This is a genomic window from Rhodococcus sp. 5G237 (assembly GCF_053764735.1).
Genome location: NZ_JBSNCD010000006.1, coordinates 57,672 through 114,729, shown reverse-complemented (window position 1 = coordinate 114,729; position 57,058 = coordinate 57,672). Strand labels below are relative to the sequence as shown.

The following is a 57,058-nucleotide window of genomic DNA, read 5'->3' as shown; positions in this document are numbered from 1 at the left end:
CCGTCATCTCGAGAAGCTGCCGACGCTCGCCGAGGACGATCTGCAGATCCCCGAGATGGTGATGCTGCTGGCCACCGACCTCGCGGCCGTCGACCACCACGAGGGCATGATCTGGCTCATCGCCAACGCCGTGAACTGGGACGGCTCCGACGAGCGCGTCGACGAGGCCTACGACGACGCCGTCGCCCGCCTCGACCGGATGACCGCGGCGCTCGCCGCGCCCGCGCCGGCCACCGTCGCGACCTACTCGCGGCCCGAACCCGACTACCGCCGTCAGCGCACCACCGAGTCGTTCTGCACGGACGTCCGCAAACTGATCGGCGACATCGAGGCCGGTGAGGCCTTCCAGGTGGTGCTCTCTCAGCGCTTCGAGATCGACTGCGACGCAGAGCCGATCGACGTCTACCGGATGCTCCGCGCGTCCAACCCCAGCCCGTACATGTTCCTGCTCCACATCCCCGGGCCGGACGGCGAGACGGCCTTCTCGATCGTCGGATCGAGCCCGGAGGCGCTCGTGACGGTCTCGGACGGGGTGGCCACCACCCATCCCATCGCCGGGACCCGGTGGCGCGGCGCGAACGAGGAGGAGGACATCCTGCTCGAGAAGGACCTCGTCCACGACGAGAAGGAGAACGCCGAGCACCTCATGCTCGTCGATCTCGGCCGCAACGATCTCGGCCGGGTGTGCACGCCGGGCACCGTCGAGGTGCACGACTACCGCCACATCGAGCGGTACAGCCACGTGATGCACCTCGTCTCCACGGTCACCGGGAGACTCGCGGAGGGCAAGCACGCCCTCGACGCCGTCACGGCGTGTTTCCCCGCCGGGACCCTGTCGGGGGCGCCGAAGGTGCGCGCGATGGAACTGATCGAGGAACTCGAACCCACCCGCCGTGGCATCTACGGCGGCATCGTCGGCTATCTCGATTTCGCGGGCGACGCCGACACCGCCATCGCGATCCGCTCCGCGCTCGTCAAGGACGGCGTCGCCTACGTGCAGGCGGGTGCCGGCATCGTCGCCGACTCCGATCCGGAGGCCGAGGACACCGAGGCCCGCAACAAGGCCATGTCCGCCCTCGCCGCAGTGGCCGCCGCGTCCACCCTCACCACCTACGGCGGTGACGCACGGTGACCGCGGAGACGCCGGATGCCGGCCCCACCACCGGACGCCGGCGCCGGCCGACCGTCATCGCCGCCCTGCTGCTCGGGGTCGGTGCAGCCCTGTTGTGGGCATCGAGCCGGATGACGTGGGTCACCGCCGTCTCGTCCGACGGACTCGGGATCGACCGCGTCGACGACCTCGAGGGTGGCCGCTGGGCGGCGGCACTGACCCCGCTCGCTCTCGTGCTGCTCGCGGCGGTCGCCGCCGTCTTCGCGGTGCGCGGACTCGCGCTGCGTCTCGTCTCGCTCGTGGTCGCGGTCGTCGCCGTCGCGGCCGCGATCCCCGCCGTCCGGTTGCTCACCGTCGACGCAGACCCCGAGACCGCGGCCGGTGTCGCCGCGCTGCCCGACCGCGCGACCGTGACCGCCGTCCAGACCTATCCGCTGCCGGCCGTCCTCGCGATCGTCGGCGCCGTCGCGGCCCTCGCTGCGGCGGTGACGCTGTGGCGCACCCCGCGCGAGGCGGCCGGACTGTCGTCGAAGTACGACGCCCCGGCAGCACGTCGCGAGGCGGTCGCCCGGCGCGCCGAGAACGACGAACCCCTGTCCGAACGCGGTCTGTGGGACGCACTGGATGCAGGTGAGGATCCCACGGACGACGGTGGCGAGGGTGATACGGACACCCGCCGGTGACCGCTGTAAACCACTTCACTACTCTTCTAGACAGATCCGATGAGCTTGATCACATCGGGATTGAGCAGGGTGGGAAAGGACTCGAGCCACGATGACAGTTCTCGATTCGATTCTCGAAGGAGTGCGAGCAGACGTCGCCGCCCGTGAGGCGGCCCTCGATCTCGCCTCCGTCAAGGCTGCGGCCGCGGCCGCGCCCCCGCCGATCGACGCCAAGGCCGCGCTGCGCGAACCGGGCATCGCGGTCATCGCCGAGGTCAAGCGCGCCAGCCCCTCGAAGGGTGCTCTCGCCGACATCGCCGATCCCGCCGAGCTCGCTGCAGCGTACGAGTCCGGAGGCGCTCGCGCCATCAGCGTTCTCACCGAGGAACGCCGATTCCACGGCAGCCTCGCCGATCTCGACGCAGTCCGTCGCGCTGTCCGCATTCCCGTGCTGCGCAAGGACTTCGTGGTCGGTCCCTACCAGATCCACGAGGCGAGGGCACACGGAGCCGACATCGTGCTCCTCATCGTCGCGGCACTCGAGCAGACCGTGCTGACGGCGCTGATCGACCGCGTCGAGTCGCTCGGCATGACCGCGCTGGTCGAGGCGCACACCGAAGAGGAGGCCGACCGCGCCCTCGAAGCCGGTGCCACCGTCATCGGGATCAACGCCCGCAACCTCAAGACCCTCGAGGTCGACAAGACGACCTTCTCGCGCATCGCGCCGGGCCTGCCCAGCAACGTGCTCAAGATCGCCGAGTCGGGTGTTCGCGGCCCGGCCGATCTGCTCGCGTACGCGGGCGCGGGCGCCGACGCGGTGCTCGTCGGAGAGGGACTGGTGACCAGTGGGGATCCGCGCCAGGCAGTCGCCGAACTGGTGACGGTGGGCACGCATCCGTCGTGCCCCAAGCCGGCACGCTGACCGTCCCGGCCGGTCCGGACCCCCACGTGATCCGCGTCGCGTGGTGGGGCAGACTGGACGCGTGACTGCAGACGATTCCGCACTTTCCGCCAAGGGCCGAGGGCTTCCTTCGATGAGCGAAGCCCTCGCCACTCCGACCGCGCACGAACCCGACGTCCGCGGCCATTTCGGAGTCTTCGGTGGCCGCTATGTGCCCGAGGCGCTCATGGCGGTGATCGAGGAGGTCACCGCTGCCTACGAGAAGGAACGCGTCGATCCCGGCTTCCTGGCCGAACTCGACCGCCTGCAGCGCGACTACACCGGACGCCCGTCTCCGGTCTACGAGGCCACCCGTCTGAGCGAACACGCCGGCGGAGCGCGCATCTTCCTCAAGCGCGAGGATCTCAACCACACCGGCTCACACAAGATCAACAACGTGCTCGGGCAGGTACTGCTCGCCAAGCGCATGGGTAAGACCCGCGTGATCGCCGAGACCGGCGCCGGCCAGCACGGCGTCGCCACCGCCACCGCATGCGCGCTGCTCGGTCTCGAATGCCGCGTCTACATGGGCGAGGTCGATACCGAACGGCAGGCCCTCAACGTCGCGCGCATGCGTCTGCTCGGCTCCGAGGTCATCGCCGCCAAGACCGGATCGCGCACCCTCAAGGACGCGATCAACGAGGCGATGCGCGACTGGGTCACCAACGCCGACAACACCTACTACTGCTTCGGCACCGCCGCCGGCCCGCATCCCTTCCCGGCGATGGTCCGCGACTTCCAGCGCATCATCGGCCTCGAAGCGCGCGCCCAGATCCGCGAGCTCACCGGTCGTCTGCCCGATGCCGTCGTCGCCTGCGTCGGTGGCGGATCGAACGCGATCGGCATCTTCCACCCGTTCATCGACGACCCGTCCGTCAAGCTCGTCGGCTGCGAGGCCGGGGGAGACGGGGTGGAGACCGGACGGCACGCCGCCACCATCGGCGGCGGCACCCACGGTGCCCTGCACGGCGCGTTCTCGTATCTGCTGCAGAACGAGGACGGCCAGACCATCGAATCGCATTCGATCTCCGCCGGTCTCGACTATCCCGGCGTCGGCCCCGAACATGCCTGGCTCGCCGACACCGGCCGGGCCGAGTACCGCGCCGTCACCGACAGCGAGGCCATGGAGGCCTTCGCGCTGCTGTGCCGCACCGAGGGCATCATCCCCGCCATCGAGTCGGCACACGCCGTCGCCGGTGCCGTCAGGCTCGGCCCCGAGCTCGGCAAGGGCGCCATCGTCCTGGTCAACCTCTCCGGCCGCGGGGACAAGGACGTCGACACCGCCGCCAAGTGGTTCGGCTACCTGCCGACCGACGAGTCCGCCGACCGGACCGGCACCGAAGGAGCAGCCCAGTGAGCGCCCCGCACGAACGCCTGACCGAGATCTTCGCGACCTGCCGCGCGGAGAACCGCGCCGCACTGGTCGGCTACCTGCCGGTCGGCTATCCCACCGTCGAGCGTTCCGTCGAGGCGATGAAGACCCTCGTCGAGGGCGGCTGCGATCTCATCGAGGTCGGCATCCCCTACAGCGACCCGGTCATGGACGGCACCACCATCCAGAACGCGGCGTTCGAGGCGATCGCCAACGGCGTCCGGGTCCGCGACGTCTTCCCGGCCGTCGAGGCGATCACCGCCGCCGGTGGCGCCGCGGTCGTGATGACCTACTGGAACCTCGTGCTCAAGTACGGCGTCGAGAACTTCGCCCGTGACCTCGCGGCCGCGGGTGGACTCGGCATCATCACCCCCGACCTCGTCCCGGACGAAGCGGAGGAATGGATCGCCGCGGCCGACAAGTACGGACTCGGCAGGATCTTCCTGGTCGCACCGTCGTCGACCAACGAGCGCCTCGCGACCACCCTCGACAAGTGCCGCGGCTTCGTCTACGCCACCTCGACCATGGGTGTCACCGGCGCCCGCGACAGCGTCGACAACCGCGCGCCGGAGATCGTCGCCCGGGTGCGCACGCACTCCGAGATCCCGGTCGGTGTCGGTCTCGGTGTGCGCAACGGTGCCCAGGCCGCGGAGATCGCGGGCTACGCAGACGGCGTGATCGTCGGCTCCGCGCTGGTCTCCGCCGTGGCCGAGGGACACGACGCGTTGCTCGCACTGACTCGGGATCTCGCGAAGGGCGTTCGCTCCGCTAACGTGCACTCGTGACATCCACTGCCTCTGTTCTGGCCTATCTGCCGAGTCCGCCGCAGGGCGTCTGGTATCTCGGACCCTTCGCCCTCCGCGCCTACGCCCTGTGCATCATCGTCGGGATCGTCGTGGCGATCTGGTGGGGCGACCGCCGCTGGGTCGCACGCGGCGGACAGGCCGGCACCGTCCTCGACATCGCCGTGTGGGCGGTGCCCTTCGGCCTGATCGGTGGGCGGCTCTACCACGTCGCCACCGACTGGCAGAAGTACTTCGGAGACGGCAACGACCCCGTCGACGCCCTGAAGATCTGGGAGGGCGGCCTCGGCATCTGGGGTGCGGTCGCCTTCGGTGCGCTCGGTGCGTGGATCGGGTGCCGTCGGCGGGGGATCCCGCTGCCGGCCTTCGGGGACGCCCTCGCGCCGGCGATCCTGCTGGCGCAGGCCATCGGACGCCTCGGCAACTGGTTCAACCAGGAACTCTACGGTCGCGAGACCACGGTGGCGTGGGGACTCGAGATCTACGAGCGGCGCAACGACGCGGGGCAGGTCGCGCCCGGGTTGGTCGACGGCGTGTCCACCGGCGAGGTGGCCTTCGTCGTGCACCCGACCTTCCTCTACGAGCTGCTGTGGAACCTCGCCGTCGTGCTGCTGCTGGTGTTCGTCGACCGGAAGTTCACGATCGGCCACGGACGCCTGTTCGCCCTCTACGTGGCCGGGTACTGCGCGGGCCGGTTCTGGATCGAGCTCATGCGCACCGACGCGGCGACCCAGATCGCGGGTATCCGGATCAACTCGTTCACCTCGGGCATCGTGTTCGTGCTCGCGGTCGCCTACTTCGTCCTCGCCCGCAAGGGTCGCGAGGACCCCGCGTCGCTGAACCCCGCCGCCGCGGGCGCCGGGGGAGAGTCGGCCGCACAGGGCGAGGGCGGGACGGGCGTCGAGTCGGACAGCTCGTCGTCCGCCGCCGGTAGAGTCGACGAAGCGACGTCCGGAGACAGCAAAGGGGATCACTCGTGACCACACAGGACCCGGGAACTTCGGGAGCATCCGATTCGGAGCCTGCCAAGCCGGAGCCTGCCAAGCCGGAGCCCGACACGACGGAGCCTGCCAAGCCCGACCTGACGAAGCGGAGCGAGTCCGCCTCCGGCGCCGACACGCCGGAGCGGTCCTCGGAGAGCGAGCACACCCCGCCTCCCGATCTCGGACGCGCGTTCGATTACGACGCCACCGCGCAGGCCTCGTTGTCCGCTCAACCGCCCACCCTCGACTCCCTCGGTGGTTCCACCGGCACTCCGGGACCGGGATGGGACACCTACTCGGGTGTCGGCAACGGACCGGGTTGGGGGACCACGCCCAGCTACCCGCCACCGGCCGAGCACGAGTCCGACTATCCGTCCCCGGGCGACTACCCTTACGGCGAGCATCAGGGCCGGCCCGAGACCGGCACCGGACCGGTCTACGGGACACCCGATCCGCACTACCCGATCGGGTCCCCGCAGCAGGACCCGTCGCAGGGCCGGTACACCGGTCCGCAGGGATCGCAGCAGCCGGGTTACGGTCCGCCGCCGCAGGGCGGGCAGGGTTACGGCCCGCTGCCGCAGAGCGGACAGGGATACGGTCCGCCGCCGCAGAGCGGACAGGGATACGGTCCGCCGCCCGGCTACGGGGTGATGCCCGCCTACGGCTACCCCGACCCGTCGAACCCGTACGGTCGCGACGCCGCAGCGCCCTTCGGGCGCGATCCCTACACCGGCGAGCCGTACTCCGACAAGAGCAAGGTCACCGCAGGTGTGCTGGAGATCCTGCTCGGCGCCTTCGGTGCCGGACGTTTCTATCTCGACCAGCCGAGTACGGCGGTCGCGCAGATCGCCGTCACGTGGCTCACCTGCGGTATCGGGGGCATCTGGCCGCTGATCGACGGCATCCTCATGCTCACCGGCAAGGTCCGCGACAAGAACGGACGCCAGCTCCGTCCGTGACATCCCGACGTCTCCGTCCCATCGGCACCCCGGCGACACGCACCGGGGTGCTGGGATGGAGGGTCGCAGGCTCGGAGGCTAGGCTCGAAGCGTGACCCGACGCACCAAGATCGTTTGCACTATGGGGCCGGCCACCGCCGACCCCGATGTCCTGCGGAATCTCGTCGACGCCGGAATGGACGTCGCCCGCCTGAATTTCAGCCACGGTGAACACGCCGACCACGAGGGCCACTACAACCGGGTCCGCGCTGCGTCGGAGGCCTCCGGGCACGCCGTCGGCATCCTCGCCGATCTCCAGGGGCCGAAGATCCGGCTCGGACGATTCGCCGAGGACCGCACCGTGTGGGAACACGGTGAAGTGGTCCGCATCACCGTCGACGACGTGGTCGGAGACCACGACCGCGTCTCGACCACCTACAAGGAACTCGCCCAGGACGCCGTCGCCGGCGACCGGTTGCTCGTCGACGACGGCAAGGTCGGTCTCGTCGTCGAGGCGGTCGAGGGCAACGACGTCGTCTGCCGCGTCATCGAGGGCGGACCCGTCAGCAACAACAAGGGTGTCTCCCTGCCGGGGATGAACGTCTCCGTTCCGGCCATGTCGGAGAAGGACATCGAGGATCTCGAGTTCGCCCTGCGTCTCGGTGTCGACTTCATCGCCCTGTCGTTCGTGCGGTCACCGGCCGACGTCGAACTCGTTCACGAGGTCATGGACCGCGTCGGGCGGCACGTGCCGGTGATCGCCAAGCTCGAGAAGCCCGAGGCCGTCGAGAATCTCGAGGCCGTGGTCCTCGCCTTCGACGCGGTCATGGTGGCGCGCGGCGACCTCGGCGTCGAACTTCCGCTCGAGGAAGTACCACTCGTGCAGAAGCGCGCGATCCAGATCGCACGCGAGAACGCCAAGCCCGTCATCGTCGCGACGCAGATGCTCGAATCGATGATCGAGAACTCGCGTCCCACTCGCGCCGAGGCCTCCGACGTGGCCAACGCCGTGCTCGACGGCACCGACGCCGTGATGCTCTCGGGCGAGACCTCCGTCGGCAAGTTCCCCGTCGAAACGGTCCGCACGATGGCGCGCATCATCGCCGCCGTCGAGTCGGATTCGACGGAAGTACCTGCGCTGACGCACGTTCCGCGCACCAAGCGCGGTGTCATCTCGTACGCCGCCCGCGACATCGGCGAGCGTCTCGACGCCAAGGCGCTCGTCGCGTTCACCCAGTCGGGCGACACCGTGCGACGACTCGCACGGCTGCACACCCCGCTGCCGCTGCTCGCGTTCACGCCCGTCCCGCACATCCGCAACCAGCTGGCGCTGACGTGGGGCACCGAGACCTTCTCGGTCGAGCCGGTCGACACCACCGACCAGATGGTCGAACAGGTCGACGCGGCGTTGCTGTCGCTGGGCCGGTACCAGCGCGGCGACCTCGTGGTGATCGTCGCCGGAGCGCCTCCGGGACGCTCGGGTTCGACCAACCTCATCCACGTGCACCGGTTGGGTGAGAAAGACACCCGGTGACACTGTCGGACACAACGGATCTCGACGTTCTCCTCGGACTGCTCGACCTGGAGCAGGTCGAGGAGAACGTCTTCCGTGGCGGTCATCCCGCACAGGTCGGCAGCCGCACCTTCGGCGGTCAACTCGTCGCGCAGGCGCTCATCGCGGCCGGGCGCACCGTCGGTGATCGACCCGTGCACGCGATCAACGCCCATTTCATCCGGGGCGGCGACGTCAAGCGGCCCATCGACTACCACGTCGTCACCCACCGCGACGGCCGCGACTTCGCGAACAGGATGGTCACCGCGTACCAGGACGACCAGGAACTGTTCGTCATGCTCGCCGCCTTCCAGCGGTGGGGCAAGGGCCTCGAGCACTCGGTGACCGTTCCCGATGTTCCGCTGCCCGAAGCACTTCCGCCGATCGGCGAACGTCTGCGTGGCTTCGAGGAGCAGTTGCCGCATTTCGTCGGCGCACTCAAGCCGATCGACATGCGGTACGCCAACGACCCCGCCTGGGTGTTGCGGGGAACGGGGGAGAAGCTCGGCCACAACCGCGTGTGGATGCGCGCCGACGGGCAACTACCCGACGCTCCGCTGCTCCACGTCGCCACGCTGGCCTACGCGTCCGACACGACCGTCCTCGACTCGATCCTCACCACGCACGGCCTCTCGTGGGGACTCGACCGGATCGTAGCTGCGACGGTCAACCATTCGATCTGGTTCCACCGTCCGCTCCGCTTCGACGAATGGCACCTGTACGCCACGGAATCTCCGGTGGCGGCCGGTTCTCGCGGGATGGCGACGGGCCGCTACTTCACCATCGAGGGCGAACTCGTCGCCACCGTCGTGCAGGAAGGGCTCATCCGTCACTTCCCGCCGCGTCGTCCGTCGGGGAGCTGATCGGCCGATCGGTCGAGGGCGGCCGACAACGCGCGCATGCCCTCCACGATCCGCGCCAGGTTCTCGGATCCGGTCTCCTCGCACAGTGCCCGCGCGGCGTCGGTGTGGGCGGGGCCGATGGCACGGATCGCGTCGCGGCCGGCCGGTGTCATCGCGACGAGCTTGGCGCGACGGTGCGCCGGATTGGGGCGGTACTCCGCCAGGCCCTTGTCGACGAGGAGATCGGCGATGCGCTGCACGCTCTGCCGGGTGATGCCCATCTCGCGGGCGATCGCGGACACCGGCAGCGGAGCGGGGGAGACCGCGCCGAGGACCTGCCACCAGGCCGCGGTCAGGCCCACCGGACGCGCCAGGGTCTCGGCCAGCGCGAGAAACTGGCCGTTGAGCCGGAAGGCCGTCAGTGCGGCCGCGCTGAGCAGTTCGGCCTCGGCCGGGTGCTGCTCGGCCGCGTTCGGTTCTGTCACGAGCCGGATGACATGAGCTCGTAGTAGCCGCGCGGGTCGCGCTCGCCGTAGAGGGCGTACCAGGCGTCGAGCACGCGCGGTTCGTAGATGTCGAGGCGGGCGAGGATCGCGCGGGCGAAGTCGACGGGGGCGATGCCGCTCGCGGTGATGAGATCACCGTCCGTGACCGCGGGTTCGTCCCGGTACAGATCGGCGCCCCCGTAGCCGATGCCCTGCAGGAATTCGAGAGCGTTGCTCGTGTGCGGTCGCTCGTCGAGCAGGCCGGCTGCCGCGAGCGCCCCGGTCGCGCCGCAGATCGCAGCCACCGGAACGCCGGCGTCGAGGAACTGCCGGGTCTTGTCGACGAAGGGGGCGTAGGCGTCGGTCGGCCAGATGTCGTTGCCCGCGAGGATCAGCATCGCGCTGTTCTCCGGCGTCACGTCCGCGAGCACGGTGTCGGGGAGGATGCGGAGTCCGCCCTTCGTCGTGACCGGTTCCGGCGTGGCTCCGACCGTGCGGACGCGATACCGGCCGGGACTGCGCTGCCATTCCGGATCTGCGATGTGCGGCGTGACGTATCCGATCTCCCAGTCCGCCAGGGTGTCGTACACGGCGACGTGAACTGTTTCGGTCATGACAGCATACTGGCAAAGAAGCAGCATGCTGTCAATGGTGTCGAATCGTCGATCCAGGGTGATTTGCCGGGTGGTCGCGGAGGCGATTAGCCTTGATCAGGACCACGTCGTGGCACTGTCGTCGAAGGTCGCATGCGACCTCATCGGAGGAGAACATGGGCAACACCCACACGCAGACTGTGAGCACACGCGCTCGACGCGCCGTGGCTCCTGCGTGTTGTCGTTGCCGCTGATCGTCCCCTGTCCGGGGCTGCTCGCACTGCTCTCACGATTCCCCTGAGTCCGCTGTGACCGACGATCCGGCGGTGACCGGGAATTCCTCGCATCCGATGCGGTTCGAAAGGCACATCATGTCCGATTCGACGGTATTGCCCGTCATCGATCTGTCCGATCTCGACGGCGACGAAACAACGCGCAACGCCCTGCTCGATCGTCTTCGGGAGGCCACCCACGAGATCGGGTTCTTCCATCTCGCCGGTCACGGGATCGATCCCGCGCTCGCCGACGAACTCGTCGCGGCGGCCCGCGAGTTCTTCGCCCTCCCCGAGGCGGACAAGCTCGCGATCGAGAACATCCGCTCACCCCACTTCCGCGGCTATACCCGTGTCGGCGGCGAACGCACCCAGGGCTACGTCGACTGGCGCGAACAACTCGACATCGGCCCGGAACGCGACGCCGTCGCCGAGATCGACCCCGACCGCCCCTGGGAGGTGCTGCACGGCCCCAATCTGTGGCCCGAGCAGGTCCCCCGACTGCGTGAACTGGCCCTGCGCTGGATCGACGAGGCCGGCGACGTCGGGCGCCGACTGCTCGGCGCATGGGCCGAGTCCCTCGGCGCCCCCGCCGATCACTTCGAGGATGCCTTCGCCGATCCCGACCCGCTGCTGAAGATCGCACGGTATCCCGGCCACGACCGCTCGGTCACCGATCAGGGAGTCGGCAGCCACAAGGACGTCGGCGCGCTCACGTTGCTCTACCCCGAACCCGGCAGCACCGGATTCCAGGTCGAAGGCGACGGCCGGTGGGTCGACATCGACCCGCTCCCAGGGCATTTCATCGTCAACATCGGCGAACTCCTCGAGGTCGCCACCGGCGGTTACCTTCAGGCGACCGTCCACCGCGTGCTGCCGCCCCCGGCGGGCACCGACCGCGTGTCGCTGCCCTTCTTCCTCAATCCCGGTCTCGACCGCGAACTCCCACCGGTGGAGCTGCCCGCGGACCTCGCCGCGGTCGCCCGTGGCGTGGGCCCCGACGCGCACGGCGGCACGCTGCACGCCGTCTACGGCCTCAACGCACTCAAGTCCCGCCTGCGGGCACACCCGAACGTGGCGGAGCGTTTTCACGCGGATCTCCTCGCCCGCTTCGCCGCACCCCGATAATCGATCTGTCCGTCCCGCATGTCCAACGTCCCCGCATTTCCAACGGAAGGTATCCACCCGATGTCACTGCGTCGTATCGTCGTCGCGTCCGCCGCGCTCGCCCTCGCTGCGGGCCTCGCGGCCTGCTCGTCGTCCGAAGGGGACGACACCACCCTCCGGATCTCGGCGTCGTCCACCCCGCACGTCGAGATCCTCGACCAGATCGTGAGCACCGGGGCGCTGGGCGACTACGAACTCGACATCGTCGAGATCACCGGTGAGGTCGATCCCAACGAACTGCTCGAGGCCGGCGACGTCGACGCGAACTTCTTCCAGCACGAGCCCTACCTGACGGACTGGCAGAAACAGAAGGGTGTCGACGACCTCGTCGCCGTCGCCGACGTGCATCTCGAGCCCATCGGGCTCTACTCGAACAAGATCGCCTCGCTCGACGAGTTGAAGGACGGCGACACCGTCGCCGTGCCGCGCGACACCACCAACTACGCCCGCGCGCTGTACCTGCTCGAATCGGCCGGTCTGCTCGAGATGGACGTGCCGTTCGAGGAGGCCGACCTGTCGGTGGTCACCGAATCGAACATCACCGCCAACCCGAAGAACCTCAACCTGGTCGGCATCGAGCGTCCGCAGCTCGCCCGTCAGCTCGACGACGCACAGATCACCGCCGCCGTGATCAATTCCAACTACGCGCTCGAAGCCGGACTGAACCCGGCCGAGGACGCCATCGTCACCGAAGAGGTCGAGGACAACCCCTTCTCCAACCTGCTCGTCGTGCGGGCCGAGAACGAGAACGACCCGGCCGTGACCGCCCTGGCCGAGGCCCTCGAGTCGCCCGAGACGGCTGCCTGGATCGAGGAGACCTACTCCGGCGCCGTGCTGCCGGTCCACCCGACGAACTGATGATCGTCGTCGAGAACCTCGTCAAGACCTTCCCCGGAGCCGGACGCTCCGGGGAGGTCGCGGCGCTGCGAGGGGTGTCGCTCGAGATCCCGGACGGCGAGATCTACGGCATCGTGGGTCCGTCCGGATCCGGCAAGTCCACGCTGCTGCGCTGCCTGAACCTGCTCGAGCGGCCCACCTCGGGACGGATCCTGCTCGGTAAGGACGACCTGTCGACCCTGTCCGGTGCGGAACTGCGCGCGGCCCGTCGACGGATCGGGACGGTCTTCCAGCAGTTCAACCTGCTGCACTCGCGCACCGTGATCCGGAACGTCGAGTTCCCCCTCGAAGTGGCCGGGATCGGCAAGGAACAGCGCCGCACGCGGGCGCTCGAGCTGCTCGATCTCGTCGGCCTGGCCGGAAAGGGGGAGAGCTACCCCTCGCAGTTGTCCGGTGGTCAGCAGCAGCGCGTGGGCATCGCCCGCGCACTCGCCGCAGAACCCGAGGTGCTGCTGTGCGACGAGGCGACGAGCGCCCTGGACCCGGACACCACCGATCAGGTCCTCGATCTGGTCGCCGAGGTGAACAGACGACTCGGTGTCACGGTCGTGGTGATCACCCACGAACTCGGGGTGCTGCGCCGGATCTGCAGCTCGGCCGCTCGGCTCGATGCCGGACAGGTGGTCGAGACGGGCCGGATCGTCGATCTCGTCGCCGATCCCGAGTCGGCGCTCGGGCACGCGCTCGTCCCGGTCGGCACCGACCCGTCGACGGGTTCTGGTGCCGACACGGCTCTGGTCACCGCGATCGGTGATGCCGCGCACGGTCCGTGGCTCGCGGAGATGATCCGCGCGATCGACGCCGACATCGCTGTGGTCGGTGGCCGGGTCGAACAGGTCGGCAGCGTCACCGTGGGCCGGATGCGCCTGCGGTTCACGGCGGGCACCGAGCGGGCACTCATCGAGGGCTTCGTGGCCGAACGCCCGTATCTGAGCCTGGCGTGGGGGACGGAAGCCGAACTGGAGGGACTCACGGAATGACGGTGCAGGCGCGATGAACAAACTGCAGTGGTACGACGCCTTCCCGGAGGTGTGGGAAGCCACCCTCGAGACGCTCTACATGGTTGCGGTGTCCTTCGTGCTCACCGTCGTCGGTGGTGTGCTGGTCGGGATCGTGTTGCAGTTGACGTCACCGTCCGGGCTGTGGCCCCGCAGGACGCTCAACACCGTCCTCGGCGTGATCGTCAACCTGTTCCGGTCGCTTCCCTTCCTCATCCTGCTGATCGCGCTGATCGGGTTCACCCGCTTCATCGTGGGTACCGCGATCGGGCCGACCGCGGCGATCGTGCCGTTGACCATCGGTGCCATCCCGTTCTTCGGCCGGATCGTCGAATCCGCTCTGCGGGAGGTGCCGCGGGGCCGGGTCGAGGCGGCCCAGGCGATGGGAGCCACCAACGCGCAGATCGTGCGCAAGGTGCTGTTGCCCGAAGCGCTGTCCCCGCTGATCGCCGGTGCCACCCTCACCCTCGTGCTGCTGGTGGGCTATTCGGCCATGGCCGGTGTCATCGGTGGTGGCGGTCTCGGCGACTTCGCGATCGTCTACGGCTACCAGCGGTTCAACACGCCGGTGCTGTTGCTCGCGGTGGTCGTCCTCATCGTGATGGTGCAGATCATGCAGTCGATCGGTGATCTGATGGTCCGCAGGCTCGCGCACCGGCGGTGACGCCCGAGAGCCGGGCGCACCACCGGTGCGTCCGGCTCAGCGGTCGAGCTTCGCGATCGCCTCGTCGACGAGCGGGACGTAGCGGTCGATCGACCACGGCACGGTGAGCGGATTGATCATCGACGATCCCGTGACGAACGGCTGTTCCTCCGGCGCGACGAGCGACCCGCGCGCAATCGCCGGAATCTGCTGGTAGACGGGCTGCGATTCGATCTCCGCGCGGTTCGCCGGGTCGGAATAGAACGTGAAGATCAGATCCGAGTCCTTCAGCAGTCCGGCGTTCTCGAGCCCGATGACCGCCGAGTCGGTGCCCTCGGTCTCCTCGAGAGTGTTCGCGACCGGGTCGACCGTCAGCCCGAGTCCGCGAACCATCGCCACACGCTGCTCGTCGGGCATGAACACGCCCAGCGTGCCGGGGCCGGTGTTGTAGATATAGGAGAACGTCACGCCGGCGTATTCGGGGTGCGCGGCCGCGGTGCGTTCGAAGGTGTCCTCGATCCCGGTGATCAGATCCAGTGATTCGTCGTGCTTGCCGAGCGCGGTGCCGATGGTCTCGATCTGGTCCTGCCAGGTGATCGTCCACGGCAGTTCGGGATAGGCGACGGTCGGAGCGATCGCCGACAGCAGGTCGTACTGCTCCTGCGTGATCCCGGACCACGGCGCGAGGATGACATCCGGGGCGAGTCGGGCGATCGCCTCGACGTCCACCTCGGTGCCGCCGGTGAACTGCTCGGGCAGCGGCTCGCCGCGTTCGGTCAGTTCCTCGTGGATCCAGGGCAGGTATCCCGTTTCGTCGCTGCCCCAGGGATATTCCTCCATCCCCACCGGGGTGACGCCGAGGGCGATCGCCGTCTCGGCCGAGCCCATCCCGAGCGTCACGACCCTCTGGGGCTGCACGTCGATCTCGGCGGTGCCCAGTGCGTGCTCGATCGCAACGGGTTCGAAGTCGCCTGTCGGAGAGCCGTTCGAGTCGTCGCCACTGCCGGACGAGCACGCGGTGAGCGCGACGGCGGCGGCGACGAGTACGACGACCGCGCGCGGCCCGCGGCGCTGGGATCGGAATTTCATGAGTACCTCTCAGTGATGGGGGCCATGTCGAGAGGTGAGCCTAACCTTCCGGCCGGGCGGTGGGTTACCGACAGATTTCGGGGCGGTCCCCAACTTCGTGATGTCCCACAAACAGATCACGAGACGGATGTCACATTTGATAGTATTCTGTTATCGAAACCGCTCACGGCCCGAGCGGGAGAGGGGACGGCCGCACTCGGCCACCGCGGGGGTTCGCTCATCACCGACGATTCGTCGACCGGGAACGATGAGTGGATGCGGGGGTACGGGATGCGTCGTTCCGGGGAGGAACGGAGATGCTCATGGTTGCATCCACGGACAAGAGGTCCGATTCGGTGCCACGCTCGAATCGGCGGATTCTCGCGATCATCGCGCTCACGGGAATGCTCACGATCGGATTCCTGGCTGCGGTGTTCACCGGGTCGTATCTGATCGGTGCCGCATTCGCCATGCTCACCGGCGCATGCATCGTACTGGCGCACCTGATGATCGCGCCCGCCTCGATCATCCACGACGACGAGGCGGAGGCGGCCATCCGTCCCGAGATTCGGGAGCGGTGGCATCCGCTCGGTAGCGGATCCTGAGCTCGTCCCGGCCCGCCGATGTCGCGGCGCCACCGCGACACGCGGGTTCCCCGGACGGGCGGGTGTGCTCGGTTAGCATCTTGCCCGTGACCGACTCGCTGCGCATCCTCGTCTACAGCGACGATGCGACCGTGCGGCAACAGGTTCGTGATGCCCTCGGTACCCGCCTGCACCCGGATCTGCCTCCCCTCGACTACGTCGAGGTCGCGACACCGCCGGTCGTCGTCGAACGCATGCACGCCGGCGACATCGCACTCGCCGTGCTCGACGGTGAGGCCGCCCCCGCCGGCGGCATGGGTCTCGCGAAGCAACTCGAGGACGAACTCGACTCGTGCCCACCGATCATCGTGTTGATCGCCCGGGCCGACGACGAATGGCTGGCCCGCTGGTCGGGCGCCGAGGTGGCGCTGCGTCATCCCGTCGACCCGATCCGGCTCGGCCGCCAGGTCCTCGCTCTGCTCACCCCTCGCTCCCGCCCCTCCTGACCCTTCCGGCGCGCGACCGCCCGGCCGCGAACTCGTATGCGGGGCCGGAGAATCTACTCTCCTTCCGGTTGTGGAGCAGCCCGACACGCCGCCCCGAATCGAGGGCGTGAAATCGCGACAAGTCCGACGCGAACAGCACTAGTGTGTGCCGTAACTCACAACCCGGAGCCGGGGTGGAACCGCCCGGTGCACGGCGGGGGTGGGTTCGCGGGCGACGAGCAGACCCGCGGCCGGATTCGCGCGAGCAACCGGAGGTCGCATGAACGCTTACGTACCGATCCTGGTACTCGGTGGCATCGCGCTTGCCTTCGCCGTCTTCTCCGTCGCGGTGGCGAGCCTCGCGGGCCCGAGCCGGTACAACCGCGCCAAGCTCGATGCGTACGAGTGCGGTATCGACCCCACACCCCAGCCGGTGGGAGGTGGCCGCTTCCCGGTGAAGTACTACCTCACCGCGATGCTGTTCATCATCTTCGACATCGAGATCGTCTTCCTGTACCCGTGGGCGGTCCATTTCGACGCACTCGGCGTCTTCGGTCTGGCAGCGATGGCGCTGTTCATGTTCAACGTCTTCGTCGCCTACGCCTACGAGTGGAAACGAGGAGGCCTGACATGGGACTGACGACCCGCATGCACAGCGGGATGTCCTGCATACGAACGGGTTCCGCGAGCGGACGGCCGGGCATCGGGTGCCCGGTCCGATTCCGGGGGAGGTGAGGACGATGGGCATCGAGGAGAAGGTCCCCACCGGTTTCCTGCTCAGTACCGTCGAGACCCTCGCCGGTTTCGCACGGAAGGGCTCGTTGTGGCCGGCGTCCTTCGGGCTCGCGTGCTGCGCCATCGAGATGATGGCAACCGCCGGCGGCCGCTACGACATCGCTCGCTTCGGCATGGAGGCCTTCCGGGCCTCGCCGCGACAGGCCGACGTGATGATCGTCGCCGGCCGCGTAAGCCAGAAGATGGCCCCCGCACTGCGCCGCGTCTACGACCAGATGGTCGAACCGAAGTGGGTGCTGGCGATGGGCGTGTGCGCCTCGTCGGGCGGGATGTTCAACAACTACGCGATCGTCCAGGGGGTCGACCACGTCGTCCCCGTCGACATCTACCTCCCGGGCTGCCCGCCCCGGCCCGAGATGCTCCTGCACGCCATCCTCGCCCTGCACGAGAAGATCGCGCAGATGCCCCTGGGTGTGAACCGGGTCGAGGCGATCCGCGCCGCCGAGGAAGCAGCCCTGGCCCAACGCCCCCTCATCGAACTGACGGTGCCGCCGCGATGACCGATCTCGAACGGACAGGATCCGACCACGACGACCGCGCCGACGAGGTGATCGCCGTGCGGCGCGGCATGTTCGGTGTGCGCGGATCCGGCGACACAAGCGGCTACGGCCGTCTCGTGCGCCGGGTGACGCTGCCCGGCAGCACCGAACGTCCCTACGGGGGGTACCTCGACGACCTCGTCGACACGCTCGAGGACGTCCTCGACGAGCGGTCCGGCGACACCGGGACGGGCTACGCGCAGGCGGTCGAGAAGGTCGTCGTGCACCGGCACCAGCTGACCGTCTTCGTCCGCCGCGAACATCTGCCGCTCGTGGCCCGCACCCTGCGCGACCATGCGGACCTCCGATTCGAGCTGTGCCTCGGGGTCAGCGGGGTGCACTATCCGCAGGAGACGGGCCGCGAACTGCACGCGGTGTATCCGCTCGTCTCGATCACCCACAACCGCCGGATGCGGCTCGAGGTGGCGATCCCCGACAGCGACCCGCACGTCCCGTCGCTCTACCGCATCTACCCGACGAACGACTGGCACGAGCGCGAGACCTACGACTTCTTCGGGATCGTCTTCGACGGGCACCCCGCGCTCACCCGCATCGAGATGCCCGACGACTGGCGCGGACATCCCCAACGCAAGGACTACCCTCTCGGCGGAATCCCGGTGGAGTACAAGGGCGCCCGGATCCCACCACCCGACGAACGGAGGGCGTACACGTGACGAGCGAACCCGCGACCGAGACCGTCTTCGACGCCGTCGGACGCGACTGGGACGACATCACCGCTGCCGTACGCGACAGCGGTGAGGACCACATCGTCGTCAACATGGGACCCCAGCACCCGTCCACCCACGGAGTACTGCGCCTGATCCTCGAGATCGACGGCGAGACCGTCACCGAGGCCCGCTGCGGAATCGGCTATCTCCACACCGGAATCGAGAAGAACCTCGAATTCCGCAACTGGACCCAGGGCGTCACCTTCGTCACCCGCATGGACTACCTCGCCCCGTTCCACAACGAGACGGCCTACTGCCTCGGCGTCGAGAAACTGCTCGGCATCGAGGATCTCGTCCCCGACCGCGCGCAGGTCGTGCGGGTGATGCTCATGGAACTCAACCGCATCTCCTCACACCTGGTGGCGCTGGCCACCGGCGGCATGGAACTCGGTGCGACCACGCCCATGCTGTTCGGCTTCCGCGAACGCGAACTGATCCTCGACGTCTTCGAGACGATCACCGGACTGCGGATGAACCACTCCTACATCCGGCCCGGCGGACTGTCCCAGGACCTGCCCGACGAGGCGGTGCCGATGATCCGCGACCTGCTCGCCCTGCTGCCCGGCCGCCTCGCCGACCTCGAAGCCCTGTTCACCGACAACCCCATCTTCATCTCGCGTACCCGCGACATCGGTTGCCTCGATCTCACCGGTTGCATGGCCCTCGGCGTCACCGGACCGATCCTGCGATCCACCGGCCTGCCCTACGACCTGCGTCGCGCCGAACCCTACTGCGGCTACGAGACCTACGAGTTCGACGTCGTCACCGCCGAGGGATCCGACTGCTACGCCCGCTATCTCGTCCGGATCGGGGAAATGCGCGAATCGTTGAAGATCGTCGAACAGTGCCTCGACCGGCTCCGTCCCGGACCGGTGATGGTGCAGGACGGCAAGATCGCCTGGCCGTCGAAACTGCAGCTCGGACCGGACGGACTCGGCAACTCGCCCGACCACATCCGTCACATCATGGGCGAGTCGATGGAGGGCCTGATCCACCACTTCAAGCTCGTCACCGAGGGCATCCGCGTCCCGGCGGGACAGGTCTACATCGGCGTCGAATCGCCACGCGGCGAACTCGGCGTCCACATGGTCAGCGACGGCGGCACACGCCCCTACCGCGTGCACTACCGCGACCCGTCGTTCACGAATCTGCAGGCCGTCGCGGCGATGTGCGAAGGCGGCATGGTCTCCGACGTGATCGCCGCCGTCGCCAGCATCGACCCGGTGATGGGGGGAGTGGACCGATGAGCACCGAATTCGTGCGCGCCGCGGGTGCGGAGACCACCGGCACCGCGGCCACGAGCGAGACCACCGCCACCGTGCCGATGACCGAACCGGCCGGACGCGAACCCGTCCTCGTCCCGCTCGGGCCGCGACCCGACGAGGACACCTATCTCACCCCACCCGACGCACCGCGCCGCTATCCCGACGACGTGCGTGCCCGCCTCGACGCCGACGCCGACCGGATCGTCGCGCGCTACCCGCAGCCCCGATCGGCGCTGCTGCCGCTGCTGCACCTCGTGCAGGCGGAGGACGGGTACATCACGCCGGCCGGCATCGAGTTCTGCGCCCGGCGGCTCGGACTCACCGGCGCCGAGGTCGCCGCCGTCTCGACCTTCTACACCATGTACCGCCGCTCGCCGACCGGCCGCCACCATGTCGGGGTGTGCACGAACGCGCTGTGCGCGACGATGGGCGGCGACGAGATCTTCTCCGCCCTGTGCACCCGGCTCGGCATCGGACACGACGAAACCACCGCCGACGGCGCGATCACCCTCGAACACATCGAATGCAACGCGGCGTGCGACTACGCCCCGGTGATGACCGTCGACTGGGAACTGTTCGACAACCGCACCGTCGACTCCGCGATCGAACTCGTCGACGACCTGCTCGCCGGCGGCACACCCACACCGACGCGCGGCGCCCCGCTGCGTAACTTCCGCGACACCGCGCGCCTGCTCGCGGGGATCCCCGACGACCGGCCCGGTGCGCTCGAAGCCGCCGGTACCGCCGGACCGGCCTCCCTCGCCGGGCTCGAGGTCGCCCGCAAGCACGACATGCGGGCACCGGAACCACCGGAGAAGGACGAGGTCGTCGTCGCCGTCGGGAAATCACCGACGGGTCTGACCCCCGTACTCACCCGCTACTGGGACGAGGACCAGGCGTGGACCCTCGACGCCTACCGGCGGCACGGCGGATACGAAGCCCTGCCCATCGCCCTCGGGATGGACCCGGATACGGTCATCGCCGCGGTGAAGGACTCCGGGATCCGCGGTCGCGGCGGCGCCGGATTCTCCACCGGCACCAAGTGGTCGTTCATCCCCCAGGGTGACGACAAGCCGCACTATCTCGTCGTCAACGCCGACGAATCCGAACCGGGCACCTGCAAGGACATCCCGTTCATGCTGGCCACCCCGCACGCCCTCGTCGAAGGCGTGATCATCGCCGCGTACGCGATCCGCGCCCGGCACGCGTTCATCTACCTGCGGGGGGAGGCCGTCCCGGTGCTGCGGCGCCTGCACGCCGCGGTCGCGGAGGCCTACGAGGCCGGCTATCTCGGACGCGACATCCTCGGCTCCGGATACGACCTCGAACTCGTCGTCCACGCCGGTGCGGGCGCGTACATCTGCGGTGAGGAGACGGCGCTGCTCGACTCCCTCGAGGGACGCCGCGGCCAACCACGCCTGCGTCCGCCCTTTCCCGCCGTCGCCGGCCTGTACGCGTGCCCGACCGTCGTCAACAACGTCGAGTCCATCGCGAACGTCCCGCTCGTCATCCGCAACGGTGTGGACTGGTACCGCTCGATGGGCACCGAGAAATCACCGGGATTCGCGATGTTCTCGCTCTCCGGGCACGTCACCACCCCCGGCCAGTACGAGGCCCCGCTCGGCATCACGCTGCGGGAGTTGCTCGGCTACGCCGGAGGTGTGCGCGCCGGCCACCGGCTCAAGTTCTGGACACCCGGTGGCTCGTCGACCCCGATCTTCACCGACGAACACCTCGACGTCCCCCTGGACTACGAGAACGTCGCCGCCGCCGGGTCGATGCTCGGGACCCGGGCCCTGCAGATCTTCGACGAGACCACCTGCGTCGTCCGCACGGTGCTGCGCTGGACCGAGTTCTACGCCCACGAATCCTGCGGCAAGTGCACCCCGTGTCGCGAGGGCACCTGGTGGCTCGTGCAGATCCTCGAGCGGCTCGAACACGGGCGGGGCACCGAAGCCGACCTGGAGAAGCTGCTCGACATCTCCGACAACATCCTCGGCCGGGCATTCTGCGCCCTCGGGGACGGCGCCACCAGCCCGATCACCTCGTCGCTGAAGTACTTCCGCGACGAATACGTCGCCCACTTCGAGCACGGCGGCTGCCCGTTCGACCCGCACCTGTCGACGCTCGCCGCCGACACCCCCGCGGAAGGAGGCGAGCGATGACCGCCGTGTCCGGTGCCGGTGCGGAGAAATCCGAGACCACCGACCTCGTGAACGTCACCATCGACGACACCGAGATCGCCGTGCCCAAGGGCACTCTCGTGATCCGCGCCGCCGAACTGATCGGGGTCCAGATCCCGCGGTTCTGCGACCACCCGCTGCTCGAACCGGTCGGCGCGTGCCGCCAATGCCTCGTCGAGGTCGAGGGGCAGCGCAAACCGCTCGCCTCCTGCACCTCGGTGGTCACCGACGGGATGGTCGTGCGCACCCAGTTCACCTCACCCGTGGCCGACAAGGCCCAGCGCGGCGTGATGGAACTGCTGCTCATCAACCATCCGCTCGACTGCCCGGTGTGCGACAAGGGCGGCGAGTGCCCGCTGCAGAACCAGGCGATGTCCAACGGACGCGCAGAATCCCGTTTCGAGGACACCAAACGCACCTACCCGAAACCCATCGCGATCTCCTCGCAGGTGCTCCTCGACCGCGAACGCTGCGTGCTGTGCGCGCGCTGCACCCGCTTCGCCGACCAGGTCGCGGGCGACCGGTTCGTCGACATGCTCGACCGCGGGGCGCTGCAGCAGGTCGGCATCTACACCGAGGAACCGTTCGAGTCGTACTTCTCCGGCAACACCGTCCAGATCTGCCCGGTCGGTGCGCTCACCGGCGCCGCCTACCGGTTCCGCGCCCGCCCGTTCGATCTGGTCTCCACTCCGAGTGTGTGCGAACACTGCGCGAGCGGCTGCGCTCAACGCACCGACCACCGGCGCGGAGCGGTGCTGCGCCGCCTCGCGGGGGACGACCCCGAGGTCAACGAGGAATGGAACTGCGACAAGGGGCGGTGGGCGTTCACCTATGCCACCGCCGACGACCGCCTCACGACGCCGCTCGTCCGCGACGACACCGGAGCGCTCGTTCCCGCATCGTGGATCGAGGCGCTCGGCGTCGCCGCCCGCGGCTTGGCTGCGGCGCGCGGTAGGGCCGGGGTCCTCACCGGTGGCCGGCTCACCGTCGAGGACGCCTACGCGTACGCGAAGTTTGCGCGAACGGCGCTCGGCACCAACGACATCGACTTCCGCAGTCGAGCCCTGTCGGGGGAGGAGACGGACTTCCTCACCTCGCGGGTCGCCGGACGGCGCCTCGACGTCACCTACCGCGACCTCGACCGCGCGCCGGGGGTGCTCCTCGTCGGATTCGAGCCGGAGGAGGAGTCGCCGATCGTCTTCCTGCGGCTGCGCAAGGCGGTCCGGCGGAACAGGCTGCAGGTCTTCACGATCGCACCGTTCGCCTCGCGCGGTGTCCACAAGCTGTCGGGCCGGGTCGAACAGTGCGTCCCGGGCGACGAGGCACGCGCGCTCGACGCGATCCGCACCGGCGCATCCGCCGACGCCGCGGCGGCGCTCGGGACTCCCGGTGCGATCGTGCTGGTGGGGGAGCGGGCCGCAGCATCGCCCGGCACGCTGTCCGCCGCTGCGGCCCTCGCCGACGAGACCGGAGCCCGCCTCGCGTGGATCCCCCGCCGCGCCGGTGATCGCGGAGCACTCGAAGCCGGCGCCTTCCCGACCCTGCTGCCCGGTGGTCGCCCGATCGGCGATCCGCAGGCCCGGCGCGACGTCGAGTCGGCGTGGGGTCTACCGGCCGACACCCTGCCGTCGGAGTCGGGCCGCGACACCGACGCCATCCTCTCCGCGGCCGCCGAAGGTGATGTGGCTGCGCTCGTGGTCGCCGGCGTCGACCCCGCCGACCTGCCCGACCCCGATGCCGCACTCGCGGGTCTCGACGGTGCCGGCTTCGTCGTGAGTCTGGAAGTGCGACGCAGCGCGGTGACCGACCGCGCCGACGTCGTCTTCCCCGTCGCGCCGGTGGTCGAGAAGGCCGGGAGCTTCCTCGACTGGGAGGGACGCGAACGTGCCTTCCCGATCGCCCTCCGCGACACCGGAGCACTGCCCGACCACCGGGTGCTCGCGGCGATCACCGACGCGATGGACCTCGACGGAGGCCTCGACGATCCCGGCCCCCACGACGTCGAGACCCTGCGTCACGAACTCGCGGAACTCGGACGATGGACGGGCACCGTTCCCGAATCGCCGGGAGTGTCCCCGCGACCTCCACGACGTCCCGTTCTCGGGGAAGCGGTCCTCGCCACCTGGCGGATGCTCCTCGACGCGGGCCGGTTGCAGGACGACGAACCGCACCTCGCCGGAACCGCGCACGAACCCGTCGCCCGTCTGTCGGCCGCAACTGCTGCGGAGATCGGCGCCGCCGACCATCATTCGCTCACCGTCTCCACCGAGCGCGGCTCGATCACGCTGCCGCTGGTGGTCGACGACCTGCCCGACCGTGTCGTCTGGCTGCCCACCGCCTCGCCGGGATCGATGGTGCACGCCGATCTCGGTGTCACCGCCGGTGACGTGGTGCGGATCCGGGCCACCGCCACGACGGGCTCCGGATCGGACGAGGAGGATCCGCGATGAGCGTCACCGCCCAACCCGTGGACCTGTCGATGTTCGGCATCGACCCCTGGTGGCTCGTCGTCGTCAAGGCCGTGGCGATCTTCGCGTTCCTCGTCCTGACGACCCTCGTGATGATCCTCGCCGAACGCAAGATCATGGCCTGGATGCAGATGCGGGTCGGACCCGACCGGGTGGGACCGAAGGGACTGTTCCAGACCGTCGCCGACGGTCTGAAACTCGCGCTCAAGGAAGGCATCATCCCGACCGGGGTCGACAAGCCGATCTACATGCTCGCCCCGATCATCGCGACGGCCCCGGCGTTCATGGCGTTCGCGGTCATTCCCTTCGGGCCGGAGGTGTCGATCCTCGGGAACCGGACGCCGTTGCAGCTGACCGATCTTCCCGTCGCGGTGCTCTACGTCCTGGCGATCACCTCCGTCGGCGTCTACGGGATCGTGCTCGCCGGCTGGGCCTCGGGTTCGACCTATCCGCTGCTCGGTGGTCTCCGCTCGACCGCGCAGGTCATCTCCTACGAGATCGCGATGGGACTCGCGTTCGCCGCGGTCTTCCTGCAGGCGGGCACGATGTCGACCTCGGGCATCGTCGCCGCGCAGAACGACCTGTGGTTCGTCGTGCTGCTGCTGCCGTCCTTCCTGGTGTACTCGGTGTCGATGGTGGGGGAGACCAACCGCGCTCCCTTCGACCTGCCCGAGGCCGAGGGCGAACTCGTGGGCGGTTTCCACACGGAGTACTCGTCGCTGCGGTTCGCGATGTTCATGCTCGCGGAGTACGTCAACATGGTCACCGTCTCCGCGCTCGCGACCACCCTGTTCCTCGGTGGCTGGCACGCGCCGTGGCCGCTGACGCTGTGGAGCGGCGCGAACTCGGGCTGGTGGCCGCTGCTGTGGTTCGTGATCAAGGTGTGGGTCGTGCTGTTCGTCTTCGTGTGGCTGCGCAGCACCCTGCCGCGACTGCGCTACGACCAGTTCATGGCCCTGGGGTGGAAACTGCTCATCCCCGTCTCGGTGGTGTGGGTGATGATCGTGGCCGCGCTGCGCATCCTCGACACCGACGACGTCCTGCCCGGCACCGCGAGCCTCATCGTCGCCGGGGTACTGTCCACCGCTCTGCTGTTCGCCTACCTCACCCTGCAGGGGCGGCGGACCCGGCGCATCGCACAGGCGACGGAACCACCCGCCGGCGTCGACGAGGAGTTCGACGCCATGGCCGGGGGCTTCCCCGTGCCGCCACTACCTGCTCGGTCGAGCACCCGATCGAGTCCGCCCGCCCCGGCGGGTCGTCTCCCAGGAGGATCGTGATGGTCGAATTCCGCGGCCCGCTCGCCGGTTTCGGTGTGACGCTCACGACGATGTTCAAGAAGCCCAACACCGAGCAGTATCCGGAGCAGAAGAGACCCACCGCCCCCCGCTATCACGGACGCCACCAGCTCAACCGGTATCCGGACGGACTCGAGAAGTGCATCGGCTGCGAACTGTGCGCGTGGGCCTGCCCCGCCGATGCCATCCACGTCGAGGGCGCCGACAACACCGACGAGGAGCGGTACTCGCCCGGCGAACGGTACGGGCGCGTCTACCAGATCAACTACCTGCGGTGCATCGGCTGCGGATTGTGCATCGAGGCGTGCCCGACCCGCGCGCTGACGATGACGAACGAGTACGAGATGGCCGCCGACAACCGCACCGACATGATCTACGAGAAGGACCGCCTGCTCGCGCCGCTCGAACCCGGGATGCAGCCACCCCCGCATCCCATGGCACCCGGCGCCACCGACGAGGACTACTACCGGGGCACGATCCCCGTCCCGGAACACGCGTCCGCCGCCGACGGGGAGGAACACCGGTGACCACCGCGCTGCTCGCCGCCGAACTCACCACGACCTCCACCGGGGAGGCCGTGCAGTTCTGGATCCTCGGTGCCGTCGCGGTACTCGGGGCGCTCGGTGTCGTCGTCGCCCCGAAGGCCGTGTACTCGGCGCTGTTCCTCGCGATGACGATGATCGTGCTCGCCGTCTTCTACATCGCGCAGGACGCATTGTTCCTCGGTGTGGTGCAGGTCGTCGTCTACACCGGCGCCGTGATGATGCTGTTCCTGTTCGTGCTCATGCTCGTCGGTATCGATTCCGCCGACTCCCTCGTCGAAACCATCAAGGGACAGCGTGTTCTCGCGATCGTCGTGGCGATCGGCTTCGCGGTGATGCTCATCGGTGGCATCGGCAACACCGCGGTCTCCGGCTTCGCGGGACTCGACGCCGCCAACGCCGGCGGCAACGTCGAGGGCCTGGCGGTGCTGCTGTTCATCGACTACGTCTGGGCGTTCGAACTCACCGGAGCGCTGCTCATCACCGCCACCGTCGGTGCGATGGTGCTCGCCCACCGAGAACGACTGCAGCCGAGGCAGACCCAACGCGAACTCGCCGCACGCAGGTTCCGCGAAGGAGAGCGGGTCACACCGCTGCCGGCCGCGGGCGTCTATGCCCGCCACAACGCCGCCGACGTCCCGGCCCTGCTCCCGGACGGATCGTTCTCCGAACTGTCGGTCGGTGAGCTGCTCGGCCGCATCGGACGCGACTGGGACCACACCGAACTCGGCCTGCGCGAACCCGACGACGACGCGAGGAAGGATCGGCGATGAACCCCGAGAACTACCTCTACCTGTCGGCACTGCTGTTCACCATCGGCGCTGTGGGAGTTCTCCTGCGCCGCAACGCCATCGTCGTGTTCATGTGCGTCGAGTTGATGCTCAACGCCGCCAACCTGGCCTTCGTCACCTTCGCGCGGGTGCACGGCAACCTCCACGGACAGGTCTTCGCCTTCTTCACGATGGTCGTCGCGGCCGCCGAGGTCGTCGTCGGCCTCGCGATCATCGTGACCATCTTCCGGACGAGGCGATCCGCCTCCGTCGACAACGCCGACCTGCTCAAGTACTGACGACCCCCACGAGGACGGTGAGTGTGAGAGCCCACGACGAACCGAGAGGACACGCGGCATGACTTCGTTCCTGAACTCGGCGCTGTGGACGATACCGGCACTGCCCCTGGCCGGCGCGTTCGTTCTGCTGCTCTTCGGGCGTCGCAGCGACCGCTGGGGACATCTGCTCGGATGCGCCGCGGCGATCGCCTCGTTCGTCGTCGGCGTCGTCATGTTCGCCGGACTGCGCGGACTCGCCGCGAGCGAGAGGCTCGCGCAGCAGACCGTGTTCACCTGGGTGCCGGTCGGAGAACTGCAGGTCGATCTCGGACTGCGGCTCGACGCGCTGTCGATCTGCTTCGTACTGCTCATCACCGGCGTGGGCTCGCTGATCCACCTCTATTCGGTCGGCTACATGGCACACGATCCGGAGCGCCGGAAGTTCTTCGCCTATCTGAACCTGTTCCTCGCGGCGATGCTGGTGCTCGTCCTCGCCGACAACTTCCTCGTCCTGTACCTCGGATGGGAGGGCGTCGGTCTCGCTTCGTACCTGCTCATCGGATTCTGGCAGTACAAGCCCACCGCCGCGACCGCCGCGAAGAAGGCGTTCGTCGTCAACCGCGTCGGCGACATGGGGCTGCTCGTCGCCCTCATGATCATGTTCGCGACCTTCGGCAGCCTCGACTACGACACGGTCTTCACCGCGGCACCCGAGGCGAGCGAGGGCACGGTGACCGCGATCGGCCTGTTCCTGCTCCTGGCCGCGTGCGCGAAATCCGCCCAGCTGCCACTGCAGTCGTGGCTCGGCGACGCCATGGAGGGCCCCACCCCGGTCTCCGCGCTCATCCACGCCGCCACGATGGTCACCGCCGGTGTCTACCTCGTCGTCCGCGCGAACGCGATCTTCGACGCCGCACCGGCCGCACGACTCGCGGTGGTGATCGTCGGCGCCGCGACACTGCTCTTCGGCGCGATCATCGGCTGCGCCAAGGACGACATCAAGAAGGCGCTCGCCGCGTCGACCATGAGCCAGATCGGCTACATGGTGCTCGCCGCCGGACTCGGCCCCGCCGGGTACGCCTTCGCGATCCTGCACCTGCTCACCCACGGCTTCTTCAAGGCCGGACTGTTCCTCGGCGCCGGCTCGGTGATGCACGCGATGCACGACGAGACCGACATGCGCCGCTACGGCGGACTGCGCGCGGTCATGCCGATCACCTTCGCCACCTTCGGGCTGGGCTACCTCGCGATCATCGGCATCCCGCCGTTCGCCGGGTTCTTCTCCAAGGACAAGATCATCGAAGTGGCCTTCGCTGCCGGCGGTGTCGAAGGCATCGTGCTCGGTGTCGTCGCGCTGCTCGGTGCGGGGCTGACCGCCTTCTACATGACCCGCGTGATGATCCTGACCTTCTTCGGCGACCGGCGATGGGCGCCCGACGCCACCCCGCACGAGTCGCCGGCCTCGATGACCTGGCCGATGATCGCTCTCGCCGTGGGCTCGGTCGGTGCCGGCGGGTTGCTGGTGCTCGGTGGCGCGTTGCAGCACTGGCTCGAACCCGTCGTCGGCTACGACCATGACGAAGGTGGTCTGCCCGTCTGGCTCGTCACCACCCTCACGCTGGCGGTCGTGCTCGCCGGTGTCGCCGTCGCGTACCGGCAGTACGTGCGCGCACCGGTCCCGGAGACGGCCCCCGAGGCGGTGTCGGTGCTCACCGTCGCCGCACGTCGCGACCTCTACGGTGACGCCGTGAACGAAGCGGTGTTCATGCGTCCCGGTCAGGGTCTGGTGCGCGCCCTCGGCGCCGTGGAATCCACCGGCATCGACGGCTCCGTCACCGGTGCCGCCACCGGGATCGGTGCGCTCTCGCGCGGACTGCGCCTGCTGCAGACCGGCTTCGTCCGTTCGTACGCGTTGTACATGTTCGCCGGCGCGACCGTCGTGGTCGGTGCGCTCGTCCTGGTGACGCTGTGATGGGGGTGTACTGATGACCACCGTTCCCTGGTTGACGATCCTGTGGGTGCTCCCGCTGCTCGGCGCCGCCGCGATCATGGCTCTGCCCGCACGCCTCGGTTCCGCCGTCCGGTCGATCGCCCTCGCGGTGTCGATCGCCGTTCTCGTGGTCGCGGTGATCGTCGCCGTCGGATTCGACCGCGGGGGAGAGCGTTTCCAGTTCGTCGAATCGCACGACTGGATCCCCTCGTTCGGCGCAGGCTACCGGCTCGGCGTCGACGGCATCGCCCTGGTGCTGGTCCTGTTGACCGCCGCGCTCGTGCCGTTGCTCCTGGCCGCCGGGTGGCACGATCACCGCGCCGCCGACGAGGAGGCCGGCGCGGCCCGCCCGCGTTCCGCGCACACCTACGTGGCGCTGATCCTGCTCGTCGAGTCGATGGTGCTCGTGTCGTTCACCGCCCTCGACATCCTGCTGTTCTACGTCTTCTTCGAGGCGATGCTCGTCCCGATGTACTTCCTCATCGGCGGGTTCGGTTCGCCGGGGACACCGCGCGCCGACCGGGCACGCGCCGCCGTGAAGTTCCTGCTGTACAACCTGCTCGGCGGACTGGTGATGCTCGCCGCGTTGATCGGGCTGTACGTGGTCACTGCCCGATCCGGGCTGGGGGAGACCGCGGGTGTGGGCACCTTCGACGTCCGAACCGTCACCGCCGCCGCCGTCTCGGGGGACCTCGACGCGACCCCCGCCGTACTTGCCGCACTATGTTTCGGTTTCCTCGTCGCCTTCGCGGTGAAGGCCCCGCTGTGGCCGCTGCACGGGTGGCTACCCGACGCGGCGGTGCGGACCACGCCGGTCGCGGCGGTGCTCATGATGGCCGTGGTCGACAAGGTCGGCACCTTCGGCATGCTGCGCTACTGCCTGCAGCTCTTCCCCGACGCCTCGGTGACCTTCGCGCCGGTCGTGGTGACCCTCGCCGTCATCGGCATCGTCTACGGCGCCGTGCTCGCGATCGGTCAGACCGACGTGATGCGCCTGATCGCCTACACCTCGATCTCGCACTTCGGGTTCATCGTCCTCGGCATCTTCGCCCTGACCTCGCAGGGGCAGGCCGGTTCGACGCTGTACATGGTCAACCACGGGATCTCCACGGCCGCACTGTTCCTCATCGCCGGTTTCCTCGTCTCGCGGCGCGGAGACCGCACCATCGCCGCCTACGGCGGGGTGCAGAAGGTCGCTCCGGTCCTCGCCGGGACCTTCCTCGTCGCCGGACTGGCGACCCTGTCCCTGCCCGGGCTCGCGCCGTTCGTCAGCGAGTTCCTCGTCTTCGTCGGCACCTATCCGCGCTACCAGGTGGCCGCGGTGATCGCGACACTCGCGCTCGTGCTGTCCGCGCTCTACGTGCTGTGGCTCTACCAGCGCATGATGGGCGGACCCGTGCGCCTGCCCGGTGGGGACGACGGTGACGACGGGAGCGACGGTGCCGAACACGCCCGCAAGCTCTCCGATCTCGTGCCTCGTGAGGTCGCGGTGGTCGCGCCGCTGATCGCATTGCTGCTCATCCTGGGGATCTACCCGAAACCCGCGCTCGACGTCATCACCCCCGCGGTCGACGACACGCTCGTCTCGATCGACATCTCCCGGCCAGAACCGGTGGTGCCGGCCGAGCGACCCGTCGCCGAGAGTGGTGTTCCCGCGCACGGTTCCGAGGAAGGTGAAGCCGAATGAACCCCTCCGAGGGCCTCGTCGTTGTTGCCGCGTCGATTCCCGCCCCGGCGATCGACTACGGACTGATCGCACCGATCCTCATCGTCTTCGCCGCGGCCGTCGTCGGTGTGCTGGTCGAGTCCTTCGCGCCGGCCTCGGCACGCTATCTCGCCCACGTGCTCCTGACGACGGGCGCGCTCGTGGCGGCGTTCGTCGCCGTGGTGATGCTCGCGGGAACCCGTGCAACCACCCTGTCGGGGGCGGTCGTGATCGACGGACCGGCGCTGTTCCTGCAGGGATCGGTCCTGATCGTGGCGGTGCTGTCGGTTGCGCTCGTCGCGGAACGGAGTATCGAACAGGTTCGCACGCAATCGGTTTCCCGCGCCGCGGTCGGTGCGCATCTCGACGCTTTCGCGCCCCAGGCGTCTGCGATTCCGGGTACCGCGGCCGAACGGCAGGCGCTCGCGGCGGGCGGCGCGCGCACCGAGGTCTTCCCGCTCATGCTGTTCGCGGTGGGCGGAATGCTCGTCTTTCCGGCCTCGAACGACCTGCTGACGATGTTCGTCGCGCTCGAAGTGCTGTCGCTGCCCCTGTATCTGCTGTGCGGTCTGGCGCGGCGCCGCCGGTTGCTCTCCCAGGAAGCGGCACTGAAGTACTTCCTGCTGGGCGCGTTCTCGTCGGCGTTCTTCCTGTACGGGGTGGCGATGCTCTACGGCTATGCCGGGACCGTCCATTTCGGCGGTATCGCCCTGGCGATCGACACCGGTGCGGGCAGCGAGACCACCGCGCTCGTCGGGGTGGGTCTGCTGGCCGTCGGGTTGCTCTTCAAGATCGGGGCGGTGCCCTTCCATTCGTGGACGCCGGACGTCTACCAGGGCGCACCGACCCCCGTCACGGCGTTCATGGCCGCCGCGACGAAGATCGCCGCCTTCGGTGCACTGCTGCGCGTGCTCTACGTCGCGGTCCCCGGCTCCGCCGACCAGTGGCGGCCGATCCTGTGGGCCGTCGCGATCGCGACGATGGTCGTCGGCGCGGTCCTCGCGGTGACGCAGAACGACATCAAGCGCATGCTCGCGTACTCGGCGATCAGCCACACCGGATTCGTGCTCACCGGCGTCGTGGCCGGCACCGTGTCCGGGATCTCGTCGACGCTGTTCTATCTGCTCGTCTACGGGATCGGGACGGTCGGTGTGTTCGCCGTGGTGACTCTGGTGCGCGACCCGGACGGCGAGGCATGGGAGCTGTCGCGCTGGGCCGGTGTCGGGCGACGCTCCCCGTTGCTCGGCGGGGCGTTCGCGCTGTTCCTGCTGTCGCTGGCAGGCATTCCGCTCACCAGCGGGTTCATCGCGAAGTTCGCGGTCTTCGGCGCGGCGATCGAGGGCGGTGCGGCTCCGCTCGTGATCGTCGGCGTGCTGGTCAGCGCGATCGCCGCGTACTTCTACGTGCGGGTGATCGTGCTGATGTTCTTCACCGACCCGACCGACGACGCCCCGCGACTCGCGACCTCGACCGTGGCGGCGAGCGCGGCGATCGCGTTCGCGGCGGTGGCGACGGTGCTGCTCGGCATCCTGCCGCAACCCGTCCTCGATCTCGCCGAGCGGGCGGCGGTGTTCGTGCTCTGACCACGAACGTGCGCGGTGGGAATGCCGCGGCCCTCGTATCGGTTCCACCTCCCGAGGAGGCGTAATGACCGATACACGCAAGGCGATTCTGGCAGGCGGATGCTTCTGGGGTATGGAGGAGCTGATCCGGAGGCAGCCCGGGGTGGTGTCGACACGGGTCGGCTACACCGGTGGGCAGAACGATCACCCCACCTATCGCAACCATCCGGGGCACGCGGAGTCCGTCGAGATCGTCTACGACCCCGCACGCACCGACTACCGGGCACTGCTCGAGTTCTTCTTCCAGATCCACGACCCGACCACCCTGAACCGGCAGGGCAACGACGTCGGGGCGTCCTACCGCTCTGCGATCTTCTACCTCGACGACGAGCAGAAGCAGGTCGCGGTGGACACGATCGCAGACGTCGAGGCATCGGGCCTGTGGCCCGGCACGGTGGTCACCGAGGTGACTCCCGCGAGCACCTTCTGGGAGGCCGAACCCGAGCACCAGGACTATCTCCAGCACTACCCGAACGGGTACACCTGCCACTTCCCGCGGCCGGGCTGGAAGCTGCCGAACAGTCGCATCGCCGACGCGACGAACTGAATCACGCGCACGGGTGGTTCCTTCCGCGGATCCGTATCGTGGAGGTACAGGTTGTGACGCCACTGCGGAGGAGTGCTCGATGGGAATGTTCGGCAAGGCTATGAAGAGCGCCGCCGTGGTCAAGGCGATCCAGGTCGTCCGACGCGAAGCGGCCAAGCCGGAGAACCAGCGCAAGGCCAAGGAGATGCTCACCAAGCTGCAGCAGAAGCGCCGCGGCTCGCACTGATCCGCCTCTCGCCGATCCGTTGTCCACCCGGGCAGCGGATCGGCGTGCAGGCTCACCGGATTCGTTCTACCGCCGGTCCCGCTCGGGACGGAGCCTCAGCGGTGCGGCTGCTTCAGCAGGGTGAACTGCTGGACGTCGATGAGGCGACGCCGGAAATTCGCTGCGCACCCGGTGAGGTATCTGATGTATCGCTGGTAGACCTCCTCGGAGGCCATCCGCACCGCGTCGTCGCGACGCGCCTCGAGGGCTCGCGCCCACAGGTCGAGCGTGCGGGCGTAATGGGGTTGCAGGGACTCGATGTTCTGCACCCAGAAACTGTTGCGTTGTGCGCCGGTGATGACCAGGTCCCGGTCGGGGAGCTGCCCTCCGGGGAAGATTTCCCTCATGATGAAACGCAGGAACAGTGCGTCCTCGCGGGTGACCGGCACCTTCATCGCCTCGAGCTGGGCGCGGGAATGACCGACGATGGTGTGCAGCAGCATCCTGCCGTCGTCGGGCAGTGTGCGGGAGGCGCGGTCGAAGAAGCTGTCGTACCGCTGTCGGCGGAAATGCTCGAACGCACCGATGCTGACGATGCGGTCCACCGGCTCGTCGAATTCCTCCCAGCCTTGTAGACGCACTTCCGCGGTACGGCCGCCGGAGGACATCGCCGAAAGCAGACCGGACACGTGTTCGTACTGGTTGCGGCTCAACGTCAGACCGATGACGTGCACGTCGTATTGCGCCGCCGCCCGCATCATCGTCGAGCCCCAACCGCAGCCGATGTCCAGCAGTGTCATCCCGGGTCGGAGATCGCACTTGCGGAGAGCAAGATCGACTTTCGCGATCTGGGCTTCCTCGAGGCTCATGTCGGCGCGCTCGAAGTAGGCGCAACTGTACGTGCGCGTGGGGTCGAGGAACAGTTCGAAGAAGTCGTCGGACAGGTCGTAGTGGGTTTGCACCTGCTCGTAGAACGGCGTCAGCTTCTGCATTCGGACCTGCTCTCCGCGAGGAGTGGGACGCGAGTTGCCGTGTCGGCGTCGACGCATCCCGGGGGCACACCGCTATCGGTCGATAGTGCTCCGGCGGAGTGCTTTCTCACACGAGAACGGCGATTCCTGGGGCAGTTGTCCGACTCGGGCACACGAGTGCACTGCGACTATCCCATGCGTCAGGCCGCACGGACGGCTACCCGGTGGCGTCAGCCCGCGCGCACGGCTTCCTGCCGGTCGACGGGAGCGAGGTCGAAGGCGTCCTCGAGTGCTTCGAGGGCCGCGTCGAAGTGGTCGAGCAGCGGCTGGAGTTGCGGCAGGCTGCGACTGCATGAAGTGAGACCGAAAGCGATGGCGTCGTCGGTGCTCGTGCACGTGATGTTCAGTGCCTGACCATCGACCGGCACGGACAGCGGATACACCGCATCCACACGAGCGCCGTTCCAGTACAACGGATCCGGCGATCCCGGCACGTTCGAGACGATGACGTTGAAGGGCGGTCGCGGGAGCGCACGATTGCGGGTGAGGATCCCTACCGCCAGCGGCGCGACGCCGAGTGCGCTGGCCGCCAGCCGGGACAGGGAGGACATCCCCTGCATGGAGCTCTTGCCCTCCGTCGTCGACGCAGACACCCTGGACAGCCGGTCGGCCGGATCGGCGATATCCGTACCCAGATCCGCCATCAGAACACCGAGTTCGTTTCCGGCACAGTCCTTGTCGGGTCGAAGGCACACCGGGACCATGGCCACGAGCGACCTGTCGGGCAACGCCTCCTGCTCGATCAGGAAGGCGCGCAGTGCTCCTGACGACATGGCCAGCACGACATCGTTGACGGTGGTGTCGGCCGCCCTGGCCACCGCGCGCAGGCGGGCCAGCGGCCACGAGCGCGCGGCGAACCGGCGCGTACCCGAGATGGGTACGTTGATCACGGTGTTCGGTGCGGCGAGCGACAATGATCCGCCTCCACCGCGCAGTGCCCTGTTCACGGTGCCCGCCAGCGCGGGCACGAAGCCGGTGACCTCGGCCGTCGCGGTCCGCACCGCCTGCATCGCGGCCTCGGGAAGATCGAGCGCGGTCCCGGGCGAATGAGGACGACTCGGCGTGTCGAAGGGCGCCCACGGCGCCGGCATGCCGGTCCGCTCGGAGTCCGGGCTCAGGGCGCGACGCAGCAATTTCATCGCCCCCACGCCGTCGGCGAGAGCGTGATGGATCTTCGTGTAGACGGCGAGACGGCCGTCCGCGAGACCCTCGATGACGTGTATCTGCCACAACGGCCGGCTCCGGTCGAGCAGCGTGCTGTGCAGCCGGGAGACGAGATCCCACAGTTCGTCGAGCCCGCCGGGCTGCGGCAATGCGTTGCGTCGCACGTGGTAGCTCAGGTCGAAGTTCGCATCCTCCTCCCAGGCCCACTGACCGAAGCTGCCCAGGGAACGGACCGCACGCTTGTGCCACAGCGGGGCGACCTCGCCGTCCGCCGCGGCGGCAGTGAACAGTGCTCCCAGATCCGCGGCGGTCGTGCCTTCGCGAGGCCGGAGAAGGATCAGTCCGCCCACATGCATCGGATGATCACGGGACTCCCCGAGGAGAAACATCGAATCGGTGGGCGACATGGGTGGACGCATCGGCACATTTCCTCCGCCCGGATCGCCGGGCAGTTCGTGGCGAGGCCCCCTGCTGCCCCGCCGACATGTGCGTCAAACCATGACCCCCGTCACAGGTTTATGACGCGACACAACTAATACGCGATGCCGGGCCGTATCGCCAAGTCCGGACGTCCGATTTCCGGCCGAAACGAGAATTGTTGTCCGATTTGCGAACTCCGAGGGGGCTCGATGTCGACGGGACGGCCGGCGTGCTCGCCACACTGGTGAGTGTGCTGGACGAACCCGATCCGGACTTCACGATCGTCACCCCCTGACCTTCCCTCACTCCGAGTCGACCCGTTCGATGTTCGCGCCCACGGTATGGACGACCTGCAGGGTGGGATCCCAGGGCAGGACCGCATCGACCGCGGCGTCGAGCTCGTCCAGGGGTGGTAGCTCGGCCGGACCGAGCACGGAGACGACCACCGTGGTGCCGTGCCAGTCCACACCGGTGACCTCCGCGCCGGGTGTCCCGTCGAGCCACTGCGTGGCCTGCGCGGAGATCTGCCGTGCCCACAACGACGCCATCGAGTTGACGACCATCGGCACCGCGACGACGACCAGCGCCACCGCCAGCACGGCATAGGCCCGCCTCCACCGGGTTCGGACCGTCTCCGCCGCCTCCCGGGAGTAGCCTGCGGCGACGAGAACCACTGTGGCCGTGATGATCAGCGCGACCACGTTGGACGCGAACAGCACGAATGCGCCGAGCGCGAGGGTCGGTGCGCCGGAGCCGAGGCAGACACCGACCACTGCGAGCGGAGGCACCAGCGAGATCGCGATGGCGACCCCGGGCAGGACGTCTCCGACATCGCGGCGTGTCACCGCGATCGCCCCGACCAGTCCGGTCGCGATGGCCGCCGTCAGATCCATCAACGTCGGCGACGTGCGACCGAGGACCTGCGAGTTCGACAGGACATTGCCCGGATTCGCGAGCACCTGGGCGAAGACGACCCCGAGGACGACCACCAGGACGATGCCGCCGAGGATCCGGGCGACGCTGCGCGCGATCAAGACACCGCGTCCGACCGCGATGCCCAGACCGACGCCCAGGATCGGAGTGGACAACGGCGCGACGATCATCGCCCCGATCACGGTGGCCGTCGAATCACTGACCACCCCCGCCACGGCGATGACCGCCGAGAGCGTGAGCATCGTCCAGAACGCCGACCGCTTCGCCTGCCGGTCGCCGACCGACAGATCCGGACGCTCGTCGAGTTCGGTCGGACTGCGTCGCTGGGAATCGGGCACAAGAGTGTCGAACATTCAGCACCTCCCGGAAGAGTCGTCGGGTCCGGCCGGACCCGACACCGCGGTACCGGCGGGTGGTGGGCGGGGATCATCGCGACTTCTGCAGGTCGGAGACCACCCAGCGTCCTTCGCCGCGGAGTTCCAGGACGCGGTCGTGAAAGGCGTCGAGAGTGCTGCGATGCCCGACGCTCACGATCACGGCGTCCGGCAGCGTCTCCCGCATCGTCCGGTACAGCGCGTGTTCGAGACCTTCGTCGACCGCGGCGGTGGCCTCGTCCAGGAACACGATCGCCGGGGACGACAACAGGATGCGCGCGAACCCGAGCCGTTGCTGTTCGCCCGGGGAGAGGGTGCGCGCCCAGTCGGTCTCCACGTCGAGCCGTTCGGCGAGATGCCCGAGCGCAACCGTCTCGAGCGCCGTGCGGATCGCCGCGTCGTCGTGGTCCGCCGCGCGGGGATAGGTGACGGCATCGCGCAGGGTGCCCAGCGGGAGATAGGGGTGCTGGGACAGGAACAATCCGTCACCGGCCGGCCGGTCGACCTCACCGCGCGCATACGGCCACAACCCTGCGATCGTGCGGAGCAGGGTGGTCTTCCCGCTGCCCGACGCTCCGCGCACCAGTAACGCCTCGCCCGCATCGACACCCAGCGACAGGTCGGTGACGAGCGGGTCACCCGCTGGGGTCTCCACCGACAGATCCGCCAGTTCCAGCCGATCCTCCTGCGCCCGGACCGAGACCGAGGGCAGCTCGGCGGCCTGATGCGTGGTGTCGAGCAATCCGTTCAAGCGGATCGTGGTCGCGCGGAACGCCGCGAACTCGTCGTACGACTCGCGGAAGAACGACAGCGAGTCGTGCACCTGCCCGAACGCGTTGCTCGTCTGCATCACGTCGCCGAGGGTCACCTGGCCGGCGAACAGACGGGGCCCCTGCACGAGGAACGGGAAGATCACCGCGGTCTGGTTGACCGCCAGGTTGAAACCGTTGAACTTCAGCGTCCGGAACACGATGCGCCACCAGTTGCGGATCACCGCGGCGAACCGCGCGAGCAGCCCACCCCGCTCGACGCCCTCACCCCGGTAGAACGCGATCGATTCGCCGTACTCGCGCACCCGCACGAGCGCGTACCGGTAGGTCGCGCCGAGCTTCTCGTTCAGGAAGTTCAGCATGATCAGGGGACGGCCGATCCAGAACGCGACCGCCGTGGTGACGAGCACGTAGACGATCACGAGAAAGACCATCGCGCGGGGGATCTCGGTGCCGAAGATCGTGATCGGTCCCGACAGATCCCACAGGATTCCCGTGAAACTGACGATCGACAGCACCGCCGTCACCGCCCCCATCGACAGCACCCGTGTGGTAGTGACGAAACTCGTGATGTCCACCTGGATGCGCTGATCCGGATTGTCGACCGGCGACGAGACGAACCGATCCTTGTAGAAGGACCCCGACTCGAGCCAGTCGTCCACGAGGCGTTCGTTCAGATGTGTCCGCCACCGGATGTCGAGGGTCTGCGCGAGCAGGTAGTCGACGAGCGCACGCACCACATGGACCGTCGCCAGGATCGCGAAGACCCGCATGAACCGCCAGAAGGCCGACTCGTCCAGATTCTGGATCGCCGTATAGAAGTCGTTGTACCAGTAGGAGAACAGCACGCTCATCCGCACGGCGAACACCGTCAGCAGCAACACGATCGCGGCGAGGGCGAGGCCGCCGGCGCCGTTGCGCGGGTCGAAGAAGGACGCGGCGATGCGCCACCACTGGCGACCCCAACGCGTGAACCGCACGAGCGCGACGATCACGGCGACGAAGACCAGGGCAGTGATCGCAAACGCTTTCGCCGTCCACACGATGCTGTCGACGACGACGGTTCCCCAATCCAACATGTCGGCCTCCGACAGGCGTCAGTGGAGTCGCATCCCTACAGTCGCATCCCTACAGTCGCATCCCTACAAGGATCACCCCGCAGCCTGCAGTGGGAATGCGAAGTCGTGGAATCCGGTGGACCGAACCCGGATCTTTCACCCCTCGTCGTCACCGCGGCTGCGCCGACGCCACTGCACCGCGGCCGCGAGCAACCGGACCCCGACCGCGAAGAAGATCAGGTTCGCAACCATCTGCACCGACACCACGGCGCGCGCAGGCTCGGACTCGGCGGAAATGTCCCCGAAGCCCACCGTGGCGAAAACCGTCAGACAGAAATAGATCGCATCGATCCGGGACAGCGATTCGGAGAAGTCGTCCGGGGCGACGACGGACATCCGCAGATAGACGGTCGCGAACAGCACGAGATGCAGGGACACGACGCTGATGAGCGCCTCGATCGCCTGCACCGCCGGATACTCCGCGGCGAGAATTCTGTGGACCTGCCACCCTCCGACGAGCAGGACCACTACGCCACCCCCGACGAGGAACAACACGTCGGACACGCCGGTGACCTGATCCAGGGGAACGACGAAATACACGCTGACCAGGACGAGCGCGGTGAGTGCGGGTCGCGCGACCGCAGACACGATCAACCGTCTCCGCTCCCGCGGATCGGGTGTGCGCGGAGGATCGGCCACGGTCGTCCCCGTCCCGGAATGATGACTTTTGCCCCTAGGGTATCGATCGGGCCGGGGGTGACGATGGGAAGATCGAGTATCCGCCCCCCCTGCCCGAAAGGTCGACGCGGGGCGGGGAGTGTGGGGAGTCGTCGATGACCGAACACGAACTGTGGGTACGACCGATCGCGGAGGTCGGCGCCGCCGACGCGCCGACGGTCGGTGGCAAGTCCGCCAACCTCGGAGAACTCACCTGCGCAGGCTTTCCGGTACCGCCGGCCTTCGCCGTCACCGCCGGTGCGTATCTCGACGCGATGGACGCAGCCGGCGTCCGATCCCGGCTGGCAGCCGAGGCGGCACCTGCCCCCGACATCGACGACGCCACCCTGATACGCACCTCCGCCGAGCTCGCCGCCCTGGTGACGGATTCGACCGTGCCGGCCGGGATGCGCGCGGCGATCGTCTCCGCCTACGAGAGCCTCGGTCCCGATGTGCCGGTCGCGGTGCGGTCGTCCGCTCCCGCGGAGGACGCCGCGGATACCTCGTTCGCCGGTATCCACGAGTCGTACACGAACATCATCGGCGCCGACGCGGTGATCCGCGCGGTGCAGGCGTGCTGGGCCTCGTTGTGGTCCGAACGCGCCCGCACCTACCGAGGGCTGCGCGGGGTGACCGACGAACCGTCCATAGCCGTGGTGGTCCAGGTGATGGTGAAGTCCGAGTCGTCGGGCGTGGCGTTCACGGCCGACCCGCGCACGGGCGAACTCGATCGGATCGTCGTCGAAGCAGCGCTCGGTCTCGGTGAGGTCGTCGTCGGCGGGCAGGTCGAACCCGACACGTACGTCGTGGCGAAGGACGGCTTCGAGGTGCTCGACGTGCACCTCGGTCATCAGGAATTCCGCATCACCTCCACCGACAGCGGGGACAGCCGTGTCGCCCTCGACCCCGAGCGCCGCACCCGGGTCCTCGACGACGAGCAACTCCTGCGCGTCGCACGGCTGGCCGCCGGAGTCGAAGAACACTACGGGCATCCCCAGGACCTCGAGTTCGCGTTCGCCGACGACGAGTTGTGGATCGTGCAGACCCGCCCCATCACCACACTCGACCAACCGGCGGCTCCCGCCCCGTCCGGCAACGGCGAGGCACGACCGTTGCTGACCGGTCTCGGCGCGGGCCCCGGGACGGTGACCGGCCGCGTGCGGGTGCTGCACGAACTCGTCGACGGGAAGCGCCTGAGCGACGGCGAGATCATCGTGGCACCGATGACCCGGCCGGACTGGCTGCCGATCCTGCGCCGCGCCGGCGGCATCGTCACCGACGGCGGTGGCATCACCTGCCACGCGGCCATCGTCGGACGGGAACTCGGCAAGCCCGTCGTGGTCGGTGCACGTACCGCCACCACCGATCTGCACGACGGGCAGCTGATCACCGTGGACGGCAACGTCGGTGTGGTGTTCGACGGGGCGGTCCACACCGCCGAGCGGCCCGCGGCGACGACCTCCGCGCCGGCGACATCGACTCTCTCCGCCGAGACTGTCACGGCCACAGCGGTCTACGTCAATCTCGCCACCCCCGACGCCGCGGAGGCGGTCGCCGCGACCGATGTCGACGGCGTCGGTCTGCTGCGCGCCGAGTTCATGATCACCGAAGCGCTCGCGGGGGAACATCCCTCGCACATGATCGCGCAGGGCCGTCGCAACGAATATGTGGAGAAGATGGCGGGTGGCCTCGCGCGGATCGCGGCGGCGTTCGCACCGCGTCCGGTCGTGTACCGCGCGATCGACCTGCGCAGCAACGAGTTCGCCGACCTCGAGGGCGGTGAGGTCGAACCCCACGAAGAGAACCCGATGATCGGCTACCGCGGATGCTTCCGGTACATTCGGGATCCGGAACTGTTCTCCCTGGATCTCGATGTGCTGCACCGGGTTCGGAGCGCGCACCCGAACGTGCACCTGATGATCCCGTTCGTGCGCACCCGCTGGGAACTGCGGGACTGCCTCGCCCAACTCGACCGGCATCCGCTCGGCTCCGACCAGCGCTTGCAGCGCTGGATCATGGCCGAAGTCCCGTCGGTCGTCTACTGGTTGCCGGAATACGCAAAGCTCGGCATCCACGGTGTGTCCATCGGAACCAATGACCTCACGCAGTTGATGCTCGGGGTGGACCGGGACTCGGAGGTGTGCAAGGACCTGTTCGACACCCTCGACCCCGCGGTGCTCGACGCGATCGATCACATCATCGAGCGGGCCTCGGCCGCGGGACTGACGACGTCGCTGTGCGGTCAGGCCGTGTCGACGAGCACCGAACTCGCGGAACATCTCGTCCGGCGCGGTATCACCTCCGTGTCGGTCGCGCCCGACGCCGCGGCGCAGACGAGACGGACGGTGGCGCGAGCGGAACAACGCATCCTGCTCGACCGCGCCCGGAGCGACGGGACGTGACCGGCGGGGATCACCGCCGACTGTAGGTCGCGCACTACGGGACGACCATCACGGGGCAGGTCACCGTGTGCAGCAGCGCCCATGTGGTGGATCCCAGCATCAGGCTCGGAAACCCGCCTCGACCGCGACGGCCGAGAACGAGCAACTGCGCATCGGCAGCGTGCGACGCAAGATAGTGGGAGGGCTGGTCCAGCACCACCACCGGGTACACCCGCACATCCGGGAACGCCTCGCCGTGCCCGGCGAGACTCTCCGACAACAACGCCCGCTCCTTGTTCTCCACGCTGTCCCAGTCGATCCGGAATCGGAACGGGCCGCGCACATCGAGGTCCGACCACGCGTGGACGGCCACCACGTCGGTGCCGCGCAGCGAAGCCTCCTCGAACGCCGCGGACACCGCGCGCACACTGTGCTCCGAACCGTCGACGCCGACGACCACAGGACCGGAGATGTCGTTGACGTCGACGTGCGGCAGTTTGCGGACCACCACGGCAGGGGCGTGCGTGTGCGTCACCACCGCTCGGCTGACCGAACCGAATCGCTCCCAGCCGAACCGGTTGTCTCCGGCTCCGACCACCACCATCGACGCCGACTTCGACCGGTCCACCAGTTCGAGCGACGGGGAACCGGTGCACAGGTGGGTCTCGATGTCCAGCTCACCATCGGGCGCCGCGCGGCGCGCGTATTCGGCGGCGTCGAGGAGCATGTCGCGTCCCTCGGACTCCTCCTGCTCGAAGAATCCTGCGGGCATGCCGATCGGGACACCGAAGGTGTTGCGGACCGACACTATGGTGACCAACGACAACGGGAGCCGGCGACGTTCCGCTTCGCGAGCTGCCCAGCCCACGGCCTGCAGGGACGCTCTCGATCCGTCCACTCCGGCGACGATGGGGTGGTGTGCTGTCATCACGATCACCTCGCTGCCTGTCCGAGCTGCGGGCACGGCCGTTTCGGGACACTGCTGTTTCCGGGATCCTGCCGTTCCGGGACCCTGCCAGTACACGCTCGGACCGGTCGGTCGCACAAGAGTCGACGGTCCCGACCTGCCCGCAGGAAGTGACCGAAGACTCTCGTGTGCCGCGCACGCCGCTCCTCACACTGGAGACTGCACCCGGCGCCGTCACCCACTGCCGAAAGGCTCCGCCATGTCCGTCCTGATCGGCTACGCGACCGCCCGAGGGTCGACGCGGGGAATCGCCGAACGCATCGCTGCGGGACTGGAAAGCCGCGGTGCCGTGGAACTCCGCGCGCTCGGCGATATCGCGTCGGTGCGAACGTACGAGGCGCTGGTCGTCGGAAGCGCGATCCACAACGGCCAGTGGCTCCCCGAGGCTTCCGATGCGATCCATCGGCTATGCGCCGAGCCGGTAGGACGACCGGTGTGGGCGTTCTCCGTCTCGTCGGTCGGAGCGACCAGCACGATCCTCTCGCCCCGGGTGGCCGCATATCTGCGGCGGGTCACCCCGGAACCTCGGGCGGTGCAGAACCTCCGTTCGGTCGCCGACGTGCGTGATCACCGTTTCTTCGCCGGTGTCATCGCTTCGGGCGACTGGGCCGGAATCGGGCGGATCGTCTTCCGGCTGATGGGCGGACACTACGGCGATGCCCGGGACTGGGTCGACGTCGACGCGTGGACGGAACGGATCCGGGAAGGTCTCGTCGAAACACCGCGTGATCAGGGTTGATCGCGTGCGTCCGAGTCCGGAGGGTCCCCTCGGGATCGGTGATGAAACTGGCGGCGCGTTGGACGACGAAGAACCACCCCAGGACGAATGCGCCAATCGCGGCGGTTCGATCAGTTTTTTCGGCGTCGATCGAGCACTGCCGGGTGTCGATCGAGTACTGCCGGGTGTCGATCGAGTACTCCCTCGGCCGATCGAGCGATCATCGGAGGCCGAAGGACGGTCTCTCCTCGTGCCGTCGCGCGACGATGTCGTCGAACGCGTCGATCAGCCCCTCGGGATACCAGCGGGGATTCGTGTCGGCGGTGGTGGCGACTAGCAGCAACTGGTGCTCGCGTGCGTCCGCGGCGACCCGGGCGAGCCGGGTGCGCCCCTCGTCGTCGAGCGCTGCGACGGTTGCGGCGAGATCGGCGACGAGCAGCACGCGCGGGGGTCCGACGACCGGGGAGTCGAGTTCGGCGACCACGCCGGTGATCTGTTCGGCGGTGGTGGCCCAACAGCACGGCCCCGTGGGGAGCGAGGCGGATCCGCCGAGCCAGCGATGCCGACGGTGCGGATCGACGACCACCAGGTCGTGGGTGCCGCCGGTCAGGGTCGTCATCGCGATCAGGTCGAGCGACACGCTGGGCGACGAGCGGCGCTCGTCGCGTCGGATCAACAGGTGTCGGCCGGCGGACAGATCCCACGAGACGGGCGTGCCGTCGTTGTCGCGCCCGAACGGGATCGTCGTCCGGCACGCGACGGCCCGGGCGCTCGGTCCGCGAGCGGGACGCACCGGGACGGAAGATCGGCACGGTCGACGAGTGGGCGGAGTGGCGGGCATCGACATGGTGGATCCGTTTCGTGTCGCTGGGTCCGGAGCGATCCCCGGACGGCCGAACTGTAGTGGCGAGCACCGACAGGAACGGTCGGGTGCAGGTCGCGGCCGTTACGCGCGTCCGGTTCGGGGTAACCGTCCGCATGCGCCCGATTGCGACAGCCCTCGCCGTAGCCACCTTCACCGCCCTCGGCGGTCACATCGCCTCCGCAGCACCCGCGCCGATCGTGGACGACACCGGCGCGATCGCTGCTCCGAGCAGTACCCAGATCTCGTTCGCGCACACCCCGACCGGTGTGCGCGCCGGCACCGCGAACGAACACGAGTCCCGTGCCGGTGTGTCGATCGTCAAGATGTATCTGGCCGAGTACGTCCTCACCTACGGCGACCCCGCGGACCACGCCGACGCGACCGAGATGATCCGGTCGTCGAACGACGCGATCGCCGACCGCCTGCACGCGAAATACCCGCAGGCGATCTCGTCGACCGCGGCGGAGTTCGGGCTCACCGACACCTACGTGCCCGGCTACTGGGGTGTCGGCACCACGTCGACGCACGACATGGTCACCTATCTCGAGACGAAGAAGCGCACCGATCCCGGTTCGCCGGTGCTCGCTGCGATGGCCAGGGCCTACGACACCGCAGCCGACGGATATCCGCAGAACTACGGGACGGCGCTGATCGCCGGTGTCATCGGGACGAAGTGGGGATGGAGCGACGACCGCTCGTTCCACGCCTCCGCCTCGTTCGGTCCCGATTTCTCCGTCGCGGCGTCGACCTACGGATCGGCAGGGCAGCTCTCCGAACACGTCCTCGGCGCGTTCACCGAAGGGATGCCGCCCGGACCGGAGACCGGTCCTTTTCGACCCGGACCGGAGACCGGTCCTCTTCGACCCGGACCGGAGACCGGCCCGCTCCTGCAGGACTGCCCGCCGCTGGGTTGGCTCGCCGGCGATCCGCTCCTCGGGCCGCCCGCGCAGGATCTCCTCGACGGACTACCGCCCGTCGTCACCGATCCGATCTGCCGCTGATCTCGGCAGGGATCAGATGCGGCGCATGACGGACACGACGGTGCCCAGCACCACCGCCTCGTCGCCGTCGAGGACGGGATAGGCGGAATTCCGGGGTTCGAGGTAGACGTGACCGTCTCGGCGCCGGTACACCTTGACCGTCGCCTCGCCGTCGATCATCGCCGCGACGATCTGACCGGAGTGGGCCTCGTGCTGCCGCCGCACCACCACGGTGTCGCCGTCGCAGATCGCCGCGTCGACCATCGAGTCGCCGCGCACGCGTAGCGCGAAAACGGTGCCGGAGCCGACCAGATCGCGGGGGAGGGTGAGCAGGTCGTCGGTGTGCTCCTCGGCGAGAATCGGTGCGCCCGCGGCGATGTCGCCCACGATCGGCACCGTCACGGTGTCGTCGGACGCCCGTTCACCGCCGGACGAGCCGAGGAAGGGGCGCACATCGAGCTGGCGCGCCACAGCGGCGCCGCGGCGGAGGAAACCCTTGTCCTCGAGGCTCTTCAGATGCTTCGAGACCGTCGACGTCGACCGCAGACCCACCGACTCGGCGATCTGCCGAGTGCTCGGGGACGATCCCTGCGCAACGATCCAATCGCGGATCGCGGCCAGGATCTGCTGCTGGCGCAGCGGCAGGGACGCGGGGTCGAGGCCCCCGAACATGTCGAACTCGTCGTAACCGGTCACCCGGAGAATCGTAGCTACGCGGTCTCCGCAAGGTCCGGGGGAGTACCTGCGGAGGAGCTCTGCCCGTTCTGCAGCTGTTCCATGGCCCGCCGCTCCCGCAATGCCCGGATGAGCTGCCGCTCCTGCAACTCCGCCGGATCGGCGGACAGACCGGGAATCGAGAATCCGACCAGCGCACCCGCCACCAGCGCGAGAGCCACCCGCGCCGAGTCGCCCTCCCGGATGCCCAGGACGAGTTCGAGGAAGACGAGCGCTCCGACGGCGACGAGCACCACTGCGATCAGGGCCAGGATCCGGCGGACCCGGGGCTTCGGGCGTGATCCCGGAGGTAACGGCATCGACTGGGCCGCGAGCTGCCACAGCCGGGCATCGACGCTCTCCCGCAGGGGACGCTTCCGGAACTCGTCGCCGAGTCCGTTGTAGATGGCCAGATCGGCTGCGATCCGGGTCCGGAGGTTTCGGCGGGACAGCTCGCGCGACAGACGCACGACTGCCCACGACACCACACCGGTGACGAGTGCAACGACGACAGGAACCCAGATGCTCACGCCGGAACATTACGACAGCGGAGCGGGAATCGGCGGGATGCGGAACGCGTGCTCCGACCGTGTGGCGCGGGCCGAAAAGTGGTGCCCCCGGTGAGACTCGAACTCACACTGGACGGGTTTTGAATCCGTTTCCTCTGCCAATTGGGATACGGGGGCGTTGCGGACACCACTGTAGAGGATCGGGCGAAGCGGGCGCACACCGGTACCCTTCTTACGTTCCACCCTGCACCGGGGACCGCCAGTACCGAGGGGAAGGCCCGACCATGACCTCCGCGCCGCACGACAGCACACCAACTCCTCGTCGGGTCGTCGTAGCGGAAGACGAGGCCCTGATCAGGCTCGATCTCGTCGAAATGCTGCGCGAGGAGGGCTACGAGGTGGTCGGTGAGGCCGGCGACGGACAGCGTGCCGTCGAACTCGCCGAGGAACTCCGCCCCGACCTGGTGATCATGGACGTCAAGATGCCGCGCCGCGACGGCATCGACGCCGCCTCCGAGATCGCGCAACGACGCATCGCCCCTGTGGTTATTCTCACAGCCTTCAGTCAGCGCGAACTCGTCGAACGCGCCCGCGACGCAGGCGCCATGGCATATCTCGTCAAGCCGTTCTCCAAGAGCGACCTCGTGCCCGCTATCGAGGTGGCCGTCAGCCGCTTCTCCGAGCTGCGCGAGCTCGAGCGCGAGGTGCAAGGGCTCAACGAGCGATTCGAGACCCGCAAGCTCGTCGACCGGGCCAAGGGGCTGCTCATGGAGAAGCATGCGATGACCGAACCGGAGGCGTTCCGCTGGATCCAGCGCGCCGCGATGGACCGCCGCACCACCATGAAGCAGGTCGCGGTGGTCGTCCTCGAGACCCTCGGAAGCGATACCGCCGGCTAGCCGCGCGAACCGGTTTCGGGTGCTCACGGCGCCCCGACGCGTTACCGCCACATCAAATCTCCGCCCCGCAGATAACGGTCGTATCACAAGGATTTCGGCCCGGTTCGCGGGGTGCTTCCGACCGCTATGTTTCGACCACATCCGGAATCCGCCGGATGCGGTGTCAGGCGTTCGAAGGAGAGTTGAATGGCAAGACGGACTCTGGTCCGCGCCGTAGCGGTACTCGGTGCTGCGACGCTCGCCCTCGCCGGGTGTGGTTCGGACGGCGACGATTCGGCATCCGGTACGTCGGCCGGCGACGAGGGGTCGGCGGCCGCGACGACCGTCGAGACCGACTGCGAACCGCAGCAGGCCACAGCAGGGGCGACTCCCGCCACGGGACCGCTGAAGATCGGCACCATCCTTCCCGAGACCGGCAGCCTCGCCTTCCTCGGACCGCCCGAGGTCGCTGCCGTCCGGCTCGCCGTCGACGAGATCAACGCCGCGGGCGGTGTTCTCGACCAGCCGGTCGAACTGTTCCCGGGCGATTCCGGGGACACGACGACCGACACCGCGAACACCACCGTCGACCGACATCTCGCCAACGGCACCCAGGTGATCGTCGGTGCCGCCTCGTCGTCGGTCTCGCTCAAGGTGATCGACAAGATCGTCAGTGCCGGCGTGGTGCAGTTCTCGCCGGCGAACACCTCCGATCAGTTTGTCTGCTACGCCGACCGCGGGTTGTACTTCCGCACCGCCCCGACCGACGTGCTCCAGGCGCAGGCGCTCGCGCAGCTGATCGCCGAGGACGGGGCGCAGCGCGTGTCGATCCTGGCGCTGAACGACCCGTACGGCACCGGTCTCGCGGAGAACACCGTGACCAACCTCGTCGACGCCGGTATCCCGGAGGATCAGATCCAGAAGATCATCTACGACCCCAACGCGCAGTCGTTCAACGCGGAGGTCGACCAGGTGGCCAACTTCGCACCGGACGCGGTGGCGCTCATCGGCTTCGAGGAGTCGGCGAAGATCATCACCCGCATGCACGAGGTGGGCATCGGCCCGTCCGACGGCATGGCGGTCTTCGGTGTCGACGGCAACATGGGGAACGCGCTGGGCGAGAACGTCGCCGAAGGACTGCTCGACGGCATGGCCGGCACCACGCCGCTGACCGACACCGGTGAGGAGTTCCAGCAGCGACTGCTCGGTGTCGATCCGGGTCTGATCGACTTCAACTACGCCGGTGAGTCCTACGACGCCGTGATCGTCTCGGCGCTGGCCGCGGAACAGGCGGGGTCGACGGCAGGTGTGGACATCGCTGCGAACATCAACTCGGTGACCCGTGACGGGGAGAAGTGCACCAGCTACCAGCAGTGCCTCGACCTTCTCGGTGCGGGTGAGGACATCGACTACGACGGTGCCACCGGCGAACTCACCTTCGTGGACGCGGGCGAACCCGGCGTGGGCTCGTACGGCCGGCTCGTGTTCGGCCCCGACAACACTCTGACCACCGAGGATTACATCGTGGTGGGGGAGTGACCTGCAGGTCGTGAGCGAAGGGGTGATCGCCGGTGGGCGGTCACCCCTTCCGCTTCTCCCGGCTGCCCGCGAGCGTACCGAGATACAGTTCCACGACCTTCGGGTCGTGCATGAGATTGCTGCCGGTGTCGGTGTACGCGTTGCGGCCCTGGTCGAGGACGTATCCGCGATCGCAGATCTGCAGGCAGCGACGCGCGTTCTGCTCGACCATGATGATCGACACCCCCGCCGCGTTGATCTTCTTGCAGCGGATGAAGACCTCGTCCTGGAACATCGGCGACAGTCCCGCCGACGGCTCGTCGAGGAGCAGTACCGACGGTTCCATCATCAGCGCGCGGCCCATCGCGACCATCTGCCGCTCGCCACCGGAGAGCGCTCCCGCCTTGACCTTCCGACGCTCGGCCAGCAGCGGGAACAACGACGCCACCCGCTCGAACTGCTTCTCGAAGTCCTTCGGACGCAGATAGATCCCCATCTCGAGGTTCTCCTCGATGGTCAGCGAGGGGAACACGTTCTGCGTCTGCGGCACATAGCCGATGCCCTTGCGCACCAGGATGTGTGCGGGTGCCGAGGTGATCTCGTCCCCGCCGAGTGTGACGGTGCCGCTGCGGATGGGGATGAGACCGAACAACGCCTTGAGCAGGGTCGACTTGCCGGCTCCGTTCGGGCCGATGATGCCCACGATCTCACCGTCCCGCAGGTAGAAATTGCAGCCGCGCAGGATGTCGACCCCGGGGAAGTAACCGGCCACGAGATCGTCGGCGCGCAGGAGGGCGCCGGTCGCGAGGCGGGCATGTTCCTCCGGGGTAGCGGCACGTTCCGCCGGCGTCGTCCCGGTGGGCACAGGAGTGATGTTGTCGCTCACGGCTTCTCCAGTGTCGTGGCCGTCGCGTCCGTCGACGTCGCATCGGGATCGGACAGGTCGCCTCCGGCCTCGAGGGTCTGCGCTTCCGCGTCCGCGAGGGCATCGGCGAGTTCGGCGGTCGCACCCACGGGATTACCCTCGTCGTCGAACTCGAGTGCCTGGTCGTGGTGACTGCCGAGATAGGCGTCGACCACGGCGGGATCGGACGACAGCGCGTCCGGCGGTGCCTCCGCGATCACCGAACCCTGTGCCATCACCACCACCCAGTCGGAGATGTCGCGGATGACGTCCATGTCGTGCTCGACGAACACCACCGTCGTCCCGTCGTCGCGCAGGGTCTTGATGTGTCCCAGCAGATTCTGGGTGAGCGCCGGATTGACGCCGGCCATCGGCTCGTCGAGCATGACGACGGTCGGTTCGGTCATCAGGGCACGGGCCATCTCGAGCAGTTTGCGTTGACCGCCGGACAGTGAACCGGCGAAGTCGTCGGACTTCGCGGCCAGACCGAAGCGGTCGAGCAGTTCGTATGCGCGCTGGGTGATCTCGCGTTCCTGCCGGCGCCATGTCCACGTCAGAAGTGCACCGACCATGCGCTCGCCCGTCTGGTGCCGGGCGCCGAGACGGACGTTGTCGAGGACCGTCATCTTCGACAGCGCCTTGGTGAGCTGGAAGGTGCGCACGATCCCGCGCCGCGCCACCTGATGGGGATGGAGCCGGCCGAGCGGGACGCCGTCCATCGCCCAGGTGCCGGTGTCGGGCCGGTCGAAGCCCGTGAGGAGATTGAACAGTGTGGTCTTGCCCGCGCCGTTCGGACCGATCAGGCCGGTGATGCACGAGCGCTGGATCTCGAGGTGGGCCACGTCCACGGCTTTGAGGCCTCCGAACGTGCGGCACAGATCGTCGACGACGAGGATCGGGTCGGGTTTGGCGGCGCCGGGAGTGCGGTCGACGCCGGCGAACAGTGCGGCGCGTTCGTCCGCGCCGAGGACCGTGCGGGGCGGTGTCGGGTCGGGTCGGATCGTGTCAGGCATCGAGTTGCACCTTCCGCTTGCTTCCCAGGATGCCTTGTGGCCGGAAGACCATCATCACCGCGATGAGGATGCCGAGCAGCACGTACCGCATCGCGCCGACCTGCTGTTCGGTGAGGGGGAGCAGCGGGTCGGGTCCGGCGATCGCCTGGCGGAGGAAGGCGTCCGGGAGGGTGAGCAGGAACCAGAACACCATGGCGCCGAGCACCGGTCCGAAGACCGTTCCCGCACCCCCGAGGATCAGTGCGCCGAACGCGAAGAAGGTCTGCGCGGTCGAGTAGAAGTCGGGGTTGATCGACTTGGTCTGCAGGGCGTTGAAGATGCCGCCGAGACCGCCGATCATGCCGCCGAGCACCAGGGCCTGCATCTTGTAGGCGAAGACGTTCTTGCCGAGCGCGCGGGCGGCGTCCTCGTCCTCGCGCACCGCCTCGAGGACCCGCCCCCACGGGCTGTGGGAGAGGAGGTAGACCAGTCCGCACAGCAACAGCACGAGCGTCCAGCCGACGACCATCGCCCACAGGTCGTCGCCGTAGAACCGCATGCCGAGCAGGTTGTACTGGCGACTCGAATCGAAGGGGCTCAGCGAGGTGAACGGGTCGGCGAATCCCCACAGGCCGCGGGTGGATCCGGTCACCGAGTCGGACGCGGTCGAGCGGAACACCAGCCGCAGGATCTCCGCCGCGGCGATCGTCGCGATGGCGAGATAGTCGGCCCGCAACCGCAGGGTGGGGATGCCGAGGACGAGCGCGAGCAGACCTGCCAGTGCGAGGCCGACGAGGATGCCCACCCACAACGGCTGGTCGTAGGTGACGGTCATGATGCCCACTCCGTAACCGCCCAGCAGCGCGAACCCGATCTGGCCGAAGTTCAGCAGACCGGCGTAGCCGTAGTGCAGGTTCAGGCCGATCGCGAGCAGCGCGTAGAAGATCGCCGAGGGGCCTATGAGCTGGGCGAAGGAAACCTGGAGTACCGCAACGATATCCATGGGTCACCCGATCCTTGTCCGACTGCCGAGGATGCCCTGGGGGCGGATGACCAGGATGACGATGAGGACGAGCAGACCGCCGATGTACTTCAGGTCCGGATTGATGACGAGGGTGGACAGCTGGACCAGCAGACCCACCACGACGCAGCCGACCAGCGCGCCGTAGGCGGTGCCGAGGCCGCCGAGGATGATGCCGGCGAACATCAACAGGAGCAGCTTGAATCCCATCTCCCACTGCACGCGTCCACCGAGCTCCGACAGGCCGAACAGCACGCCACCGAGCGCGGCGAGCCCACCACCGAGCCCCCATACGAACCGGATGACGTGTTCGACGTCGATCCCCGACGACGCCGCGAGGTCGCGGTTGTCGGCCACGGCGCGCATCGCCTTCCCGATCCGGGTGCGCTGCAGCAGCAGGGCGACGCCGACGAGCACCACCAGGCTGATCACGATGCATGCGAGATTGACCGGGGTGATCGCGATCGGCCCCCACACGAGCTGCTGTTGTGCCTGGTAGTCGTCGAACGGCTGGGTGCGGTCGGAGTAGAAGGCCAGGATGAGATAGCGCAACGAGATCGCGAGCCCGATCGACACCACGAGTTGGGCGATCAGGCCGGTGCGGCGGCGCCGGAGCGGCGCCCAGATGAGCGCGTTGTTGAGCAGGCCGATGACGATGCCGACGATCACCGCCAGGATCGTCGCCGGTATCAGCTGGACACCGAGGGTGACGTTGAAGATCCAGGCCGCGACCGCGCCGAGGGTCACCAGCTCGCCGTGGGCGAAGTTCGTCAGCCCCGTCGTGCCGAAGATGAGGCTCAGGCCCACTCCGGCGATCGCGATGACCAGACCGAACCGCAGACCGTCGACGATGGTGCGCACCAGCGTCTCGCCCCACGCCACCGTCGACCCGGTGCGCGCCTCCCCGAACGAGAAGATCACGGTGTTCGCCCGCCCCGGCGCCACGTCGCGGGTCACCGAGGTCTGGACGGTGACGTCGTCGGGCAGGCTCTCGGTGTCGACCTCGAAGACGTAGGTGCCCGGCGGAACGGTGAGCTCCCAGCGCCCGCCGTCGGCCGATTCGGTTTCCGCGACCACCTCGCCGCCCTCGGTGGTCGCACGGACGACGACACCGTCGAGTCGTTCGCCGGCATTGTTGAGCGTTCCGCGGACGGTCACCCCCTCCGCGGATTCCTCGTCGGGTGCGGCCGGTGCCGTGTTCGCGGGCGGTGAGGGTGGGTCCGGTGGATCCTGGGCGGAGGCGAGGCCGGCGCCGACGAGGACGAACAGGACACTCGCGAGCGTGACGAGTGCGGCGCGGACCGATCGGTGGAGGGTCGAGGTCGGTCGTCGCCGACATCCCGAGGTAGGGGCCACGCAGGTCCTCCCGGTTGGTGCGCTGTCATCGAGCGCGGCACTGCGCCCGGGGCATCATCGTCAACTGCGATGACGCCGGACTACGGTGTCGTGACAGGGGACTCTAGCGGCTGGATCGCACGTCCACGGGAAAAATTGGATCACCCGGACGTTTCGGTCTCGTTTCTTCGGACAACGAGTGTTCGCACATACCGGAGAGGCACTGGTCGGGCGGTGTGGCCGACGCTGTCGTCCTCGGTCCCTAGACTGGCACGCGTGACCCGTGCATCCACTTCCGCGACGTCCACCGCGGCCTCCGACGACCGCCCGACCCTGCTGCTCCTCGACGGCCATTCCCTCGCGTTCCGCGCGTTCTACGCGCTGCCCGCCGAGAACTTCAAGACCCACAGCGGGCAGACCACGAACGCGGTCTACGGGTTCACCTCCATGCTCATCAACCTGCTGCGCGACGAGCAGCCCACGCACGTCGCGGCGGCATTCGACGTCAGCCGCAAGACCTTCCGCGCCGAACTGTTCGCCGCCTACAAGGCCCAGCGCAGCGCCGCACCCGACGACTTCAAGGGTCAGATCGACCTCACCAAGGACGTCCTCGGCGCGATGGGGATCCCGGTGATGGCGATCGAGGGCTACGAGGCCGACGACATCATCGCCACGCTCGCGACGCAGGCGCACGCCCAGGGCTTCCGGGTGCTCGTGGTGACCGGCGACCGCGACGCGCTCCAACTCGTCAACGGCGACATCACGGTGCTGTATCCGCGGCGCGGCGTCTCCGACCTGACGCGCTTCACCCCCGAGGCGGTGGAGGAGAAGTACGGGCTCACCCCCGAGCAGTATCCGGACTTCGCGGCGCTGCGCGGCGACCCGAGCGACAACCTGCCCGGCATCCCCGGCGTCGGCGAGAAGACCGCCGCGAAATGGATCCGCGAGTACGGAAGTCTGAGCGGACTCGTCGACCGCGTCGACGAGGTGCGCGGCAAGACCGGCGACGCGCTGCGCGAGAACCTGTCCAACGTGCTGCTCAACCGCCAGCTCACCGAGATGGTGCGCGACGTGGCCGTGCCGTACACCCCCGAACAGCTCGCCCTCGCACCGTGGGACCGCGACCGTATCCACCGCCTGTTCGACGACCTCGAGTTCAAGGTGCTGCGCGACCGGCTGTTCGAGACGCTCTCGTCGGCCGAACCCGAGGCCGAGGAGGGCTTCGAGGTGCGCGGCGGGATCGTCGAGCCGGGTGCCCTCGGCGACTGGCTCGCCGAACACGCCCCGGCGGGCCGACGCCACGGCCTCGCCGTGGTGGGCACCGGCACTCCTTACGGGGGCGACGCGACCGCGATCGCCGTCGCCGGGGCCGACGGTGAGGGCGCCTATGTGAGCACGGTGGCGCTCACGCCCGAGGACGAGAACGCCCTCGCCGCATGGCTCGCGAACCCCACCGTGGAGAAGGCCGTACACGAGGCGAAGTTCGCCATCCACGCGCTGCGCGGACGCGGCTGGACGCTCGCCGGCATCACCAGCGACACCGCGCTCGCCGCCTATCTGGTGCGGCCCGGGCAACGCTCGTTCAAGCTCGACGACCTGTCGCTGCGCTACCTCAAGCGTGAGCTGCGGGTCGAAGACACCGGCGCGCAACAACTCTCGCTGCTCGACGACGAGGACGCCGCCGACGCGCAGGCGGCCGAGGCTCAGATCCTCGCGGCGCGCGCCGTCGTCGACCTCGCCGCGGCCCTCGACACCGAACTCGGCGAGATCGAGTCGGTGCGCCTGCTCACCGAGATGGAACTGCCCCTGCTCGAGGTCCTCGCCGATCTCGAGGCCACCGGCATCGCCGTCGACTCGACGCACCTGCACGACCTGCAGTCCGAGTTCGCGGCCCAGGTCGCCGCCGCCGCGAACGCCGCCTACGAGGTGATCGGCAAGCAGATCAACCTCGGTTCGCCGAAGCAGCTGCAGGTGGTGCTGTTCGACGAGCTCGAGATGCCGAAGACGAAGAAGACCAAGACCGGCTACACCACCGACGCCGATGCCCTGCAGAACCTGTTCGACAAGACGGGCCACCCCTTCCTCGAACATCTGCTCGCGCACCGCGAGCACACCAAGATGAAGACCACCGTCGACGGGCTCATCAAGTCCATCGCCGACGACGGTCGCATCCACACCACCTTCAACCAGACCGTCGCGGCGACGGGCCGGCTCTCGTCGACCGAGCCGAACCTCCAGAACATCCCGGTGCGGACGGAAGCCGGTCGCCGGATCCGCGACGGGTTCGTGGTGGGCGACGGTTTCGACGTGCTGCTCACCGCCGACTACAGCCAGATCGAGATGCGCATCATGGCGCACCTGTCCGCCGACGAGGGGCTCATCGAGGCCTTCCGTACGGGCGAGGACCTGCACACCTTCGTGGCGTCGCGGGCGTTCGGGCTGTCGCTCGAGGAGGTCACCCCGGAGCTGCGGCGCCGGGTCAAGGCGATGTCCTACGGTCTCGCCTACGGATTGAGTGCCTACGGGCTCGCCCAGCAGCTGAAGATCTCCACCGACGAGGCCCGCGAGCAGATGGAGGCCTATTTCACCCGCTTCGGCGGCGTGCGCGACTACCTCTACAACGTGGTCGAGGAGGCCCGCAAGGTCGGCTACACCTCCACCCTCTACGGTCGCCGCCGGTACCTGCCCGACCTCAACAGCGACAACCGGCAGCGCCGGGAGATCGCCGAGCGCGCCGCGCTCAACGCCCCCATCCAGGGCACGGCCGCCGACATCATCAAGGTCGCGATGATCGACGTGCAGAAGGCGCTCAGCGAGGCCGGACTGCGGTCGCGGATGCTGCTGCAGGTGCACGACGAACTCGTGCTCGAAGTGGTCGAGGCCGAGCGCGAACAGGTCGAGGCGCTCGTGCGCGACAAGATGGACTCCGTCATCGAACTGTCGGTGCCGCTCGAGGTCTCGGTCGGTTACGGCCGCAGCTGGGACGCCGCGGCGCACTGAAGTCGCAGGCACACCGACCGCAAGTACACGGAGCTGTACAGACGACGGCGCCCGCCCCCCGGAATGCCGGGGACGGGCGCCGTCGACGCGAGTGGGTCAGCCCTGCTCGGCGCGAGCCTCCGCAATCTGCTTGCGTACATCGTCCATGTCGAGGTTCTTGACCTGCGAGACGAGATCCTCGAGAGCGGCGGGCGGAAGAGCGCCGGCCTGGTTGTAGACGAGGATGCCTTCGCGGAACGCCATGATCGTGGGGATCGAGCGGATGTTCGCCGCTGCCGCGATGGCCTGCTCGGCCTCGGTGTCGACCTTCGCGTGCACGACGTCGGGGTGCTTGTCCGACGATGCCTCGAAGGTGGGGGCGAACTGCTTGCAGGGGCCGCACCAGTCGGCCCAGAAGTCCACGAGCACGATGTCGTTGCTCGTGACGACCTCGTCGAAGTCCTGCTGGGTGAGAGCCTTGGTTGCCACGGAAATCCTTT

The 57,058-nt window shown here is 68.4% G+C and carries 54 protein-coding genes and 1 tRNA gene (1 of these 55 running past the window's edge); 37 read left to right on the top strand and 18 right to left on the bottom strand.

Annotated features, from left to right (window positions below; genetic code table 11):
- The 9 genes from ACWPOC_RS15425 to ACWPOC_RS15385 all read left to right on the top strand — a co-directional run.
- Positions 1 to 1,132: the 3' portion of an anthranilate synthase component I gene (locus ACWPOC_RS15425; RefSeq protein WP_024101208.1), read on the top strand. It extends 452 nt beyond the left edge of the window; only the last 1,132 of its 1,584 coding nucleotides appear in the window; the start codon falls outside the window, past its left edge; its stop codon occupies positions 1,130 to 1,132.
- The gene (locus ACWPOC_RS15420; RefSeq protein ID WP_120283122.1) at positions 1,129 to 1,794 is read left to right on the top strand and encodes a TIGR02234 family membrane protein; all 666 of its coding nucleotides are present in this window, start codon (positions 1,129 to 1,131) and stop codon (positions 1,792 to 1,794) included. The genes ACWPOC_RS15425 and ACWPOC_RS15420 overlap by 4 nt, the downstream gene beginning before the upstream one ends.
- 91 nt (positions 1,795 to 1,885) lie before the next feature.
- Positions 1,886 to 2,695, top strand: coding sequence for an indole-3-glycerol phosphate synthase TrpC (gene trpC, locus ACWPOC_RS15415; RefSeq protein WP_016696041.1), 810 nt, complete (start codon positions 1,886 to 1,888; stop codon positions 2,693 to 2,695).
- Between the two features lie 112 nt (positions 2,696 to 2,807).
- Positions 2,808 to 4,070: a tryptophan synthase subunit beta gene (trpB, locus tag ACWPOC_RS15410; RefSeq protein ID WP_088898416.1), complete on the top strand. Its 1,263-nt coding sequence runs from the start codon at positions 2,808 to 2,810 to the stop codon at positions 4,068 to 4,070.
- Positions 4,067 to 4,870, top strand: coding sequence for a tryptophan synthase subunit alpha (trpA, locus tag ACWPOC_RS15405; RefSeq protein WP_060652878.1), 804 nt, complete (start codon positions 4,067 to 4,069; stop codon positions 4,868 to 4,870). The genes trpB and trpA overlap by 4 nt, the downstream gene beginning before the upstream one ends.
- A complete protein-coding gene (lgt, locus tag ACWPOC_RS15400) occupies positions 4,867 to 5,868 on the top strand; it encodes a prolipoprotein diacylglyceryl transferase (protein WP_120283121.1) in 1,002 nt (333 codons plus the stop codon). Before trpA ends, lgt begins: the two co-directional genes overlap by 4 nt.
- Positions 5,865 to 6,830 (top strand): NINE protein, encoded by a 966-nt coding sequence (locus ACWPOC_RS15395; protein ID WP_455408933.1) that lies wholly within the window; start codon positions 5,865 to 5,867, stop codon positions 6,828 to 6,830. The genes lgt and ACWPOC_RS15395 overlap by 4 nt, the downstream gene beginning before the upstream one ends.
- Before the next feature lie 91 nt (positions 6,831 to 6,921).
- Positions 6,922 to 8,343 carry a pyruvate kinase gene (gene pyk, locus ACWPOC_RS15390; protein WP_060652879.1) on the top strand — a complete coding sequence of 474 codons (1,422 nt, stop codon included), beginning with the start codon at positions 6,922 to 6,924 and terminating at the stop codon, positions 8,341 to 8,343.
- A complete protein-coding gene (locus tag ACWPOC_RS15385) occupies positions 8,340 to 9,224 on the top strand; it encodes an acyl-CoA thioesterase II (RefSeq protein WP_060652880.1) in 885 nt (294 codons plus the stop codon). Before pyk ends, ACWPOC_RS15385 begins: the two co-directional genes overlap by 4 nt.
- Here ACWPOC_RS15385 and ACWPOC_RS15380 read toward each other — a convergent pair.
- Together ACWPOC_RS15380 and ACWPOC_RS15375 are read right to left on the bottom strand one after the other, a co-directional pair.
- Entirely contained in the window at positions 9,191 to 9,688 is a 498-nt protein-coding gene (locus ACWPOC_RS15380) for a MarR family winged helix-turn-helix transcriptional regulator (protein WP_120283117.1), read from the bottom strand. The two genes, ACWPOC_RS15385 and ACWPOC_RS15380, sit on opposite strands and share 34 nt — an antisense overlap.
- Positions 9,685 to 10,302: a DJ-1/PfpI family protein gene (locus ACWPOC_RS15375; RefSeq protein ID WP_183070718.1), complete on the bottom strand. Its 618-nt coding sequence runs from the start codon at positions 10,300 to 10,302 to the stop codon at positions 9,685 to 9,687. Before ACWPOC_RS15375 ends, ACWPOC_RS15380 begins: the two co-directional genes overlap by 4 nt.
- 350 nt (positions 10,303 to 10,652) lie before the next feature.
- Between ACWPOC_RS15375 and ACWPOC_RS15370 the strand changes: the two genes are divergently transcribed.
- The 4 genes from ACWPOC_RS15370 to ACWPOC_RS15355 are packed head-to-tail and all read left to right on the top strand — an operon-like array spanning position 10,653 to position 14,279.
- The gene (locus ACWPOC_RS15370) at positions 10,653 to 11,681 is read left to right on the top strand and encodes a 2-oxoglutarate and iron-dependent oxygenase domain-containing protein (RefSeq protein ID WP_120284359.1); all 1,029 of its coding nucleotides are present in this window, start codon (positions 10,653 to 10,655) and stop codon (positions 11,679 to 11,681) included.
- Between the two features lie 60 nt (positions 11,682 to 11,741).
- A complete protein-coding gene (locus ACWPOC_RS15365; protein WP_120283112.1) occupies positions 11,742 to 12,578 on the top strand; it encodes a MetQ/NlpA family ABC transporter substrate-binding protein in 837 nt (278 codons plus the stop codon).
- Positions 12,578 to 13,597: a methionine ABC transporter ATP-binding protein gene (locus ACWPOC_RS15360; protein WP_120283110.1), complete on the top strand. Its 1,020-nt coding sequence runs from the start codon at positions 12,578 to 12,580 to the stop codon at positions 13,595 to 13,597. Before ACWPOC_RS15365 ends, ACWPOC_RS15360 begins: the two co-directional genes overlap by 1 nt.
- 13 nt (positions 13,598 to 13,610) lie before the next feature.
- Positions 13,611 to 14,279, top strand: a complete 669-nt coding sequence (locus ACWPOC_RS15355; protein ID WP_016696053.1) for a methionine ABC transporter permease — start codon at positions 13,611 to 13,613, stop codon at positions 14,277 to 14,279.
- A 36-nt stretch (positions 14,280 to 14,315) separates the two neighbouring features.
- Here the strand turns inward: ACWPOC_RS15355 and ACWPOC_RS15350 are convergent, their stop codons facing one another.
- Entirely contained in the window at positions 14,316 to 15,347 is a 1,032-nt protein-coding gene (locus ACWPOC_RS15350) for an iron-siderophore ABC transporter substrate-binding protein (protein ID WP_120283108.1), read from the bottom strand.
- 302 nt (positions 15,348 to 15,649) lie between these two features.
- Here ACWPOC_RS15350 and ACWPOC_RS15345 point away from each other — a divergent pair, with 302 nt between their 5' ends.
- The 17 genes from ACWPOC_RS15345 to ACWPOC_RS15265 all read left to right on the top strand — a co-directional run bounded on the left by ACWPOC_RS15345 (position 15,650) and on the right by ACWPOC_RS15265 (position 33,351).
- On the top strand, positions 15,650 to 15,931 hold the full coding sequence (locus ACWPOC_RS15345) for a hypothetical protein (RefSeq protein WP_455408932.1): 282 nt from the start codon (positions 15,650 to 15,652) through the stop codon (positions 15,929 to 15,931).
- 80 nt (positions 15,932 to 16,011) lie between these two features.
- On the top strand, positions 16,012 to 16,416 hold the full coding sequence (locus tag ACWPOC_RS15340; RefSeq protein WP_080678464.1) for a response regulator: 405 nt from the start codon (positions 16,012 to 16,014) through the stop codon (positions 16,414 to 16,416).
- 259 nt (positions 16,417 to 16,675) lie between these two features.
- A complete protein-coding gene (locus ACWPOC_RS15335) occupies positions 16,676 to 17,035 on the top strand; it encodes an NADH-quinone oxidoreductase subunit A (RefSeq protein WP_016935086.1) in 360 nt (119 codons plus the stop codon).
- A 100-nt stretch (positions 17,036 to 17,135) separates the two neighbouring features.
- Positions 17,136 to 17,690 carry a NuoB/complex I 20 kDa subunit family protein gene (locus ACWPOC_RS15330; protein WP_120283104.1) on the top strand — a complete coding sequence of 185 codons (555 nt, stop codon included), beginning with the start codon at positions 17,136 to 17,138 and terminating at the stop codon, positions 17,688 to 17,690.
- The gene (locus tag ACWPOC_RS15325) at positions 17,687 to 18,403 is read left to right on the top strand and encodes an NADH-quinone oxidoreductase subunit C (protein ID WP_088898407.1); all 717 of its coding nucleotides are present in this window, start codon (positions 17,687 to 17,689) and stop codon (positions 18,401 to 18,403) included. Before ACWPOC_RS15330 ends, ACWPOC_RS15325 begins: the two co-directional genes overlap by 4 nt.
- The gene (locus ACWPOC_RS15320) at positions 18,400 to 19,704 is read left to right on the top strand and encodes an NADH-quinone oxidoreductase subunit D (RefSeq protein ID WP_088898406.1); all 1,305 of its coding nucleotides are present in this window, start codon (positions 18,400 to 18,402) and stop codon (positions 19,702 to 19,704) included. The genes ACWPOC_RS15325 and ACWPOC_RS15320 overlap by 4 nt, the downstream gene beginning before the upstream one ends.
- A complete protein-coding gene (nuoF, locus tag ACWPOC_RS15315) occupies positions 19,701 to 21,887 on the top strand; it encodes an NADH-quinone oxidoreductase subunit NuoF (protein ID WP_120283102.1) in 2,187 nt (728 codons plus the stop codon). The genes ACWPOC_RS15320 and nuoF overlap by 4 nt, the downstream gene beginning before the upstream one ends.
- Entirely contained in the window at positions 21,884 to 24,355 is a 2,472-nt protein-coding gene (locus ACWPOC_RS15310) for an NADH-quinone oxidoreductase subunit G (RefSeq protein ID WP_455408931.1), read from the top strand. The genes nuoF and ACWPOC_RS15310 overlap by 4 nt, the downstream gene beginning before the upstream one ends.
- A complete protein-coding gene (nuoH, locus tag ACWPOC_RS15305; RefSeq protein WP_088898403.1) occupies positions 24,352 to 25,653 on the top strand; it encodes an NADH-quinone oxidoreductase subunit NuoH in 1,302 nt (433 codons plus the stop codon). The genes ACWPOC_RS15310 and nuoH overlap by 4 nt, the downstream gene beginning before the upstream one ends.
- Positions 25,653 to 26,198 (top strand): NADH-quinone oxidoreductase subunit NuoI, encoded by a 546-nt coding sequence (gene nuoI, locus ACWPOC_RS15300; protein ID WP_006554037.1) that lies wholly within the window; start codon positions 25,653 to 25,655, stop codon positions 26,196 to 26,198. The genes nuoH and nuoI overlap by 1 nt, the downstream gene beginning before the upstream one ends.
- Positions 26,195 to 26,986: an NADH-quinone oxidoreductase subunit J gene (locus ACWPOC_RS15295; RefSeq protein WP_088898401.1), complete on the top strand. Its 792-nt coding sequence runs from the start codon at positions 26,195 to 26,197 to the stop codon at positions 26,984 to 26,986. Before nuoI ends, ACWPOC_RS15295 begins: the two co-directional genes overlap by 4 nt.
- Positions 26,983 to 27,282: an NADH-quinone oxidoreductase subunit NuoK gene (gene nuoK / locus ACWPOC_RS15290; RefSeq protein WP_120283098.1), complete on the top strand. Its 300-nt coding sequence runs from the start codon at positions 26,983 to 26,985 to the stop codon at positions 27,280 to 27,282. Before ACWPOC_RS15295 ends, nuoK begins: the two co-directional genes overlap by 4 nt.
- Before the next feature lie 58 nt (positions 27,283 to 27,340).
- Positions 27,341 to 29,233 carry an NADH-quinone oxidoreductase subunit L gene (gene nuoL / locus ACWPOC_RS15285; RefSeq protein WP_120283096.1) on the top strand — a complete coding sequence of 631 codons (1,893 nt, stop codon included), beginning with the start codon at positions 27,341 to 27,343 and terminating at the stop codon, positions 29,231 to 29,233.
- A 13-nt stretch (positions 29,234 to 29,246) separates the two neighbouring features.
- A complete protein-coding gene (locus ACWPOC_RS15280; RefSeq protein ID WP_120283094.1) occupies positions 29,247 to 30,938 on the top strand; it encodes an NADH-quinone oxidoreductase subunit M in 1,692 nt (563 codons plus the stop codon).
- Positions 30,935 to 32,539 (top strand): NADH-quinone oxidoreductase subunit NuoN, encoded by a 1,605-nt coding sequence (nuoN, locus tag ACWPOC_RS15275; protein ID WP_455408930.1) that lies wholly within the window; start codon positions 30,935 to 30,937, stop codon positions 32,537 to 32,539. The genes ACWPOC_RS15280 and nuoN overlap by 4 nt, the downstream gene beginning before the upstream one ends.
- A gap of 64 nt (positions 32,540 to 32,603) precedes the next feature.
- The gene (gene msrA, locus ACWPOC_RS15270) at positions 32,604 to 33,125 is read left to right on the top strand and encodes a peptide-methionine (S)-S-oxide reductase MsrA (protein ID WP_120283090.1); all 522 of its coding nucleotides are present in this window, start codon (positions 32,604 to 32,606) and stop codon (positions 33,123 to 33,125) included.
- An 85-nt stretch (positions 33,126 to 33,210) separates the two neighbouring features.
- Positions 33,211 to 33,351: a hypothetical protein gene (locus tag ACWPOC_RS15265; protein ID WP_174246920.1), complete on the top strand. Its 141-nt coding sequence runs from the start codon at positions 33,211 to 33,213 to the stop codon at positions 33,349 to 33,351.
- Positions 33,352 to 33,446: 95 nt separating this feature from the next.
- On the opposite strand, the gene ACWPOC_RS15260 is transcribed toward ACWPOC_RS15265, so the two are convergent.
- On the bottom strand, positions 33,447 to 34,322 hold the full coding sequence (locus ACWPOC_RS15260) for a cyclopropane mycolic acid synthase family methyltransferase (protein WP_120283088.1): 876 nt from the start codon (positions 34,320 to 34,322) through the stop codon (positions 33,447 to 33,449).
- A gap of 209 nt (positions 34,323 to 34,531) precedes the next feature.
- Positions 34,532 to 35,944 carry a WS/DGAT/MGAT family O-acyltransferase gene (locus ACWPOC_RS15255; protein ID WP_455408929.1) on the bottom strand — a complete coding sequence of 471 codons (1,413 nt, stop codon included), beginning with the start codon at positions 35,942 to 35,944 and terminating at the stop codon, positions 34,532 to 34,534.
- Positions 35,945 to 36,123: 179 nt separating this feature from the next.
- Here ACWPOC_RS15255 and ACWPOC_RS15250 point away from each other — a divergent pair, with 179 nt between their 5' ends.
- Complete coding sequence (locus ACWPOC_RS15250; RefSeq protein WP_455408928.1) at positions 36,124 to 36,240, top strand: alkyl sulfatase C-terminal domain-containing protein; 117 nt, start codon at positions 36,124 to 36,126, stop codon at positions 36,238 to 36,240.
- A 7-nt stretch (positions 36,241 to 36,247) separates the two neighbouring features.
- On the opposite strand, the gene ACWPOC_RS15245 is transcribed toward ACWPOC_RS15250, so the two are convergent.
- From ACWPOC_RS15245 to ACWPOC_RS15235, 3 genes are all read right to left on the bottom strand, one after another.
- Entirely contained in the window at positions 36,248 to 37,231 is a 984-nt protein-coding gene (locus ACWPOC_RS15245) for a TIGR00341 family protein (protein WP_120283082.1), read from the bottom strand.
- Between the two features lie 73 nt (positions 37,232 to 37,304).
- Positions 37,305 to 39,098, bottom strand: coding sequence for an ABC transporter ATP-binding protein/permease (locus tag ACWPOC_RS15240; RefSeq protein ID WP_120284357.1), 1,794 nt, complete (start codon positions 39,096 to 39,098; stop codon positions 37,305 to 37,307).
- Between the two features lie 138 nt (positions 39,099 to 39,236).
- Positions 39,237 to 39,779: a potassium channel family protein gene (locus ACWPOC_RS15235; protein WP_120283080.1), complete on the bottom strand. Its 543-nt coding sequence runs from the start codon at positions 39,777 to 39,779 to the stop codon at positions 39,237 to 39,239.
- A gap of 134 nt (positions 39,780 to 39,913) precedes the next feature.
- Between ACWPOC_RS15235 and ppsA the strand changes: the two genes are divergently transcribed.
- The gene (gene ppsA / locus ACWPOC_RS15230) at positions 39,914 to 42,199 is read left to right on the top strand and encodes a phosphoenolpyruvate synthase (RefSeq protein WP_455408927.1); all 2,286 of its coding nucleotides are present in this window, start codon (positions 39,914 to 39,916) and stop codon (positions 42,197 to 42,199) included.
- A gap of 34 nt (positions 42,200 to 42,233) precedes the next feature.
- Here ppsA and ACWPOC_RS15225 read toward each other — a convergent pair whose 3' ends face one another.
- Positions 42,234 to 43,106 (bottom strand): universal stress protein, encoded by an 873-nt coding sequence (locus ACWPOC_RS15225; protein WP_172414964.1) that lies wholly within the window; start codon positions 43,104 to 43,106, stop codon positions 42,234 to 42,236.
- 238 nt (positions 43,107 to 43,344) lie between these two features.
- On the opposite strand from ACWPOC_RS15225, the gene ACWPOC_RS15220 reads away from it, so the two are divergent.
- Positions 43,345 to 43,884, top strand: a complete 540-nt coding sequence (locus ACWPOC_RS15220) for a flavodoxin domain-containing protein (RefSeq protein WP_088898391.1) — start codon at positions 43,345 to 43,347, stop codon at positions 43,882 to 43,884.
- 199 nt (positions 43,885 to 44,083) lie between these two features.
- Here ACWPOC_RS15220 and ACWPOC_RS15215 read toward each other — a convergent pair whose 3' ends face one another.
- A complete protein-coding gene (locus tag ACWPOC_RS15215; protein WP_120283076.1) occupies positions 44,084 to 44,656 on the bottom strand; it encodes a hypothetical protein in 573 nt (190 codons plus the stop codon).
- A gap of 185 nt (positions 44,657 to 44,841) precedes the next feature.
- Here ACWPOC_RS15215 and ACWPOC_RS15210 point away from each other — a divergent pair, with 185 nt between their 5' ends.
- Complete coding sequence (locus ACWPOC_RS15210; RefSeq protein WP_455408926.1) at positions 44,842 to 45,729, top strand: hypothetical protein; 888 nt, start codon at positions 44,842 to 44,844, stop codon at positions 45,727 to 45,729.
- Between the two features lie 12 nt (positions 45,730 to 45,741).
- On the opposite strand, the gene lexA is transcribed toward ACWPOC_RS15210, so the two are convergent.
- The 3 genes from lexA to ACWPOC_RS15195 all read right to left on the bottom strand — a co-directional run bounded on the left by lexA (position 45,742) and on the right by ACWPOC_RS15195 (position 47,108).
- Positions 45,742 to 46,404 carry a transcriptional repressor LexA gene (lexA, locus tag ACWPOC_RS15205; protein WP_120283073.1) on the bottom strand — a complete coding sequence of 221 codons (663 nt, stop codon included), beginning with the start codon at positions 46,402 to 46,404 and terminating at the stop codon, positions 45,742 to 45,744.
- A 14-nt stretch (positions 46,405 to 46,418) separates the two neighbouring features.
- Positions 46,419 to 46,952: a hypothetical protein gene (locus ACWPOC_RS15200; RefSeq protein WP_120283071.1), complete on the bottom strand. Its 534-nt coding sequence runs from the start codon at positions 46,950 to 46,952 to the stop codon at positions 46,419 to 46,421.
- A 79-nt stretch (positions 46,953 to 47,031) separates the two neighbouring features.
- A tRNA-Leu gene (locus ACWPOC_RS15195) sits at positions 47,032 to 47,108 on the bottom strand.
- 107 nt (positions 47,109 to 47,215) lie between these two features.
- Here ACWPOC_RS15195 and ACWPOC_RS15190 point away from each other — a divergent pair.
- Both ACWPOC_RS15190 and ACWPOC_RS15185 read left to right on the top strand, forming a co-directional pair.
- The gene (locus ACWPOC_RS15190; RefSeq protein ID WP_006554018.1) at positions 47,216 to 47,830 is read left to right on the top strand and encodes an ANTAR domain-containing response regulator; all 615 of its coding nucleotides are present in this window, start codon (positions 47,216 to 47,218) and stop codon (positions 47,828 to 47,830) included.
- A gap of 186 nt (positions 47,831 to 48,016) precedes the next feature.
- Positions 48,017 to 49,348, top strand: a complete 1,332-nt coding sequence (locus ACWPOC_RS15185) for an ABC transporter substrate-binding protein (protein ID WP_120283069.1) — start codon at positions 48,017 to 48,019, stop codon at positions 49,346 to 49,348.
- A gap of 40 nt (positions 49,349 to 49,388) precedes the next feature.
- On the opposite strand, the gene ACWPOC_RS15180 is transcribed toward ACWPOC_RS15185, so the two are convergent.
- From ACWPOC_RS15180 to ACWPOC_RS15165, 4 genes are read right to left on the bottom strand one after another with little or no spacing between them, the layout of a single operon-like run.
- The gene (locus ACWPOC_RS15180) at positions 49,389 to 50,213 is read right to left on the bottom strand and encodes a branched-chain amino acid ABC transporter ATP-binding protein (protein WP_120283067.1); all 825 of its coding nucleotides are present in this window, start codon (positions 50,211 to 50,213) and stop codon (positions 49,389 to 49,391) included.
- Complete coding sequence (locus ACWPOC_RS15175; RefSeq protein WP_120283065.1) at positions 50,210 to 51,244, bottom strand: ABC transporter ATP-binding protein; 1,035 nt, start codon at positions 51,242 to 51,244, stop codon at positions 50,210 to 50,212. The genes ACWPOC_RS15180 and ACWPOC_RS15175 overlap by 4 nt, the downstream gene beginning before the upstream one ends.
- Positions 51,237 to 52,226, bottom strand: a complete 990-nt coding sequence (locus tag ACWPOC_RS15170; protein WP_120283063.1) for a branched-chain amino acid ABC transporter permease — start codon at positions 52,224 to 52,226, stop codon at positions 51,237 to 51,239. Before ACWPOC_RS15170 ends, ACWPOC_RS15175 begins: the two co-directional genes overlap by 8 nt.
- Before the next feature lie 3 nt (positions 52,227 to 52,229).
- Positions 52,230 to 53,600, bottom strand: a complete 1,371-nt coding sequence (locus ACWPOC_RS15165; protein WP_088898384.1) for a branched-chain amino acid ABC transporter permease — start codon at positions 53,598 to 53,600, stop codon at positions 52,230 to 52,232.
- Between the two features lie 255 nt (positions 53,601 to 53,855).
- On the opposite strand from ACWPOC_RS15165, the gene polA reads away from it, so the two are divergent.
- The gene (gene polA, locus ACWPOC_RS15160) at positions 53,856 to 56,579 is read left to right on the top strand and encodes a DNA polymerase I (protein WP_120283062.1); all 2,724 of its coding nucleotides are present in this window, start codon (positions 53,856 to 53,858) and stop codon (positions 56,577 to 56,579) included.
- Positions 56,580 to 56,675: 96 nt separating this feature from the next.
- Here the strand turns inward: polA and trxA are convergent, their stop codons facing one another.
- Complete coding sequence (gene trxA, locus ACWPOC_RS15155; RefSeq protein ID WP_016691445.1) at positions 56,676 to 57,047, bottom strand: thioredoxin; 372 nt, start codon at positions 57,045 to 57,047, stop codon at positions 56,676 to 56,678.
- Positions 57,048 to 57,058 lie beyond the last annotated feature (11 nt).

Excerpts from the sequence above, each read along its gene's own strand:
- ACWPOC_RS15335 (WP_016935086.1), top strand. The coding sequence starts at position 16,676 with ATGAACGCTTACGTACCGATCCTGGTACTCGGTGGCATCGCGCTTGCC.
- ACWPOC_RS15310 (WP_455408931.1), top strand. The coding sequence starts at position 21,884 with ATGACCGCCGTGTCCGGTGCCGGTGCGGAGAAATCCGAGACCACCGAC.
- nuoF (WP_120283102.1), top strand. The coding sequence starts at position 19,701 with ATGAGCACCGAATTCGTGCGCGCCGCGGGTGCGGAGACCACCGGCACC.
- nuoI (WP_006554037.1), top strand. The coding sequence starts at position 25,653 with ATGGTCGAATTCCGCGGCCCGCTCGCCGGTTTCGGTGTGACGCTCACG.
- ACWPOC_RS15190 (WP_006554018.1), top strand. The coding sequence starts at position 47,216 with ATGACCTCCGCGCCGCACGACAGCACACCAACTCCTCGTCGGGTCGTC.
- nuoK (WP_120283098.1), top strand. The coding sequence starts at position 26,983 with ATGAACCCCGAGAACTACCTCTACCTGTCGGCACTGCTGTTCACCATC.
- ACWPOC_RS15280 (WP_120283094.1), top strand. The coding sequence starts at position 29,247 with ATGACCACCGTTCCCTGGTTGACGATCCTGTGGGTGCTCCCGCTGCTC.
- ACWPOC_RS15330 (WP_120283104.1), top strand. The coding sequence starts at position 17,136 with ATGGGCATCGAGGAGAAGGTCCCCACCGGTTTCCTGCTCAGTACCGTC.
- ACWPOC_RS15370 (WP_120284359.1), top strand. The coding sequence starts at position 10,653 with ATGTCCGATTCGACGGTATTGCCCGTCATCGATCTGTCCGATCTCGAC.
- nuoN (WP_455408930.1), top strand. The coding sequence starts at position 30,935 with ATGAACCCCTCCGAGGGCCTCGTCGTTGTTGCCGCGTCGATTCCCGCC.
- ACWPOC_RS15175 (WP_120283065.1), bottom strand. The coding sequence starts at position 51,244 with ATGCCTGACACGATCCGACCCGACCCGACACCGCCCCGCACGGTCCTC.
- ACWPOC_RS15345 (WP_455408932.1), top strand. The coding sequence starts at position 15,650 with ATGGTTGCATCCACGGACAAGAGGTCCGATTCGGTGCCACGCTCGAAT.
- ACWPOC_RS15260 (WP_120283088.1), bottom strand. The coding sequence starts at position 34,322 with ATGCAGAAGCTGACGCCGTTCTACGAGCAGGTGCAAACCCACTACGAC.
- nuoH (WP_088898403.1), top strand. The coding sequence starts at position 24,352 with ATGAGCGTCACCGCCCAACCCGTGGACCTGTCGATGTTCGGCATCGAC.
- ACWPOC_RS15210 (WP_455408926.1), top strand. The coding sequence starts at position 44,842 with ATGCGCCCGATTGCGACAGCCCTCGCCGTAGCCACCTTCACCGCCCTC.
- ACWPOC_RS15220 (WP_088898391.1), top strand. The coding sequence starts at position 43,345 with ATGTCCGTCCTGATCGGCTACGCGACCGCCCGAGGGTCGACGCGGGGA.
- ACWPOC_RS15325 (WP_088898407.1), top strand. The coding sequence starts at position 17,687 with ATGACCGATCTCGAACGGACAGGATCCGACCACGACGACCGCGCCGAC.
- ACWPOC_RS15225 (WP_172414964.1), bottom strand. The coding sequence starts at position 43,106 with ATGACAGCACACCACCCCATCGTCGCCGGAGTGGACGGATCGAGAGCG.
- ACWPOC_RS15185 (WP_120283069.1), top strand. The coding sequence starts at position 48,017 with ATGGCAAGACGGACTCTGGTCCGCGCCGTAGCGGTACTCGGTGCTGCG.
- trpB (WP_088898416.1), top strand. The coding sequence starts at position 2,808 with ATGAGCGAAGCCCTCGCCACTCCGACCGCGCACGAACCCGACGTCCGC.
- nuoL (WP_120283096.1), top strand. The coding sequence starts at position 27,341 with ATGACTTCGTTCCTGAACTCGGCGCTGTGGACGATACCGGCACTGCCC.
- ACWPOC_RS15355 (WP_016696053.1), top strand. The coding sequence starts at position 13,611 with ATGAACAAACTGCAGTGGTACGACGCCTTCCCGGAGGTGTGGGAAGCC.
- ppsA (WP_455408927.1), top strand. The coding sequence starts at position 39,914 with ATGACCGAACACGAACTGTGGGTACGACCGATCGCGGAGGTCGGCGCC.
- ACWPOC_RS15255 (WP_455408929.1), bottom strand. The coding sequence starts at position 35,944 with ATGCGTCCACCCATGTCGCCCACCGATTCGATGTTTCTCCTCGGGGAG.
- ACWPOC_RS15265 (WP_174246920.1), top strand. The coding sequence starts at position 33,211 with ATGTTCGGCAAGGCTATGAAGAGCGCCGCCGTGGTCAAGGCGATCCAG.
- ACWPOC_RS15245 (WP_120283082.1), bottom strand. The coding sequence starts at position 37,231 with ATGTTCGACACTCTTGTGCCCGATTCCCAGCGACGCAGTCCGACCGAA.
- msrA (WP_120283090.1), top strand. The coding sequence starts at position 32,604 with ATGACCGATACACGCAAGGCGATTCTGGCAGGCGGATGCTTCTGGGGT.
- ACWPOC_RS15375 (WP_183070718.1), bottom strand. The coding sequence starts at position 10,302 with ATGACCGAAACAGTTCACGTCGCCGTGTACGACACCCTGGCGGACTGG.
- ACWPOC_RS15350 (WP_120283108.1), bottom strand. The coding sequence starts at position 15,347 with ATGAAATTCCGATCCCAGCGCCGCGGGCCGCGCGCGGTCGTCGTACTC.
- ACWPOC_RS15360 (WP_120283110.1), top strand. The coding sequence starts at position 12,578 with ATGATCGTCGTCGAGAACCTCGTCAAGACCTTCCCCGGAGCCGGACGC.
- ACWPOC_RS15170 (WP_120283063.1), bottom strand. The coding sequence starts at position 52,226 with ATGGATATCGTTGCGGTACTCCAGGTTTCCTTCGCCCAGCTCATAGGC.
- ACWPOC_RS15365 (WP_120283112.1), top strand. The coding sequence starts at position 11,742 with ATGTCACTGCGTCGTATCGTCGTCGCGTCCGCCGCGCTCGCCCTCGCT.
- trpC (WP_016696041.1), top strand. The coding sequence starts at position 1,886 with ATGACAGTTCTCGATTCGATTCTCGAAGGAGTGCGAGCAGACGTCGCC.